Source organism: Streptomyces sp. NPDC001728, assembly GCF_040297565.1.
GTDB lineage: Bacteria > Actinomycetota > Actinomycetes > Streptomycetales > Streptomycetaceae > Streptomyces.
This window is the reverse complement of the sequence record NZ_JBEOZK010000026.1, coordinates 1-57671: the sequence shown is the minus strand read 5'-3', so window position 1 is coordinate 57671 and position 57671 is coordinate 1. Positions and strand designations below refer to the sequence as shown.

51 protein-coding genes, 1 tRNA gene and 2 pseudogenes (1 of these 54 running past the window's edge) are annotated in these 57671 nt (G+C 71.6%); 27 read left to right on the top strand and 27 right to left on the bottom strand.

Features of this window, described 5'->3' with window-relative positions:
- The 4 genes in view from ABT154_RS29920 to ABT154_RS29905 are tightly spaced (at most 54 nt apart) and all read left to right on the top strand, a layout consistent with a single transcriptional unit that may run on beyond the window.
- Positions 1–183: the 3' end of a serine/threonine-protein kinase gene (locus tag ABT154_RS29920; protein WP_502969615.1), read on the top strand. Its footprint begins 2028 nt before the window's first position; 183 of the gene's 2211 nt are visible here — the last part of the coding sequence; the start codon falls outside the window, past its left edge; it ends in the stop codon at positions 181–183.
- Positions 180–1652 carry a PP2C family protein-serine/threonine phosphatase gene (locus tag ABT154_RS29915; protein ID WP_351860915.1) on the top strand — a complete coding sequence of 491 codons (1473 nt, stop codon included), beginning with the start codon at positions 180–182 and terminating at the stop codon, positions 1650–1652. The genes ABT154_RS29920 and ABT154_RS29915 overlap by 4 nt, the downstream gene beginning before the upstream one ends.
- Before the next feature lie 54 nt (positions 1653–1706).
- A complete protein-coding gene (locus ABT154_RS29910) occupies positions 1707–3032 on the top strand; it encodes a vWA domain-containing protein (protein ID WP_351860914.1) in 1326 nt (441 codons plus the stop codon).
- Between the two features lie 41 nt (positions 3033–3073).
- Positions 3074–4423, top strand: coding sequence for an FHA domain-containing protein (locus ABT154_RS29905; RefSeq protein WP_351860912.1), 1350 nt, complete (start codon positions 3074–3076; stop codon positions 4421–4423).
- Positions 4424–4432: 9 nt separating this feature from the next.
- Here the strand turns inward: ABT154_RS29905 and ABT154_RS29900 are convergent, their stop codons facing one another.
- The gene (locus ABT154_RS29900; protein WP_351860910.1) at positions 4433–5386 is read right to left on the bottom strand and encodes a methyltransferase domain-containing protein; all 954 of its coding nucleotides are present in this window, start codon (positions 5384–5386) and stop codon (positions 4433–4435) included.
- A gap of 85 nt (positions 5387–5471) precedes the next feature.
- Between ABT154_RS29900 and ABT154_RS29895 the strand changes: the two genes are divergently transcribed.
- From ABT154_RS29895 to ABT154_RS29880, 4 genes are all read left to right on the top strand, one after another.
- On the top strand, positions 5472–5876 hold the full coding sequence (locus ABT154_RS29895) for a globin (RefSeq protein ID WP_317878738.1): 405 nt from the start codon (positions 5472–5474) through the stop codon (positions 5874–5876).
- A gap of 188 nt (positions 5877–6064) precedes the next feature.
- On the top strand, positions 6065–9421 hold the full coding sequence (locus tag ABT154_RS29890) for an FtsX-like permease family protein (protein ID WP_351860908.1): 3357 nt from the start codon (positions 6065–6067) through the stop codon (positions 9419–9421).
- 131 nt (positions 9422–9552) lie between these two features.
- A complete protein-coding gene (locus ABT154_RS29885; protein ID WP_351860994.1) occupies positions 9553–12378 on the top strand; it encodes an FtsX-like permease family protein in 2826 nt (941 codons plus the stop codon).
- Positions 12375–13364 (top strand): ABC transporter ATP-binding protein, encoded by a 990-nt coding sequence (locus tag ABT154_RS29880; RefSeq protein ID WP_351860906.1) that lies wholly within the window; start codon positions 12375–12377, stop codon positions 13362–13364. Before ABT154_RS29885 ends, ABT154_RS29880 begins: the two co-directional genes overlap by 4 nt.
- A gap of 73 nt (positions 13365–13437) precedes the next feature.
- Here ABT154_RS29880 and ABT154_RS29875 read toward each other — a convergent pair whose 3' ends face one another.
- From ABT154_RS29875 to ABT154_RS29860, 4 genes are all read right to left on the bottom strand, one after another.
- The gene (locus tag ABT154_RS29875; RefSeq protein ID WP_351860904.1) at positions 13438–14112 is read right to left on the bottom strand and encodes a DUF8010 domain-containing protein; all 675 of its coding nucleotides are present in this window, start codon (positions 14110–14112) and stop codon (positions 13438–13440) included.
- Entirely contained in the window at positions 14109–14549 is a 441-nt protein-coding gene (locus ABT154_RS29870) for an acyl-CoA thioesterase (RefSeq protein ID WP_351860902.1), read from the bottom strand. Before ABT154_RS29870 ends, ABT154_RS29875 begins: the two co-directional genes overlap by 4 nt.
- Positions 14550–14554: 5 nt before the next feature.
- Positions 14555–16219 (bottom strand): energy-dependent translational throttle protein EttA, encoded by a 1665-nt coding sequence (ettA, locus tag ABT154_RS29865; RefSeq protein WP_351860900.1) that lies wholly within the window; start codon positions 16217–16219, stop codon positions 14555–14557.
- Between the two features lie 108 nt (positions 16220–16327).
- Complete coding sequence (locus tag ABT154_RS29860; RefSeq protein ID WP_351860898.1) at positions 16328–17026, bottom strand: substrate-binding domain-containing protein; 699 nt, start codon at positions 17024–17026, stop codon at positions 16328–16330.
- A gap of 93 nt (positions 17027–17119) precedes the next feature.
- Here ABT154_RS29860 and ABT154_RS29855 point away from each other — a divergent pair, with 93 nt between their 5' ends.
- From ABT154_RS29855 to ABT154_RS29820, 8 genes are all read left to right on the top strand, one after another.
- Entirely contained in the window at positions 17120–17890 is a 771-nt protein-coding gene (locus ABT154_RS29855; RefSeq protein WP_317875186.1) for an IclR family transcriptional regulator, read from the top strand.
- A gap of 207 nt (positions 17891–18097) precedes the next feature.
- A complete protein-coding gene (locus ABT154_RS29850; RefSeq protein WP_351860896.1) occupies positions 18098–19309 on the top strand; it encodes a 4-hydroxybenzoate 3-monooxygenase in 1212 nt (403 codons plus the stop codon).
- A gap of 23 nt (positions 19310–19332) precedes the next feature.
- A complete protein-coding gene (locus ABT154_RS29845) occupies positions 19333–20358 on the top strand; it encodes an amidohydrolase family protein (RefSeq protein ID WP_351860894.1) in 1026 nt (341 codons plus the stop codon).
- Positions 20359–20389: 31 nt separating this feature from the next.
- On the top strand, positions 20390–21079 hold the full coding sequence (ligK, locus tag ABT154_RS29840) for a 4-carboxy-4-hydroxy-2-oxoadipate aldolase/oxaloacetate decarboxylase (protein WP_317875189.1): 690 nt from the start codon (positions 20390–20392) through the stop codon (positions 21077–21079).
- Between the two features lie 2 nt (positions 21080–21081).
- Positions 21082–21999, top strand: coding sequence for an amidohydrolase family protein (locus ABT154_RS29835; protein WP_351860892.1), 918 nt, complete (start codon positions 21082–21084; stop codon positions 21997–21999).
- A 25-nt stretch (positions 22000–22024) separates the two neighbouring features.
- Entirely contained in the window at positions 22025–23332 is a 1308-nt protein-coding gene (gene ligA / locus ABT154_RS29830; protein ID WP_351860890.1) for a protocatechuate 4,5-dioxygenase subunit alpha, read from the top strand.
- Between the two features lie 4 nt (positions 23333–23336).
- Entirely contained in the window at positions 23337–24311 is a 975-nt protein-coding gene (locus ABT154_RS29825) for a Gfo/Idh/MocA family oxidoreductase (RefSeq protein ID WP_351860888.1), read from the top strand.
- Positions 24308–25345, top strand: a complete 1038-nt coding sequence (locus ABT154_RS29820) for an aldo/keto reductase (RefSeq protein ID WP_351860887.1) — start codon at positions 24308–24310, stop codon at positions 25343–25345. The genes ABT154_RS29825 and ABT154_RS29820 overlap by 4 nt, the downstream gene beginning before the upstream one ends.
- A gap of 91 nt (positions 25346–25436) precedes the next feature.
- On the opposite strand, the gene ABT154_RS29815 is transcribed toward ABT154_RS29820, so the two are convergent.
- From ABT154_RS29815 to ABT154_RS29800, 4 genes are all read right to left on the bottom strand, one after another.
- On the bottom strand, positions 25437–26891 hold the full coding sequence (locus tag ABT154_RS29815) for a Cys-Gln thioester bond-forming surface protein (RefSeq protein ID WP_351860885.1): 1455 nt from the start codon (positions 26889–26891) through the stop codon (positions 25437–25439).
- Between the two features lie 225 nt (positions 26892–27116).
- Positions 27117–27674: a single-stranded DNA-binding protein gene (locus ABT154_RS29810; protein WP_351860883.1), complete on the bottom strand. Its 558-nt coding sequence runs from the start codon at positions 27672–27674 to the stop codon at positions 27117–27119.
- Between the two features lie 240 nt (positions 27675–27914).
- Positions 27915–29792, bottom strand: a complete 1878-nt coding sequence (locus ABT154_RS29805) for a GTPase (protein ID WP_351860881.1) — start codon at positions 29790–29792, stop codon at positions 27915–27917.
- Position 29793: 1 nt separating this feature from the next.
- Positions 29794–31404 (bottom strand): dynamin family protein, encoded by a 1611-nt coding sequence (locus ABT154_RS29800; RefSeq protein ID WP_351860992.1) that lies wholly within the window; start codon positions 31402–31404, stop codon positions 29794–29796.
- A gap of 302 nt (positions 31405–31706) precedes the next feature.
- On the opposite strand from ABT154_RS29800, the gene ABT154_RS29795 reads away from it, so the two are divergent.
- Positions 31707–31779 (top strand) — tRNA-Arg (locus ABT154_RS29795).
- A 167-nt stretch (positions 31780–31946) separates the two neighbouring features.
- On the opposite strand, the gene ABT154_RS29790 is transcribed toward ABT154_RS29795, so the two are convergent.
- From ABT154_RS29790 to ABT154_RS29780, 3 genes and pseudogenes are all read right to left on the bottom strand, one after another.
- The gene (locus tag ABT154_RS29790) at positions 31947–32606 is read right to left on the bottom strand and encodes a tyrosine-type recombinase/integrase (RefSeq protein ID WP_351860879.1); all 660 of its coding nucleotides are present in this window, start codon (positions 32604–32606) and stop codon (positions 31947–31949) included.
- Positions 32607–32621: 15 nt separating this feature from the next.
- A complete protein-coding gene (locus ABT154_RS29785) occupies positions 32622–33080 on the bottom strand; it encodes a hypothetical protein (RefSeq protein WP_351860877.1) in 459 nt (152 codons plus the stop codon).
- A gap of 8 nt (positions 33081–33088) precedes the next feature.
- Positions 33089–33905, bottom strand: a pseudogene (locus ABT154_RS29780) (transposase family protein).
- 424 nt (positions 33906–34329) lie between these two features.
- Between ABT154_RS29780 and ABT154_RS29775 the strand changes: the two are divergent.
- Positions 34330–35343 (top strand): hypothetical protein, encoded by a 1014-nt coding sequence (locus ABT154_RS29775; protein WP_351860875.1) that lies wholly within the window; start codon positions 34330–34332, stop codon positions 35341–35343.
- Positions 35344–35370: 27 nt separating this feature from the next.
- Positions 35371–36951, top strand: coding sequence for a ribosome-inactivating family protein (locus tag ABT154_RS29770; RefSeq protein ID WP_351860873.1), 1581 nt, complete (start codon positions 35371–35373; stop codon positions 36949–36951).
- Between the two features lie 849 nt (positions 36952–37800).
- Here the strand turns inward: ABT154_RS29770 and ABT154_RS29765 are convergent.
- Entirely contained in the window at positions 37801–37971 is a 171-nt protein-coding gene (locus ABT154_RS29765) for a helix-turn-helix transcriptional regulator (RefSeq protein ID WP_351860871.1), read from the bottom strand.
- Between ABT154_RS29765 and ABT154_RS29760 the strand changes: the two are divergent.
- Positions 37970–38248, top strand: a pseudogene (locus tag ABT154_RS29760) (transposase); the annotation flags it as partial. The gene ABT154_RS29765 and the pseudogene ABT154_RS29760 overlap by 2 nt on opposite strands.
- Here the strand turns inward: ABT154_RS29760 and ABT154_RS29755 are convergent.
- The 5 genes from ABT154_RS29755 to ABT154_RS29735 all read right to left on the bottom strand — a co-directional run bounded on the left by ABT154_RS29755 (position 38230) and on the right by ABT154_RS29735 (position 41374).
- Complete coding sequence (locus ABT154_RS29755; protein WP_351860869.1) at positions 38230–38682, bottom strand: DUF5959 family protein; 453 nt, start codon at positions 38680–38682, stop codon at positions 38230–38232. The pseudogene ABT154_RS29760 and the gene ABT154_RS29755 overlap by 19 nt on opposite strands.
- Positions 38683–39031: 349 nt before the next feature.
- Complete coding sequence (locus ABT154_RS29750) at positions 39032–39709, bottom strand: restriction endonuclease (protein WP_351860867.1); 678 nt, start codon at positions 39707–39709, stop codon at positions 39032–39034.
- 77 nt (positions 39710–39786) lie between these two features.
- Positions 39787–39996 carry a hypothetical protein gene (locus ABT154_RS29745; RefSeq protein ID WP_351860865.1) on the bottom strand — a complete coding sequence of 70 codons (210 nt, stop codon included), beginning with the start codon at positions 39994–39996 and terminating at the stop codon, positions 39787–39789.
- Between the two features lie 212 nt (positions 39997–40208).
- On the bottom strand, positions 40209–40952 hold the full coding sequence (locus ABT154_RS29740) for a DUF998 domain-containing protein (RefSeq protein WP_351860863.1): 744 nt from the start codon (positions 40950–40952) through the stop codon (positions 40209–40211).
- A 98-nt stretch (positions 40953–41050) separates the two neighbouring features.
- The gene (locus ABT154_RS29735) at positions 41051–41374 is read right to left on the bottom strand and encodes a MerR family DNA-binding protein (protein WP_351860861.1); all 324 of its coding nucleotides are present in this window, start codon (positions 41372–41374) and stop codon (positions 41051–41053) included.
- A 62-nt stretch (positions 41375–41436) separates the two neighbouring features.
- On the opposite strand from ABT154_RS29735, the gene ABT154_RS29730 reads away from it, so the two are divergent.
- Complete coding sequence (locus tag ABT154_RS29730) at positions 41437–41574, top strand: hypothetical protein (RefSeq protein ID WP_351860860.1); 138 nt, start codon at positions 41437–41439, stop codon at positions 41572–41574.
- Positions 41575–41839: 265 nt separating this feature from the next.
- Entirely contained in the window at positions 41840–42439 is a 600-nt protein-coding gene (merB, locus tag ABT154_RS29725; RefSeq protein ID WP_351860858.1) for an organomercurial lyase, read from the top strand.
- Here the strand turns inward: merB and ABT154_RS29720 are convergent.
- Positions 42429–42980: an EF-hand domain-containing protein gene (locus ABT154_RS29720; RefSeq protein WP_351860856.1), complete on the bottom strand. Its 552-nt coding sequence runs from the start codon at positions 42978–42980 to the stop codon at positions 42429–42431. The genes merB and ABT154_RS29720 overlap by 11 nt on opposite strands.
- 70 nt (positions 42981–43050) lie before the next feature.
- A complete protein-coding gene (locus ABT154_RS29715; RefSeq protein WP_351860854.1) occupies positions 43051–45348 on the bottom strand; it encodes a molybdopterin-dependent oxidoreductase in 2298 nt (765 codons plus the stop codon).
- Between the two features lie 341 nt (positions 45349–45689).
- Here ABT154_RS29715 and ABT154_RS29710 point away from each other — a divergent pair, with 341 nt between their 5' ends.
- The gene (locus ABT154_RS29710) at positions 45690–46733 is read left to right on the top strand and encodes a sporulation protein (protein ID WP_351860991.1); all 1044 of its coding nucleotides are present in this window, start codon (positions 45690–45692) and stop codon (positions 46731–46733) included.
- Positions 46734–46861: 128 nt separating this feature from the next.
- Here the strand turns inward: ABT154_RS29710 and ABT154_RS29705 are convergent, their stop codons facing one another.
- Complete coding sequence (locus tag ABT154_RS29705) at positions 46862–47227, bottom strand: hypothetical protein (protein WP_351860852.1); 366 nt, start codon at positions 47225–47227, stop codon at positions 46862–46864.
- A gap of 255 nt (positions 47228–47482) precedes the next feature.
- Here ABT154_RS29705 and ABT154_RS29700 point away from each other — a divergent pair, with 255 nt between their 5' ends.
- From ABT154_RS29700 to ABT154_RS29690, 3 genes are all read left to right on the top strand, one after another.
- On the top strand, positions 47483–48058 hold the full coding sequence (locus ABT154_RS29700) for a TerD family protein (RefSeq protein WP_351860850.1): 576 nt from the start codon (positions 47483–47485) through the stop codon (positions 48056–48058).
- Positions 48059–48104: 46 nt separating this feature from the next.
- On the top strand, positions 48105–48338 hold the full coding sequence (locus tag ABT154_RS29695) for a twin-arginine translocase TatA/TatE family subunit (protein ID WP_351860848.1): 234 nt from the start codon (positions 48105–48107) through the stop codon (positions 48336–48338).
- 103 nt (positions 48339–48441) lie between these two features.
- Entirely contained in the window at positions 48442–48900 is a 459-nt protein-coding gene (locus ABT154_RS29690; protein WP_351860846.1) for a group II truncated hemoglobin, read from the top strand.
- Positions 48901–49042: 142 nt separating this feature from the next.
- Here the strand turns inward: ABT154_RS29690 and ABT154_RS29685 are convergent, their stop codons facing one another.
- From ABT154_RS29685 to ABT154_RS29675, 3 genes are all read right to left on the bottom strand, one after another.
- Positions 49043–50380: an esterase-like activity of phytase family protein gene (locus ABT154_RS29685; RefSeq protein WP_351860844.1), complete on the bottom strand. Its 1338-nt coding sequence runs from the start codon at positions 50378–50380 to the stop codon at positions 49043–49045.
- A 139-nt stretch (positions 50381–50519) separates the two neighbouring features.
- Positions 50520–51431: a hypothetical protein gene (locus ABT154_RS29680; protein ID WP_351860843.1), complete on the bottom strand. Its 912-nt coding sequence runs from the start codon at positions 51429–51431 to the stop codon at positions 50520–50522.
- Positions 51432–51599: 168 nt separating this feature from the next.
- Positions 51600–53312: a DUF2079 domain-containing protein gene (locus ABT154_RS29675; RefSeq protein ID WP_351860841.1), complete on the bottom strand. Its 1713-nt coding sequence runs from the start codon at positions 53310–53312 to the stop codon at positions 51600–51602.
- A gap of 52 nt (positions 53313–53364) precedes the next feature.
- On the opposite strand from ABT154_RS29675, the gene ABT154_RS29670 reads away from it, so the two are divergent.
- Positions 53365–54546, top strand: a complete 1182-nt coding sequence (locus ABT154_RS29670; RefSeq protein WP_351860839.1) for a winged helix DNA-binding domain-containing protein — start codon at positions 53365–53367, stop codon at positions 54544–54546.
- Positions 54547–54571: 25 nt separating this feature from the next.
- Here the strand turns inward: ABT154_RS29670 and ABT154_RS29665 are convergent, their stop codons facing one another.
- From ABT154_RS29665 to ABT154_RS29655, 3 genes are all read right to left on the bottom strand, one after another.
- Positions 54572–55246, bottom strand: coding sequence for a potassium-transporting ATPase subunit C (locus ABT154_RS29665; RefSeq protein ID WP_351860837.1), 675 nt, complete (start codon positions 55244–55246; stop codon positions 54572–54574).
- Between the two features lie 5 nt (positions 55247–55251).
- The gene (gene kdpB, locus ABT154_RS29660; protein ID WP_351860836.1) at positions 55252–57354 is read right to left on the bottom strand and encodes a potassium-transporting ATPase subunit KdpB; all 2103 of its coding nucleotides are present in this window, start codon (positions 57352–57354) and stop codon (positions 55252–55254) included.
- Positions 57351–57671, bottom strand: a 321-nt coding sequence (locus ABT154_RS29655) for a potassium-transporting ATPase subunit KdpA (protein ID WP_351860834.1), incomplete at its 5' end; no start/stop codon positions are given. The genes ABT154_RS29655 and kdpB, both read right to left, overlap by 4 nt.

Sequence of the window (57671 nt, the reverse complement as noted above, 5' to 3'; positions counted from 1 at the left end):
GGGAGTCCCGGTGCGGAACCGGGCGGCGGCGCGCTGCTGCTCGGGAGTGAACTGGACGAGCGCGGACTGCGCTTCGGCCTCGAACGCTCGTACCGGGTGCTGGCCCGGCTCGCCCAGCGGGGCGAGGAGAGGATCGAACTGGTGGAGCGGGCCAACCGCTTCCGCCCCCGGACGTGGGTGTGAGGATGTCCCAGAAGCCGAAGCCGTCGCACGGACTGGCCGCGTGTCCGGACTGCGCGGAACCCCTTGAGCCGGTCGACCGGTTCTGCGGGGCCTGCGGGTACGACCTGACGGCCGCGGCGGCCGGCGGGGCGGAGCCCGACCATCCGACCGTGGCCATCGGCACGCCCGTGGCCTGGCCGGACGCCCCGCCCCGTGATCCCGGTTCGCTGTCGACGCTGACCCAGCACCCGGGGGACCTGCCGGGCACCGACTCGGGTGGCCGCGACCTGCCGACGATGCCGGTCGCCGGGGCGCCGACGTCCCCGGGCGGTACGACTCCGGGCAGTACGCCCCCGGTCCGTACGGACGGTCCCGTGCCGCCCGGTGGGGAGACGACGGCGGGCAGCGGGGACTTCGAGCTGGCGGCCCCCGACCCGCGGACGGCGGTTCGGGCGGATCCCGTCCCACCGGCCCCGTCGGCCCCACCGGCCCCGTCGGCCCCGGCGACCGCCCCTGCCACGAGCCCCGGCGCCCCGACGGCTCCGGCCGCTCCCACCGCTCCCGCCTCCGCCGCCCTGTGCGTGGCCTGTCGTGCCGGCCGGGTCGACACCGACGGCTACTGCGAGAACTGCGGGCACGCCCAGCCCCGCGAGCGGGACCACATGGAGCGGGAGCTCGACCGCGTCGCCGCCGTCAGCGACCGCGGGCTGCGCCACCACCGTAACGAGGACGCCTTCGCCGTCTCCGCGACCACGCTCCCCGACGGCTCCCCCGCCACCGTCGCCATCGTCTGCGACGGCGTCTCCTCGGCGACCCGGCCCGACGAGGCCTCCGCCGCCGCCGCGGAGGCGGCCGGTGCCTCGCTGCTCGCCGCGCTGCCCCGGGGCACCCACCCGCAGCAGGCGATGCACGAGGCGATCGTCGCCGCCGCCGAGGCCGTCAACTCCCTCGCGGAGGAACCCGGTCAGGACGGTGCCGAGCACGAACCGCACCGCCACCGCAATGCTCCGGCCTGCACCATCGTGGGATCCGTCGTCGCCGACGGCCTGCTCGTCGTGGGCTGGGTCGGCGACAGCCGCGCCTACTGGGTGCCGGACGACCGGTCCGCCCCCGCCCGGCTCACCGAGGACGACTCGTGGGCCGCGCAGATGGTCGCCGCGGGCCTGATGAACGAGGCCCAGGCGTACGCGGACGAGCGGGCCCACGCGATCACCGGCTGGCTGGGCGCCGACGCCTACGAACTGGAGCCGCACACGGCCGCGTTCAAGCCCGACCGGTCGGGTGTGGTCGTCGTCTGCACGGACGGACTGTGGAACTACGCCGAGGGCGCCGAGGACATGGCCAGGGTCGTCCCGGCCGACGCGGCGGACCGCCCGCTGCACAGCGCCCAGGTGCTCGTCGGACACGCCCTGGACGGCGGTGGCCACGACAACATCACGGTCGCGCTGGTGCCGTTCACCGTCACTGCCCAAGAGGCGGGATCCGCCTGAGCGGTCGCCGCTCCCCCGTCCCTTCTCCGTTGTTGCCCGAGGAGCCGTAAACAGATGGCGAACTTCTCCAAGTCGACCGTGCCGCAGTTCTCGGTGGACGTCTACCAGAACGAGTTCCTGCCCGAGGGCGGCAGGGACGTCAGCGCGATCGTCACCGTCACCTCGACCGGCGGCGGTACCAGCGGGCTGTCCGGCCCGGCGGCCGACGGCGCGGCCGGGGTCGTGATCATGGTCGACTGCTCCGGTTCGATGGACTACCCCGCCACCAAGATGCGCGGCGCGCGCGAGGCGACCGCCGCCGCCGTCGACACCCTGCGCGACGGCACCTCGTTCGCGATCGTCGCCGGTACGCACACGGCGAGGGAGATCTACCCGGGGCAGGGCCGCCTCGCGGTGGCCGACGCCCGCACCAGGGCCGAGGCCAGGGAGTCGCTGCGCCGGCTGAGCGCGGGCGGCGGCACGGCGATCGGGACCTGGCTGCGGCTCGCGGACCGGCTGCTGTCCTCCGCCGACCTCACCATCCGGCACGGCATCCTGCTGACCGACGGCCGCAACGAGCACGAGTCGCCCGAGGAGCTGCGGGCCGCGCTCGACGCCTGCGCCGGCCGCTTCACCTGCGACGCGCGCGGGGTGGGCACCGACTGGGAGGTCAAGGAGGTCACCGGGATCGCCTCGGCCCTCCTCGGCACCGCCGACATCGTCGCCGACCCGGCCGCCCTCGCCGGCGACTTCACCTCGATGATGGAGCACGCGATGGGCAAGGGCGTGGCGGACGTCGCGCTGCGCCTGTGGACGCCGGTCGGGGTGGAGATCGCCTTCGTGAAGCAGGTGGCGCCGACGGTCGGGGACCTGAGCGGACGGCGTACGGAGGCCGGGCCGCGCGCCGGGGACTACCCGACGGGCTCGTGGGGCGACGAGTCCCGCGACTACCACGTGAGCGTGCGGGTCCCACAGGCGGCGGTCGGCCGGGAGATGCTGGCGGCCCGGGTCTCCCTGATCGCACCGGATCCGCTGGGCGGCGACCCCCGGACGCTGTCCCAGGGACTGGTACGGGCGGTGTGGACGGACGACCTGGCGATGTCGACCTCGATCAACCCGCAGGTCGCGCACTACACCGGCCAGGCCGAACTGGCGGACGTCATCCAGCAGGGTCTGGATGCCCGCAAATCGGGCGATCACGACGGCGCGACGGCCAAACTGGGGCGCGCCGTGCAGCTCGCGGCGGCCTCCGGCAACGCGGATACGGCCAAACTCCTTTCGAAGGTGGTCGACGTCGTCGACGCGGCGACCGGTACTGTGCGTTTGAAGGCGAAGGTCGCGGAAGCGGACGAGATGACACTCGAGACCCGCTCCACCAAGACCGTTCGCGTGAAGAGGTAGCCCGGCCAGCGGGCCGGACGACGAGAGGGGGAAGCACCGACATGCCTACCTGCCCGAACGGGCACCAGTCGGTCTCCGACGACTGGTGCGAGGTCTGCGGCCATCGCATGGCCGGGGCGGGTGCGCCGACGGGTGCCGTACCGCCGCCTCCCCCGCCGCCGCCTCCCGCTTACGGATACCCCGGCCCCGGCAATCCCGAGGGCCCCGGCGCCCCGGGTGGCTACGGTGCGCCCGGCGGCCCCGAGGGCCATGGCGCCCCCGGTGGCTACGGTGCGCCCGGCGGCCCCGGTGGTTACGGCCCTCCCGGCGGCCACGGTGCTCCGCCCGCCCCCGGTGGCTTCGGCTCCGGTGGCGACCCGAACGCGACGGCGCAGGCGGAGCTCTGCCCGCAGTGCCGTACCCCGCGCGAGCACATGGCGCCGTTCTGCGAGGAGTGCCGCTGGAACTTCCTCACGAACACGGCGACCTCGTACACCCCGCTCGCCCCGTCCCCGCAGCAGCAGCCCGGACCGCCGCCCGGTCTGAACCTGCCGCCGGGCTTCCAGTCCCCGCCGCCGCAGGCCCCGCAGGCCCCACAGCCCCAGGACCCCTTCGGGTACCACGGCTCGCGGCCCTCGCAGGTGAACCGGCCCGCCGAGCCGCTGGGCGCCGAACCCACCCACCACCAGGCCCCGCCACAGCGCCCGCCGGCGCAGCAGCAGCCGCCCGGTCCGCCCGGGCAGCAGCCGCCGGGGCCTCCGGCGTACTTCCAGGCGCCGCCTGGACCGCCCGGCGCCCCGGTCCAGGCCCCGGCGCAGCCCGCGCCGCCGCAGCCCCGCGCGGACGACGACTGGGTCCTGTCCCCGCCGTCGCAGCCGTCGCCCCCGCAGCAGCCGCAGGGACCGCCGCCTCAGCAGCACCAGGCGCCCCCGCCGCACCAGGGCCCGCCGCCGCACATGGCGCCGCCCCCGCAGCAGTTCCAGCAGCCCCAGCCGCCGCAGCAGCCGCTGTCCTGGACCGCGCTCATCGCGCCGGACCGCGACTACTTCATGGCGATGATGCAGCGCAGCGGTCCCGAGGCGACGGGCCTGAACCTGCCCGCGTACTCACCGGCGAAGCAGCTGCCGCTCGAGGGCAACCAGATCTCCATCGGCCGCCGCCGGCACTCCACCGGCGAGTCCCCCGACATCGACCTGTCGGTGCCGCCGGAGGACCCGGGCGTCTCGCACCAGCACGCGGTGCTCGTGCAGCAGCCGGACGGCTCGTGGGCGGTGGTGGACCAGAACTCCACCAACGGCACCACGGTCAACGGCGGCGAGGAGCCGATCCAGCCCTACGTCCCCGTCCAGCTCCAGGACGGCGACCGGGTGCACGTCGGCGCCTGGACGACGATCACGGTCCGGCTCGGCTGACCGCCGCGCTCAGGCGTCCGGCAGGGGCCAGGCGTACGGCCCCGACGGGTCGTCCAGCCAGGCCCACTGCCGGTCGCCGCTGAGCGTCACCCCGAAGCGCTCCCGTCCCGGCCGCCGTTCGGACAGCCAGAGCGAGAGCGCTTCGCCGCGATCGAGGGTCGCGTCGACCAGGTCCCGGAAGAAATGGAAGAGCGAGTCCCCCGCCGGTCCGTGGCGCGGGGTGCGGGCGGCGACGCCCCGGAGCGGCACGAAGTACGCGGGCGTCGGCAGGAACCTTCCCTCCGCGTGGGTGGCGTCGCGCACCCGCAGCAGGAGCAGCCCGGTGGAGAGCGGCGCGAGGACCAGGGCGCCGCTCCGGCACTGGGCGAGCCAGGCGCGCGGGACCGAGGGCAGCGCGCAGGTCGCGACGATCCGGTCGTAGGGGGCGTGCTCGGGGCAGCCCCGGGCGCCGTCGGCGACGAGGACGGCCGGCCGGTACCCGGCGGCGGCCAGATGGGTCCTGGCGGACTCGGTGATCTCCTCGTCGAGGTCGACGGTGGTGACGTGCCGCTCGCCGAGGCGGTGGCAGAGCAGGGCCGCGTGGTAGCCGGTGCCGGCGCCGATCTCCAGGACGTCCTGCCCGTCGCGCACGTCGAGGGCCTGGAGCATCAGTGCCATCAGGGAGGGCTGGCTCGCGGAGGAGACCAGTTCCCCGTCCCGGACCCGGGTGGCGATGGCGGTGTCCGCGTAGGCGCCGCGCAGCCAGCGCTCCCGCCGCACCGGGTCGGGGTCGCCGCACCAGAGCCGCTCGTATCCGGCGGTGCCGGGGACGTAGTGGTACGGGACGAACAGATGGCGCGGCACCTCGGCGAAGGCGGCGCGCCAGGCGGGGTCGGTGAGGACGCCCGCCGCGTCGATCTCGCGCACGAGCGCCCGCCGCTCCCGCGCGCCGGCCTCGGCGAACTCGTCCCGCCGTGCACCCATGCCTCCACTCTCGCTCCCCGGCGGGTGCCCGGCGAGCGGTCCTGGATCCCAAGTCCTAGGACGGGGCATCTGAGACGATGGAACGGTGAACGAGATTCCCGGGGAAACGACGCAGGAGCAGACCTTCTACGAGCAGGTCGGCGGCGAGGAGACCTTCCGCCGTCTGGTCCACCGCTTCTACGAGGGTGTCGCGGGCGACCCGTTGCTGCGCCCGATGTACCCCGAGGAGGACCTCGGTCCCGCCGAGGAGCGCCTCGTGCTCTTCCTCATGCAGTACTGGGGCGGCCCCCGCACCTACAGCACCCACCGGGGGCACCCGCGGCTGCGGATGCGCCACGCGCCGTTCACCGTGGACCAGGCGGCCCACGACGCCTGGCTGCTGCACATGCGGACCGCGCTGGACGAGCTCGGCCTCGCTCCGGAGCACGAGCGGGAGCTGTGGCGCTATCTGACGTACGCGGCGGCGTCGATGGTGAATTCGGCCGGCTGAGTCCTCCCCCGGTCACGGACGGACACATTCCGGAGACGGAACCCCGAATAACGGTCACGATCCCATCAAGGTGGGCCCGCAAGCGGTTTCCAGCGGCACGTGCACTCTGAAAGCATCCGGGAGAAGTTTCGGGAGCGTTCGGGAAGTGTTCGACGGGCGCACCGTGATCAGGGTGGCCAGGGGGATGGGTGACGGGGTTCGTATTTCTGCGCGTCAGGGCGCACCGACTGCTGCTCGCCGCGGCACTGCTCGCCGTGCTCCTGACCACCTCGGTGCTCGCCACCCTCGCCTCCTTCTCCGGGGCGATCGGGGACGCGGCGCTCCAGGCCGGCCTGCGGGGCCGCTCCGCGGCCGCCGCCTCGCTGCTGGTGAGCGGGCAGGTGCCGGCCGCCAAGCGGGACTCCGCGGAAGCGGCCGTCCAGGACGGGGCCAGGCGGACCTTCGAGGGGCTGCCGGTGACCGTCCGGCGGCTGGAACGCTCGGGGCCGTACGCCCTGCCCCGGAGCCTCCAGCCGCCCGCCGCCCGTAAGGGCGACCCCGACCTGACCCACTTCGCCGCGCTCGACCGCGCGCGGCTCACCCTCGTCAAGGGCGCCTGGCCGTCCGCCTCCCGGACCGCCGGTGTGATCGAGACGGCGCTGCCCGAGGAGGCGGCCCGGCGGCTGCGTGTCACTCCCGGCACCGTCCTCGACCTCTCCGACCGGCTCGACAACCGGCCGGTGAAGACCCGGATCACCGGCGTCTACCGGCCGGTCGACACCCACGACCTGTACTGGCAGCTGGACCCGGCCGGCGGGCGCGGGGTGCGGACGGTCGCCTTCACCACCTACGGGCCGCTGCTCGTCGACCCCGCCGTCCTGGCCGCCGGAGCGCTGAGCACCGGCGAGACCTCCTGGCTGGGCTCCGCCGACTTCACCGGCTTCACCACCGACCGCATGGACGCCCTGCGCGTCAGCGCCACCGAGGGCCCGAAGAAGCTGGCCGGCGGCACCGAGGCCTTCGGTACGACGATCTCGGCGTCCACCTCGCTGCCGACCGTCCTCGAACAGACCCAGCGGTCCCTGCTCGTCTCCCGCTCGACCGTGCTGATCGTCGCCGTTCAGCTGGTGCTGCTCGCCGCGTACGCCCTGCTGCTCGTCGCCCGGCTGCTGAGCACCGAGCGCTCCGGCGAGACCGCGCTGCTCCGCGCCCGCGGCGGCTCGCGGCGCCGGATCGCGGGGCTCGCCGCCACCGAGGCGCTGCTGCTCGCCCTGCCCGCGGCCATCGCCGCCCCGCTGCTCTCCGGCCCGCTGACCGGGCTCTTCGCCGAGCGGTCCGCGCTCTCCTCGCTGGGCGTGCAGCTCGACACGACGCCGTCGGGCTCCGTGTGGCTGGTCGCCGCCGCCGTGGCCCTGTGCTGTGCGGCAGCCGTCGTCGCCCCCGCGCTCGCCGCCGGGGACGGCTCGGGCGTCTCCCTGCGCAAGGCCCGCTCGGCCTCGCTGCCGGGACCCGTACGGGCCGGCGCCGACCTCGGTCTGCTCGCCGTCGCCGCCGTCGCCTACTGGCAGCTCCAGCGCCCCGCCGCCACGGGCGGCACCCTCGGCACGGACGAGGCCGGCGGCGGTTCCGTCGACCCGGTGCTCATCGCCGCGCCCGCCCTCGCCCTGCTCGCGGGCACCGTCCTGACGCTGCGTCTGCTGCCGCCCGCCGCCAAGCTGGCGGAGCGGCGCGCGGCGGCCGGGCGCGGGCTCTCCGCCGCGCTGGCCGGCTGGCAGTTCAGCCGCCGACCGCTGCGGGGCGCGGGCCCCGTCCTCCTCCTCGTCCTCGCCGTCGCGATGGGCATGCTGGCCATCGGGCAGAGCGGCTCGTGGGAGCGCTCACAGCGGGACCAGGCCGACTTCCGGGCCGGCGCGGCCGTCCGCGTCCTCAGTGCCGGGCCCGGCGAACCCACCCAGACCGAACAGCTGGGTTCCGTACCGGGTGTGAAGGCGGTCGCCCCGGTGCACCGCACCACCATGGACGTGGCCGGGAAGAGCGCGACCGTCCTGGCCGTGGACACCCGCAACGCCGCCGGTGGCATGCTGCTCCGCCCCGACCTCGCCGACGTCACCGCCCGTTCCCTGCTCACCCCGCTCGCACCCCCGGCGACGACCCGCCCCGGCCTCCCGCTGCCCGCCGGCAGCCGGGCCCTCACCGCCGACCTGCGGCTCGCCGAGCCCGGCACCGAGGCCCGGGTCACCGCCGTCCTTGAGGACCCGAACGGGGTCCCGTACCGGCAGGCCCTGGGTACGGTGCCCTCCGACGGCCGCAGCCACCGGCTGACCCTCGACATCGCCGCTCTGACCGCGGGCCCCGGCGGCGCGACGGGCGGCGGCTCGAACGGCCTGCTCACCCTCATCGGCCTCGAGTTCACCGGCCCGATCGCCGACGGCCGGACGGGCACCCAGACCCTGCGCGTCGAGCGGTTCGCCGTCGTCCGCGCGGACGGCGGCGAGCAGGTCCACGCCCCGGGCCAGGTCCTCGCCACCTGGGCGCACACCTCCGGGCAGACGGAGAACGGCGACCCCCAGAAGGACAAGCCCACGTCCGGCGTCCCCGGCGCCGCCGGACCCGGCGGCCGGCCCGCCCCGTACTCCCTCACCTTCGCCGCCACGGGCGCGCGCACCGGTGTCCCCTTCTGGCACATGGAGGAGTTCACCCTGCGGATGGACGCCCCCGGTCCCAAGGCGCCCAGCAAGCTGGCGGCCGTGGCCACCGGCGGATTCATGGCGGCCTCCGGAGCGAAGCCCGGTGACCTGATCGAGGTCTCCCTCGACGGCCTCCACGTCAAGGCCGTCGTGGAACGCGTCGTCGACGAGCTGCCGACCACCGGCCCCGGCGCCCGGGTCGCCTCCGCGACCAGCGCCGTCACCACCCCCGACGACGGCGGTGCGATCCTCCTCGACCTGGCCTCGGTCAACCGCTATCTGGCCGCCGGCGGCGAGGTGGCGACCGTGCCGCCCACCGAGTGGTGGCTGACCGTCGACTCCGGCCGCACCGCCGATGTCGCCGCCGCCCTGCGCGCCCGCCCCAACGCGGACCCCGCCCAGGTCCTGGTACGCGACGAGATCGCCGCCGAACTCCTCGGCGACCCGCTCGGCGCGGGCCCCAACGCCGCCCTGATGGCGGTCGCCGCCGCCGCCGCGGCGCTCGCCGCCGTCGGTTTCGCCGTCGGCTCGGCCGGCGCCATGCGGGAGCGGTCCGCGGAGTTCGGCGTGCTGCGGGCGCTCGGCACACCGCAGCGCCGGCTGGCCCGGCTGATCGCCGCCGAGCAGGGCCTGCTCATCGGCATCGGCCTGCTCATCGGCATCGGACTCGGTACGGTCCTGGCCCGTGCGGTCGTCCCGCTGGTGGTCCTGACCGGCCAGGCCGCCCGGCCCGTGCCCCCGGTCCTCGTCGAACTGCCGCTCGGCCAGGTGGCCCTGCTGATCGCCGGGGTAGCCGCGCTGCCGCTCGCCATGGTCGCGGTGATCGCCCTGCGCCGCACCGACCCGGCCGTGACCCTGCGCCACCAGGGGGAGAACTGATGTCCGCCGCCACCGGGGAGAACCCGGAGAACGAGGAGAAGCCGGCCGGGGAGAACCCGGACACGGGCGCTTCCCCGAGCCCCGCCGAGGCGACCCCCGGCACACCCTCCGCACGCAGGAAGGCCCCCGACATGCCCCGGTCCCGGTCGTCCCGGTCCGACAAGCCCGCCCGCCCCGTGGCGCCCTGGGTGCGGACCCGGCTCCGGACCGCACCCTGGGCCGCGGCCTCGCTCGCCCTCCTCGTCCTGGTCACCGCCTATCTCGCCGCCGCGCTGCCGCGCGCCATGGACCGGTACGAGACCGAGGGCCTGCGGCACGACATCCGGACCGCCGCACCCCGCAACGCCGTCCTCGAACTGACCGCCGCGCCGCCCGGCCTGGACCTCCCCCAGGCCACCCGCGAGGCCGGTCTCGCCCCCGCCGTCCTGCAGAAGCAGCACGACGAGGCACGGGCCCTGCTCCCGGACCCGCTGCGGACCGACCCGAAGCAGAACGTCCACGGCGTCCGTACGGTCAAGCGGGTCGAGGGGCTCGACCCGTGGCTGCCCCGGCCCCAGGGGCTCTCCCCCGAGTTCGTGCTCTCCTCGCCGTCCGATCTGACCGCCCACGCCACCCTGCGCGCGGGCCGCCTCGCCGCCGGCACGGCCCGCGCCCCCGAGGCGGTGGTCACCCCGAAGACCGCCGAGTCCCTGCACCTGAAGCCCGGTTCCGTCGTACACGTGCCGGGCCGGATCGGCTCCGAGCAGATCGCCGTCACGATCACCGGGATCGTGGAGCCGAGCGGCCCCGCCGACGCCTACTGGGCCGTGGAGCCGCTGCTGCGCACCCCCGTGTTCGCCGCGGTCATCAAGAGGGACGAGGTGTTCTACTACTGGCAGGCGGCGCTGCTCCTCTCCCCCGCCTCCGCGCCCGCCGTGCTCTCCACCACCGGCGAGCCCGAGGTCTTCTTCCGCTACCTGCCCACCTCCGGTCGCCTCACCGGCCGGGACACCGAGGCGCTCGGCGCCGCCCTCGGCTCGGCTGCGGGCGGCCCGGATCTGGTGAAGATACGCGAGGTCGTGGGGCCCACCGGCGCGATGACCACGGAACTCGACACGATCGTGGACTCGTACCGTTCGATGCGCGAGGCGATCAACCCGGTCGTGGCCGTCGCCGTCTTCGGGATCGGCGCGGTCGCGGCCGTCGTCCTCGCCATGACGGGCGGTCTCTTCGTCGCCCGCCGGGACGCCGAACTGTCCCTGATCCGCTCCCGCGGCGCCTCGCTCACCGGCATCGGTCTGCGGCTGCTCGGCGAGACCTCGGCGGTCGCCGTACCGGCCGCCGCGCTCGCCCTGGTCCTGGCCGTGGTCACCGTACGGCCGCCGGACGGCGGTCCGGGCGCCGGCCCGGGCGACATCCCGCTGCTACCGTCGCTGCTCGGCGCCGTCGGCGTCGCCCTGCTCGCGATGCTGGTGCTGCCGGTACGGGCCGTCGTCATCCACCGCAGGCCGCGCCTGCACGGCGGCCGTGACGACCTGCTGACCGCGCGCCCCTCCCGGCGCCGTACGGTCCTCGAACTCACCCTGCTCGTCCTCGCCGTGGGCGCCGTGGCGTCCCTCCGGCTCCGTGGCACCGGCAACTCCGCCGACCCCCTGGTGAGCTCCGCCCCGGTGCTCGTCGGCCTGATCGCCGCCATGCTCCTCGTCCGGCTCTACCCGCTGCCGCTGCGGTGGCTCGGCCGGCCCGCTCGACGGCTGCGCGGGGCGGTCGGCCCACTTGCCCTGGCCCGCGCCGGACGCTCGTCCACGGCGGGCACCCTCCCGTTGCTCGCGCTGGTCCTCGCCCTGACCACGGCGGCCTTCGGCGGCTCGGTCCTGGCCGGTGTCGCCGACGCCCGCGACCGGGCCGCGCTGCGTGCGGTCGGCGCGGACGCGCGGATCGACGGCTCGGTGGACTGGACGCGGCTGCCCACCGGACTCGAGGAAGGGGTCCGGGGAACCCCGGGGGTACGGGACCTGGCGCCGGTGCAGATCGAGTACGGGGTGTCCCTGCCGTCCCATGAGAGCACCACCGCCCAGCCGATGAGCGGCACCCTGGTGGGCGTCGAGCCCGGCTCGTACGCCAGGCTCGCGGACCGGACGGACTTCGGCCCGTTCCCGGCGCGGCTGCTCGCCACGACCGGCAAGGGCGGCAAGGAGGCGGCGCTGGACACCGAGCGGGTACTGCCCGCCATCGCCTCGCCGTCCGTCGCCGACCGGCTCGGCAGCGCGCCGCAGGAGGTCGTCACGGCGGCCGGGGTGTTCCGGGTGAAGGTGGTCGCCGTCCGGTCGGCCACCCCGGCGCTGCCCGACGCCGACTTCCTCGTCGTCAACGGCGCCGACCTGACCCACCGGGCGGCCACGGCGCTGCTGGTCACAGGACCGAAGGACGGGGCCGCGCTACGGGCAACCGTGAAGGCGAAGTCCGACAAGCTCATGGTGTCGATGCGCAGCGAGGAGCGGGCCACCTACGTGGACTCGCCCCTCCAGTCGGGCGCCGAGGGGATGTACCTGGGCGCGATCGGCGCGGGCGCCGGCTTCGCCGTGGTGGCCGTGCTGCTCTCCCTGATGCAGAGCGCGCCGGAGCGGACCACGCTCCTCGCCCGGCTGCGGACGATGGGCCTGACCCGGAAGCAGGGGCGGCGGCTGCTCGGACTCGAAGCGCTGCCGCAGGCGGTCCTCGCGGCGCTGGGCGGCATGCTGGTCGGCTGGGCGACGGTGCCGCTGCTCGCCCCGGGCATCGACCTGTTCCGGCTGGCGCTGGCGACGACTCCGGGGTTCGCCCCGCTGGACAGCGCCCCGCTGCGGGCGGATCCGTGGTCGCTGGTGGTGCCCGCCGTCGTGGTCGTGCTGATCACGGCGCTGGCGGCCGGCGGACAGGCCTGGTGGGCGGGACGCAGGGGCTCGATCAAGGAACTCAGGGCAGGAGACGCACGATGACGAAGACCGAGACGTCGAGCCGGGGATCGTCCGTGGCGGGGTCCGCCGCGGACACCACCACCCTGGAGGAGCTGGAGCGCAGGGCGACCGCGCGGCGCGACCGGCCCTCGTACGGTCATGACGCGCTCATCGCCTGCGACCGGCTGGTCCGGATCTTCACCACGGACGGGGTGGAGGTGCAGGCGCTCCAGGGGCTCGACCTCCTCGTGAAGGAGGGCGAGCTGATGGCCCTGGTCGGCGCGTCCGGTTCGGGCAAGTCGACGCTCATGAACATCCTCGCGGGCCTGGACGTGCCGACCGCCGGCGCGGCCCGGGTCGCCGGGTGCGACCTGCTCGCGATGGACGGCAAGGCGCGGCTGCGCTACCGCCGTGAGGTCGTCGGCTTCGTCTGGCAGCAGACCGCCCGCAACCTCCTCCCCTATCTGACGGCCGCTCAGAACGTGGCGCTGCCGATGCAGTTGCGGGGCCGGGCGAAGCACAAGGCGGAGCGCGCCGAGGAGCTGCTGGCGATGCTCGGCATCGCGGACGCCCGCGACCGGCGCCCGCACCAGCTCTCCGGCGGCCAGCAGCAGCGGGTCGCCATCGCGGTCGCCCTCGCCAACAACCCGGCGGTCCTCCTCGCCGACGAGCCGACGGGCGAGCTGGACTCGGCCACCGGCGAGCAGGTCTTCGCGGCCTTCCGCCGGGCCAACGAGGAACTGGGCACGACGATCGTGATCGTCACCCATGACCAGGCGGTCGCCTCCGAGGTGCGCCGTACGGTCGCCATCCGCGACGGCCGCACCTCCTCGGAGGTGCTGCGCCGCACGGAGGTCGACGAGCAGGGCCAGGAGTCCCTGGTGGCACGGGAGTACGCGATGCTCGACCGCGCGGGCCGGCTCCAGCTCCCGGCGGACTACACCCAGTCCCTGGGCATGGAGCACCGGGTGGCGCTGGAACTGGAGCAGGACCACATCGGGGTGTGGCCCGACGACACGGAGCGCTGAGCGACCGGGGAGCGGACGGACACCGGGGCCCCGTCGACCTCGAGCTCCGACGGGCGGACATCAGGCCCTTCCGTCACCCGGACGTGCCGGGCGTGACGGTCAGCGCCATCGGAACCGTACGGAGGGCGATCGAGCCGTACGGGGTGCGCAGCCGCAGCCACGGCCCTGAGGCGAGGAGGGCGACCGGTGCCTCGGTGTCCGCGGGTGGCAGGAAGCCCAGCGACTGGGCGGCGTGCACGGCCCGCAGCGGCAGTCCGGTCGGCCCGAGGGTCCTCGACCAGATCTCGCGGCCGATGAGGTCGCGCTCGGCCCTGGTGCGCCGCTCCTCGGGCAACGCCTCGTCCCGCGCCCGGAATTCGGCGACGGCGGCGGCGACCGCGCCGCGCATCGCGACGACTCCCGGCAGTCCGGCGACCGGCTGCCAGCCGGCCCGGGGCGGGAGGACGCCCGTCCAGGGCGGCCCGGTCACGGATTCCGGGACGACCGCCTTGCCCGCCGACTCCTCGATGCCTTCGAGGAGTTCGCCGGCGGAGACGGTGACGTCGAGGTCGACGGCGTCGACCAGCCGGGCCGTACGGATGGCGAGCACCTCGAACGACGGCGGCCGGCCGAAGACGGCGAGCGCCCCGCCGCCCGCCTGGAGGCGGACGGCGGCGGCCCGGTCGTAGTGGACGAGCCGGGTCAGGAAGGCGGCGAGCGCCGCCGCCTCCCTGGCGTCGTCGAAGTGCAGCGGCGCGAGCACGGTCATACGGCGGACTTCGCTCCCCCGGACGTCATCCCGTCGTCGACGTACTCCTCAAGGAAGCCGCGCTCCTCGGCGGTGATCCGCCGGGGCCGCTGCGCCTCCAGGTCGAAGGGCACGACGACCGTGGACGCCCGTACGTAGGTCACGTCGGGGTCCTTGATCTCGTACGCGATCGTCAGCGACGCCGCGCCTATCTTCGTCACCCACGACTCGACGGTCACCGGCTCGTGCCGGTGGACCAGCGGTCGAAGGTAGTCGATCTCGTGCCGGGCCACGACGGACCCGCCGGAGAACGAGGGGGAACCGTCCCCCGGCGCCAGCCGGAACATGAAGTCGATCCGCGCCTCTTCCAGGTACCGCAGGAAGACGACGTTGTTGACGTGCCCGAAGGCGTCCATGTCCGACCAGCGCAGAGGACAGCTGTAGAGGTGTCTGGCCACTGACCTCAGCCTCGGGTCAGCTTCTTGTACGTGGCACGGTGCGGACGGGTGGCGTCCGCGCCGAGGCGCTCGACCTTGTTCTTCTCGTACGACTCGAAGTTGCCCTCGAACCAGTACCACTTGGACTCGCCCTCGTAGGCGAGGATGTGGGTGGCCACCCGGTCCAGGAACCACCGGTCGTGGGAGATCACGACCGCGGCGCCGGGGAACTCCAGGAGCGCGTTCTCCAGCGACGACAGGGTCTCGACGTCGAGGTCGTTGGTGGGCTCGTCGAGGAGCAGCAGGTTGCCGCCCTCCTTGAGCGTGAGCGCCAGGTTGAGGCGGTTGCGCTCACCGCCGGACAGCACGCCCGCGGGCTTCTGCTGGTCCGGGCCCTTGAAGCCGAAGGCGCTGACGTACGCGCGGGACGGCATCTCGACCTGGCCGACGTTGATGTAGTCCAGCTCGTCGGAGACGACGGCCCACAGCGTCTTCTTGGGGTCGATGTTGGCGCGGCTCTGGTCGACGTACGAGATCTTGACGGTCTCGCCGACCTTGATGGAGCCGGAGTCCGGGGTCTCCAGACCCTGGATCATCTTGAACAGCGTGGTCTTGCCGGCGCCGTTGGGGCCGATGACGCCGACGATGCCGTTACGGGGCAGGGTGAAGCTCAGGTCGTCGATGAGGACCTTGTCGCCGAAGGCCTTGGAGAGGTTCTCGACCTCGACGACGATGGAGCCCAGGCGCGGGCCCGGCGGGATCTGGATCTCCTCGAAGTCCAGCTTCCGCATCTTGTCGGCCTCGGCCGCCATCTCCTCGTAACGGGCGAGACGGGCCTTGGACTTGGTCTGACGCCCCTTGGCGTTGGACCGCACCCACTCCAGCTCTTCCTTGAGGCGCTTGGCGCGCTTCTCGTCCTTCTTGCCCTCGACCTTGAGGCGGGTGGCCTTCTTGTCGAGATAGGTGGAGTAGTTGCCCTCGTAGGGGATCGCACGGCCGCGGTCGAGCTCGAGGATCCACTCGGCGACGTTGTTCAGGAAGTAGCGGTCGTGGGTGACGGCCACGACGGCGCCCGCGTACTTCGAGAGGTGCTGCTCCAGCCAGTTCACCGACTCGGCGTCGAGGTGGTTGGTGGGCTCGTCGAGGAGGAGCAGGTCCGGGGCCTCGATGAGCAGCTTGCAGAGCGCGACACGGCGCTTCTCGCCACCGGAGAGGTTGGTGACCGGCCAGTCGCCGGGCGGGCAGCCCAGGGCGTCCATGGCCTGCTCCAGCTGGGCGTCGAGGTCCCAGGCGTTGGAGTGGTCCAGGTCCTCCTGGAGCTTGCCCATCTCCTCCATCAGCGCGTCGCTGTAGTCGGTGGCCATGAGCTCGGCCACCTCGTTGAAGCGCTTGAGCTTGCCCATCTGCTCGGCCGCGCCGTCCTGCACGTTCTCCAGGACGGTCTTCGACTCGTCGAGCTGCGGCTCCTGCATGAGGATGCCGACGCTGTAGCCCGGCGACAGGAACGCGTCGCCGTTGGACGGCTGCTCGATCCCGGCCATGATCTTCAGAACGGTGGACTTACCGGCACCGTTCGGGCCCACCACACCGATCTTGGCGCCGGGCAGGAAGTTCAGGAACACGTCGTCGAGAATCACCTTGTCGCCGTGCGCTTTACGCGCCTTGCGCATGGTGTAGATGAACTCAGCCAAGAGAAACCGTCCGGCAAAGAGTGAGTGGGCAGATACACCCCATCTTGCCTGACCGCCACCCCCGGGGGCGAACCAGTAGGTGGGGGGCTCGCTGACCTGGGGGTTCCGCTACGCGTCCGTGGCCGGGCACATGCCTCTGGCGCGGGCCGTCGCCGAGGCGGGGACCGAGGACAGCAGGTCCAGGACCTCGCGGGCGCGGTCGCGGGCGGTCGAGGTGGCCAGGACGGCCGCGCCGAAGGTCGAGCTGATCGCGGTGTCGCCCGGGAGCGGGCCCGCCACGACGACGCCCGGGAGGTCCATCAGCTCGCTGTGCTGCTGGAAGGCCAGATCCGCCCGGCCCGAGGACAGCAGGCTGCCGGCCGGGACCCCCGGCGGGGCCTGGACGAGCCGGTCCGTGAGCGAATCGGCCAGTCCCAGCCGGGCGATCAGTTCGACGAGCGCCGTTCCGCTGGGGCCGGTGGAGTAGGCGATCGTCCGCGCCGACAGGAGCGCGGCCCGCAGGTCGGCTTCCGAGTCGAGGGCCGGAACGGGCGCGCCCTCCGGGACGGCGGCGACGACCTGGGAGATCCACAGCGGGCGTGCCGTGCCCGCCACCAGGTGCCCTTCCGCCTCCAGTGCGGCGAGCGCTCCGGCGGCGAGGACCAGCACGTCGGCCTCGGCGCCCTCGCGGACCCGCCGTGCGATCTCGACGCCGCCGGCGGCGTCGAAGCGCACCGGGATGCCGTGGGCGAGCCCGATGTGCGCGGCGACCTCGGCCAGGACCGGCCGGGTCGCCATCGAGGACAGTCCGGCGATCTCTCGTTCCACGTCGCTCCTAGCGTCCGGTCGGTGGTACGGATGTCCGGCAGATGGTACGGCGACCGGCCGGGCCGCTCAACGCCGGTCTGCGAGACTTGCCGGGTGAGCACAACCCGGAGCACGGCGGCAGGAAAGGTCCTGGAGGTCCTCGCGGCCTTCGACCGCGAGCACCCGGCGCAGACCCTGTCGGAGATCGCCCAGCGCACGGGTCTGGCCCTGAGCACCGCGCACCGGGTGGTCACCGAACTGGCGGCCTGGGGGGCGCTGGAGCGCGGCGAGGACGGGTCCTGGCACGTCGGGCTGCGGCTCTGGGAGATCGCCTCGGGGTGTCCCCGTACCCAGATCCTGCGCGATGTGGCCCTGCCCTTCATGCAGGACCTGTACGAGGGGACCCACGAGAACATCCAGCTCGCGGTGCGCGAGGGCAGTGAGCTGGTGTTCGTCGAGCGGATCGCCGGGCACCGGTCGGTGGAGCTGCTGACGATGGTCGGCAGCCGGTTCCCCGTCAGCTCCACCGGGATGGGCCGGGTGCTCCTCGCGCACGCGCCCCGGGACGTCCAGGAGGAGGTCCTCGAATCGCCGCTGCGGGCGTGGACCCCGCACACCGTGACCGATCCGAAGACCCTGCGCGCCCAGCTGGACCGCATCCGGCGCGAGCAGGTCTTCGTCAGCGACCGGCAGCTCTCCGAGAGCACGGTCGCCGTGGCCACCCCGGTCCGCATCGGCCGGACCGGTCCCGTCAGCGCCGTCCTGGGGATCGTCTTCACGGCCCGGGACGCACGCCGCGCGGGCGGGCTGCGCGAGCCACTGTTGCGGGCGGCGCACGGGATCTCCGACGAACTCGGCCGGCGGACCCGTACGACGACGGCCTGACGCCCCGTCGAGTTCCGGGAGGACCGGATACGGGACCGGCTTCGGCGGCCGGCCCCGCGACCGACTTCCACGACCGGCTTCCACGACCGACTTCCGCGACCGGCTTCCACGACCGGCTTCCGCCTGGCGGAAACGGCGGCGACCCGCCCCCGCACCGGCTGTCAACGTTCGGGTGTTCCGAACGTTCGCAGCTGTTGAGGAGACGCCATGGCCGACGCCACCGTCGACACCCTTGCCTCGGTTCCCGTCGCGGTCATCGGTGCCGGTCCAGCAGGCCTGATGCTGGCGCACCTGCTCGGTCGCGCGGGTGTCGAGACGATCGTGCTCGACACCCGTACCCGGCACGAGATCGAGACGACGCAGCGCGCCGGAATCCTGGAGGCCGACGTGGCCCGGGACCTCGTCGACACCGGCGTCTCCGACCGGATCCTCAGCGAGGGGTACGAGCACGAGGGCGTCGAGCTCCGCGTGGACGGCCGGCCGCACCGCATCGACTTCCAGGAGCTGGTCGGCGCCTCGGTCTGGCTCTACCCGCAGACCGACGTCTTCGTCGACCTGGCGAACGCCCGGGAGCGGGACGGCGGCACGGTCCACTTCGGCATCCGGGACACCGAGGTCCTCGACGTCACGACCGACGCCCCGCGCGTCCGCTACACCTCGCCCGACGGGACCCGCCACGAGATCCGGGCCCGGTACGTGGTCGGCGCGGACGGCTCGCGCAGCATGTGCCGCGACCTGATCCCCGAGGACCGGCGGACGCGCTACGGCAAGGAGTACCCCTTCGCCTGGTTCGGCATCCTGGCCGAGGCGCCGATGAGCGCGCCCGAGCTGATCTACGCCCACTCCGAGCACGGCTTCGCGCTGATCAGCCAGCGCACCGAGAGCGTGCAGCGGATGTACTTCCAGTGCGACCCCGACGAGTCCGTCGACGCCTGGTCCGACGAGCGCATCTGGGAGACCCTCCAGGCGCGCGTGGCCGGCCACGACGGCTTCCAGCTCAAAGAGGGGGCCATCACCGAGAAGACGGTGCTGCGCTTCCGTTCCTTCGTGCAGCAACCGATGCGGTGGGGCTCCATGGTCCTGGCGGGCGACGCGGCGCACACCGTGCCGCCCACCGGGGCACGCGGGCTCAACCTCGCACTGCACGACGTGAAGGTGCTCGCCGAGATCCTGCTCAGGGCTCTCGGCGACACCGGCGAGGGCGCGCTGGAGGAGTACGAGCCGCGCGCCCTCCAGCGGGTCTGGCGGGCCCAGAACTTCTCGTACTGGATGACCCGGCTCCTGCACACCGCGCCCGGCGCCTCGCCGTACGACCTGCGGCGTCAGCTCGGCGAGCTGGACAACGTGGTGGGGACGCGCGCCGGGCGCGCCTACCTCGCGGAGCAGTACACCGGCTGGCCCACCCGCCCCCAGAACTGACCCGAAGAGCACCGGGAGTACTCATGATCATCGACTGTCACGGTCACTTCACCACCGCTCCGCCGCAGCTGGCCCAGTGGCGCGACCGGCAGGTGGCGGCGGCCGGTTCCGGCTGCGCCGCCCCCGACCCCGACGACGTGGTCATCAGCGACGACGACCTTCGCGAGGCGATCGAGGGCAACCAGCTGCGGCTCATGGACGAGCGCGGCAGCGATCTGACGATCTTCTCGCCGCGGGCCAGCTTCATGGCGCACCACATCGGCGACTTCGCGGTCTCCTCGGTGTGGTCGCGGATCTGCAACGACCTGGTCCACCGCGTCAGCACCCTCTACCCCGACCGCTTCGCGATGGGCGCGATGCTGCCGCAGTCCCCGGGCGTCGACCCGGCGACCTGTCTGCCCGAGCTGCGCCGCGCGGTCGAGGAGCTCGGCGCGGTGACGGTCAACCTCAACCCCGACCCCTCGGGCGGCAGGTGGACCGCGCCGCCGCTGACCGACCGCAGCTGGTACCCGCTGTACGAGGCGATGGTCGAGTACGACGTGCCCGCGATGATCCACGTCAGCACCTCGTGCAACCCGGCCTTCCACACCACCGGCGCCCACTACCTGAACGCCGACACCACGGCGTTCATGCAGCTGGTCCAGGGCGACCTGTTCGCCGACTTCCCGACGCTGCGGTTCGTGATCCCGCACGGCGGCGGCGCGGTGCCGTACCACTGGGGCCGGTTCCGCGGTCTGGCGATGGCGCTCGGCAAGCCGGACCCCGAAGCGCTGCTGGACAACGTCTTCTTCGACACCTGCGTCTACCACCAGCCGGGCATCGACCTGCTCACCCAGGTGATCCCCAGCCGGTCCGTCCTGTTCGCCAGCGAGATGATCGGCGCCGTCCGCGACATCGACCCGCGCACCGGCCGCCACTTCGACGACACCAAGCGGTACGTCGAGGCCACCCCGCACCTCTCGGACGAGCAGCGAGCCGCCGTCTACTCGGGCAACGCCCTGCGCGTCTACCCGCGGCTCGCCGCGCGCCTCGCCGCCGCCGGCCGCTGACCGGCCACCGACCGACCAAGGAGAAGAGCACATGCAGCACACCGAGATCGGTGTCGTCCACACCTCGGTCACCCGGGCCGACCCGGACGCGGTCGCCGCGCTGTCGGCGTTCGGCGTGGCGACGATCCACGAGGCCATGGGCCGGGTCGGGCTGATGCGCCCCTACCTGCGCCCCGTGTACCCGACGGCCCGGATGTGCGGCACGGCGGTGACCGTCCTGCTGCAGCCCGGCGACAACTGGATGATGCACGTCGTCGCCGAGCAGATCCGCGAGGGCGACGTGGTGGTCGCGGCCTGTACGACGGAGAGCGAGGACGGCTTCTTCGGCGACCTGCTCGCCACCTCGTTCCGCGCCCGGGGCTGCCGGGGCCTGGTCATCGACGGCGGGGTGCGCGACGTGGCCGACCTGGAGCGGATGGACTTCCCGGTCTTCTCCCGCGCGGTCAACGCCAAGGGCACGGTCAAGGCCACCCTCGGCTCGGTCAACGTGCCGGTGATCTGTGGCAACGCCCTGGTCCGGCCCGGTGACGTCGTCGTGGCGGACGCCGACGGCGTCGTGGTGGTGCCGCGCGAGCGGGCCGCCGAGGTCGCCGCGGCGGCGGCTGCCCGGGAGGCCAACGAGGAGGGCAAGCGCGAGCGGTTCCGCGCCGGCGAACTCGGCCTGGACATGTACAAGATGCGCGGCCCGCTGGCCGAGCTCGGCCTTCGCTACGAGGACTGACGATGACCGACTTCGAGAAGACCCCCGGCTGGCTGGACTGGTACGCCGGTCCGAGCCGGCCCCGCTTCGAGGTGCCCGAGGGCGCCGTCGACGCGCACTGCCACGTCTTCGGACCGGGCGCGGAGTTCCCCTTCGCCCCGGAGCGGAAGTACACCCCCTGCGACGCGTCCAAGGACCAGCTCTTCCAGCTGCGCGACCACCTGGGCTTCGCCCGTAACGTCGTGGTCCAGGCGACCTGCCACGGCGCCGACAACAGCGCCATGGTCGACGCCCTGCGGGCCTCCGGCGGCCTGGCCCGGGGCGTCGCCACCGTACGGCCGGACATCTCGGACGAAGAGCTGCGGGAGCTGCACGAGGCGGGTGTCCGCGGTGTGCGGTTCAACTTCGTCAAGCGGCTCGTCGACGCGGCGCCCCGGCAGGACCTGTGGGACGTCGTCGAGCGCATCGCGCCGTACGGCTGGCACGTCGTCGTCTACTTCGAGGCGGCCGACCTCGCCGACCTGCGCGACTTCTTCCTCTCGATCCCCGTGCCGCTGGTCATCGACCACATGGGCCGGCCGGATGTCACGAAGGACCCTGAAGGACCGGAGTTCGAGGCGTTCCTGAACTTCATGCGGGCGAAGCCCGACATCTGGTGCAAGGTCTCCTGCCCGGAGCGGCTGTCGACCGACGGTCCGCCGGCCCTCTACGGGGAGCGGGCGCCGTACCGCGACGTCGTCCCGTTCGCCCGGCGGGTGGTCGAGGAGTTCCCCGACCGGGTGCTGTGGGGCACCGACTGGCCGCACCCCAACCTGACCAACCACATGCCCGACGACGGTCTGCTCGTCGACTTCGTCCCGGACATCGCGACGACGCCGGAGCTGCGGCGCAAGCTGCTCGTCGACAACCCGATGCGCCTGTACTGGCCCGAAGCCGACTGACCCGCCTCACGATTGGAGTCCGGGCATGGCACTGGACAAGACGTACAAACTGGTTCCGGGAACCACCATCTTCGACGCCGAGCAGTCCGCCAAGGGCTACCACCTCAACCAGTTCTGCATGTCGCTGATGACGGCGGAGAACCGGGCGCTGTACCTCGCCGACGAGCGCGCCTACCTGGACGCGTGGCCGCTCCGGGAGGAGCAGAAGCAGGCGCTGCTCGACCGCGACCTCAACGCGGCGATGCGCGAGGGCGGCAACATCTACTTCCTCGCCAAGTGGGGGGCGACGCTGGGCCTGTCGTTCCAGCAGATGGCGGGCTCCATGACCGGGATGACCGAGCAGGAGTACCGCGACATGATGGTCGGCGGCGGCCGGTCCGTCGAGGGCAACCGCATCGACCACGCCGTCCTCGACGCCGCCTACGCCGACCCGAACCCGCCGGCCGAGCACGCCACGATCACCGGCGCGGTCTTCACCTCGCACGTGCCGGCGATCGGCGCGGCGATGGACCTCGGGAAGACCGAGGAGCCTTACTGGCAGCCGGTCTTCGAGGGGTACGAGTACTCCAGGCGGTGGGAGCGGGAGAACATCCCCGACGTCATCTTCCTGGTCTACAACGACCACGCCAGCTCGTTCGACCAGTCGCTGATCCCGACCTTCGTGCTCGGTACCGGCGCGGCCTACCCCACCGCCGACGAGGGGTACGGGCCCCGCCCGGTACCCGGCATCGAGGGCGACCCCGACCTGGCCGCGCACATCGCGCACTCGCTGATCAGGGACGACTTCGACCTCACCCTCGTCAACGAGATGAGCGTCGACCACGGCCTCACCGTCCCGCTGTCGCTGATGTTCGGCGACGTCGAGAAGTGGCCGTGCAAGGTGATCCCCTTCCACGTCAACGTGGTGCAGTACCCGGTGCCGTCCGGCGCCCGGTGCTTCAAGCTCGGGCAGGCGCTGCGCAGGGCGATCGAGTCCTACGACCGGCCGCTGAACGTCCAGGTGTGGGGCACCGGCGGCATGAGCCACCAGTTGCAGGGCCCGCGCGCGGGACTCATCAACCGGGAATGGGACAACGCCTTCCTCGACCGGCTGATCGAGGACCCGGCCGGCCTGGCGGAGGTACCGCACCTGGAGTACGTGGAGGAGGCCGGCTCGGAAGGCATCGAGCTGGTCATGTGGCTGATCGCCCGCGGCGCGATGAGCGACCTCGACGACTCCGGTGAGATCGAGGTCAAGCACCGCTTCTACCATGTGCCCGCGTCCAACACCGCCGTCGGCCACCTGATCCTGGAAAACCACCCGCGGGCCCAGGAGCCCGCCGTGAAGGAGTGACGACATGACTGACGACCAGCCCGTACGGATCGCCCTGGCCGGAGGCGGCGCCTTCGGTGCCAAGCACGCGGCCGCGCTCCGGCGGATCAAGGGCGTCGAGGTCGCCGCCGTCGTGAGCAGCAGCCTGGAGAGCGGCCGGAAGTTCGCCGCCGAGCAGGGCATCGACCGCGCCGTCGCCGACCTGGACGAGGTCCTGGCGATGGACGACGTCGACGCCGTCATCCTGGCCACGCCGACGCCGATGCACGCCGCGCAGACGCTGGCCTGCCTCGAAGCGGGCAAGCACGTCCAGACCGAGATCCCGCTGGCCGCGTCCCTGTCCGACGCCGAGGCGTGCCTGGCGGCGCAGCAGCGCACCGGGCTCGTCGCCATGGTGGGCCACACCCGGCGCTTCAACCCGAGCCACCAGTGGGTGCGGCAGCAGGTCCGGGCGGGGGACTTCTCCATCCAGCAGATGGACGTGCAGACGTACTTCTTCCGCCGTACGAACCTCAACGCCCTCGGCAAGCCGCGCTCCTGGACCGACCACCTGCTGTGGCACCACGCCGCGCACACCGTCGACCTGTTCGCGTACCAGACCGGTTCGCCGATCGTGCAGGCCAACGCCATGCAGGGGCCGATCCACCCCGAGCTGGGCATCGCGATGGACATGTCCATCCAGCTCCGCGCGGAGAACGGCGCCCTCTGCACCCTGTCGCTGTCCTTCAACAACGACGGGCCGCTGGGCACCTTCTTCCGGTACATCGGCGACACCGGCACCTACCTCGCGCGGTACGACGACCTGGTCACCGGCAAGGACGAGCCGATCGACGTGAGCGGGGTCGACGTCTCGCTGGACGGCATCGAGCTCCAGGACCGCGAGTTCGTCGCCGCGATCCGCGAGGGCCGCGAGCCGAACTCCTCCATCGCCCAGGTGATGCCGTGCTACCGGACCCTGGCGGACCTGGAGAAGCAGCTCGACGCCGTCGCGGGCGCGTGAGTACGCCGAGTACGGCACCGGCGGGCGGCTCCGGCCGCTCGCCGCGCCGGATCGGCCCGTTCGAGGTCCCGGCGATCGGCCTGGGGTGCATGAACCTCAGCCACGCGTACGGGGTCGCCCCGGAGCCCGAGGCGGCGGAGAAGCTGCTCCTGTCCGCCCTGGACCAGGGGGTCACGCTCTTCGACACGGCCGCGCTGTACGGCTTCGGCGCCAACGAGTCGCTGGTCGGCCGGGTCCTGTCCGGCCACCGGGACCGGATCGTGCTGGCCAGCAAGTGCGGGATGACCGGTGTCGAAGGGCGGCGGGTCATCGACGGCCGCCCCGAGACCGTCCGTCGCACCGCAGACGAGGCGCTGGCCCGGCTGCGTACCGATGTGATCGACCTGTACTACCTGCACCGGATCGACCGTCAGGTCCCGGTCGAGGAGAGCGTCGGCGCGATGGCCGAGCTCGTCGAGGCCGGGAAGGTACGCGCGCTGGGCCTGTCGGAGGCGTCGGCCGCGACGCTGCGGCGGGCCCACGCGGTGCATCCGATCGCCGCGCTCCAGAACGAGTACAGCCTCTGGTCGCGCAACCCCGAGCAGGGCACCCTGGCGGCGGCCCGCGAGCTGGGCGTCGCCCTGGTGGCGTTCAGCCCGCTGGCCCGCGGTTTCCTGACGGCGACCCCGCCGGACCTCGACGGCCTCCCGGCCGGTGACATCCGGCGGGGCATGCCGCGTTTCGGCGCCGACCACTACCCGGCCAACCTGCTGCTGCGCCGCGAACTGGCCCGGCTCGCGGAGGCCGCCGGCCTGACGCTCGCGCAGCTGGCGCTGGCCTGGGTCCTCTCCCGGGGCCCACACGTCCTCGCGATCCCCGGCACCCGCTCGACGGCCCATCTGACGGAGAACCTGTCCACCCTGGACCGGACCGTCCCCGCCGAGACCCTCGAAGCGGCGGGCCGCATCCTCAACGCGACGACGGTGCGGGGCCCCCGCTACAACGACCTCACCCTCTCGGAGATCGACACCGAACGCTGCGGGGCGGCGGGTTAGCCGACGCCCGGACACACGACGACCCCGGCCCGCTGACGCGGTCCGGGGTCGAGCGTTCTCACAGAACGGGTTCGTCCCGTGAGGGTGGGGCTCAGTGGCCGGCGGTCTTCTTCTTGCGGAGGAAGAACACCGCGCCGCCACCGACCACGACGAGCGCGGCGGCGATGCCGGCGATCATCGGGGTGGCGTTGGAGCTGCCGGTCTCGGCGAGGTCGCCGCCACCGGTGGTGGTGCCGGAGCCGGTCGTGCCGCCCGTGGTGTCACCGGTGGTGCCGGCCGGGGTCGACGGGGACGGCGAGGCCGGGGTCGAGGGCTCCGTGCTGGGGGTCTCGGACGGCTGCGGGCCGGGAGGGGCCGTCTTGCAGTCCAGGACGCCCTCGAAGGTCTCCTCGAAGCCGTTCGGGCCGGTGATCGTGAACTTGTACGCCTCGTCCTCGGCGAGCGGGACCGTGATGGTCTTCGTCTCACCGGCGGCGATGGTGTAGGAGGTGCCCTTCAGGTCGAAGGTCCACGGCTCGTCGCCCTTGTTGGAGGCGATGACCTCGAGGCCGCCCTTGGCGCAGTCCTTGGCGACCGTGACGGCCGGGACGGCACCCTTCTTCGCCCAGCTGGCGGAGGCCTTGGCCGTGACGGTGGAGTCGCTGGAGCCGGCCAGGATCAGGGTCTGCGAGGGGCCGTCGATCGAGACGAAGGCGCGGCCCAGGGAGACCTTGGTGGTGGCGGAGGCGGTCAGCTCGGCGGTGCCGTCGGCGGTGCCGGCGGGAACGTCGAAGTAGACCTCGTCGCCGTTCTTGGCCTCGGTGACCGGCTTGCCGTCCTTGTCGACGACCTTGACGCCCTCGGGGGTGCCGGCGGCGGCCTGGAGCTTCGCGGTCTCGGCGTTGGTGGCGACGGTGATCGGACCGAGCTTGTCACCGGCCTTGCCCGCCACGGAGGACGGGGAGAGCGAGAGGGAAGCCTTCGGCTCCTCGAGCTTGACCGCTTCCTTGAGGAGGTACTCGGTCAGTTTCTTGGCGTCGCCGCTGCGCGGCGTCGCCCTCACGTCGTCCGAGAACGTCCAGATCGCGGCCTGCGTGCCCGCGGCGGCCTCGTCCTTGGAGAGGTCGACGCCTAGCTTCGCACCGAGGGCCTCGGCGGAGTTCTTCGGGTAGGCGTTCTCCAGGACCCAGAGAATCTTGCCCGCGTTGTCGTTGTTGTGCAGCGAGGACTCGCTCCAGCCGACTTCCTTGTAGTCGAAGTCGTGCTTCGCCTCCGTGCGGATGTCGATGCAGTAGGTCTGGAGCGTTCCGCCGCCCTCGACCTGCATCTTGAAGAGGCCGCCGGTCACGGGGCTGGGCCACTTCTTCCACGTGTCGCCGTCCTTCTCGGCGATCTCGACGGAGCCACGGTCGGTCATACCGCCGAGCTTCGCCGTCACACCACCGGTACCCGCGGCGTCAGCGGCGAGCGCCGGACCTGCCGTGGCTATCGCTCCGGCCGCGACGAGGCCGGAGACGAGAGTCGCAGCGGCGAGACGGGCTACGCCTCGCCCTCGAACTGAAAACATTGCATTCCCCTCCGGGCGCGTCGCTCCGCAAACATGGTCGATTTGCGTGGGGGGAGCGCACGCCAGCAGATTCACAGACTCGATGGGCTCACGTGCCACATGAGTACCCGGGAATCCTAGGGATGCGGAACCCCCCGGTGCCCGGCCATCCGGTCAGATAAGCATTCCGACTCGGAATCGTTATCACACAAAGCGAGTTGGTCGACAAATCCCCACGACGGAAGGTCAGGGGACGGTCACCAAGCGCGCCTTCGACCCGGCGACGGCGTCCGCCGCTGGGGCGCCCGCGCGCTGTGTGGCCGGTGTGGCCGGTGTGGCCGGTGTGCCCTCTGAGCCCCATGCGCCCTCTGCGCCTTCGGTGGCTGTGGCGGGCACGGCAGTCACGACGGGCACGGCCCATGGGTCCGGCTCGGGCCTCTGTTCCGGCTTCGGTGCGCGCCGGAACGCCGCCGTCCCCCGGCTCAGATCGTGGCCCACCGCCAGCGCGGCCACGTCCACGAAGGTCTTCCGCTGGCCGTCGCGCTCATCCTCCCGCACCCGCAGCCGGCCGTGCACCACGAGCGGTTCCCCGACCGACACCGAGGCCGCGAGGTTCGCCCCCAGCGAGCGCCAGGCGGACACCGTGTAGAAGCTGGTGGGCCCGTCGGACCAGAGCGCCTGCACCCGGTCCCAGCGGCGCGTCGGCACCGCGAAGCGGAACCTGGCGACCCCGCCCGTCGCCGTGTCCCGGTACTCCACCGCCGTCGCCACGTTGCCGACGAGCGTCACGGTCGTCTCGTTCATGATCCGTCCCCCACCCCTGTCCTCAGCCTGCTGTCCGCACCGGCCTCTTCGCCGGTCGACACCCATCCTGGAGCCATCGGGAAGAACCCGCCGGAGCCTGTGGACAGCCGGAGGATGGGGACAACTCCCCCACCCGGAAGGGGTAACCGGAGGAGACCGAAGAAGAGCGAAGGAGACTGGAGGAAAGAGGATGAGAGTGGAGGAGACCGGACAAAACGGCTCCCTGGGAGGAGGAGGCCGCTACCTCACCCGTACCCCCGCCCGAGTCGCCCCGAGCCGTGTCGTACCGACGCGGGTCCCGCCCACGATCCGCGTCCCCGGCCGTGTCCCCGTCACGGTCGCGTACTGCTCGCGCACCTCCCGGTAGCGCATCAGCTCCGCCGCCACCGGGTCGAGCACCCGGGCCCGGCCGCAGGCCGCCGCGGCCTCCCGCAGGCGCCGCTCGGCCTCCTGCCCGTACCGCCGGGCCGGTCCCTTCACGGCGCCCTCGCAGGCCCATTCGACGAGCGGTCCGCCGATGATGCCGCCGAGCATCACGAGGACCGGCGGGAGCAGCCCCGGCTCCACGACACCCACGATCTGCCCCACCAGCCAGAGCGCGCCGAAGATCTGGAGGAGCGTCATCACGGCCTGGGCGAGGACGGCGGCGGGCCACCAGGCGGGCCGGGGCGGCCGGGCGGCCGGATCCCCGATGCTCACGGTCAGCTCGTCGAGGGCCTCGGGCAGCCCGTCCGCTCCCCGTTCCGCCGCCTCGCGCACGGCCTGCGCCCAGGGCGCGGGGAGCCCGCGCGAGGCCTCGTCGGCGACGATCCGTACCGCCTGCTCGACCCGCTGGCGGGCCGTCAGTTCGTCCTCGACCGGGGAGGCGAGGTGCGGGTCGGTGGAGCCGTGCGCGCGCATCCGCTCGTACCAGCGGTAGAGCCGTAGCCACGGGGTCCCGCAGGCGCGGATCGCACCCCGGCGCCAGACCCGCTCGGCGGCCTCGCCCGCCGCCTGCGCGCCGACGGCGACGGCGAGCCGGTCGGTGAAGGCGTCCCGGGCCCGCTCGTCGAGGCCGGGCCGGCCGTCGGCGAGGTAGGCGGGGCGCAGCCGGGCGGCGGCGGCGTCGACGTCGGCGGCGAGCCGCCGTTCGGGGGCGGTGCGTTCCTGGACGAAACGGCCTACCATCTCGCGGAGTTCGGGTACGCCGTCGCCGGTGAGCGCGGAGACGGCGAGCACGGTGGCGCCGGGTTCGCCGTGCTCGCCGAGTGCCACGCCGTCCTCGTCGAGGAGGCGGCGCAGGTCGTCGAGGACGAGGTCGGCGGCCTCCGTACCGAGCCGGTCGATCTGGTTGAGGACGACGAAGGTGACCTCGGCGTGCCCGGCGAGCGGCCGGAGGTACCGCTCGTGGAGGGCGGCGTCCGCGTACTTCTCGGGGTCGACCACCCAGATGACGGCGTCGACGAGGCCGAGGACCCGGTCGACCTGGTCGCGGTGGGCGGTGACGGCCGAGTCGTGGTCGGGCAGGTCGATGAGGACGAGCCCCTGGAGTTCGGTGTGGGCCGCGCCGCCCGCGAGGGGGCGGCGGCGCAGCCTGCCGGGGACGGCGAGCCGGTCGAGCAGTCCGGCGGCGCCCTCGGACCAGCTGAGGGCGATGGGCGCGGAGGTGGTGGGGCGGCGCAGTCCGGTCTCGGAGACGGGGACGCCGGCGAAGGCGTTGAAGAGGGTGGACTTGCCGCTGCCGGTGGCGCCGGCGATGGCGATCACGGTGTGCCGGGAGGAGAGCCGCTGCCGTGCGGCGGCCTCGTCGAGCACCCGCCCGGCTTCGGCGAGCGCCTCGCTGTCGACCCGCGTACGGGAGAGTCCGACGAGTTCGTGCAGGGCGTCGAGGCGGGTACGGAGGGGGCCGCCGTAGCTCCCGCCGAGGGGCGGCAGGGTGTCGGGCTCGTGCGCGTCCGCGCCGTCGGCTCCGGGGGCCCAGGCTACGGATCCGGCACGGTCTCCGGAGCCGCCCCCGCGTTCACCGGCACGACGGGCGATGAGCCCGTCGTCCCAAGCCGCTGTTCCCGCCGCGGCCCGCCCCCCGGCCCTGACCCCGACTCCTGCCCCTGTCCCTGTCCCAGCTCCCGGATCCACCACGTCACTTCTCCTTCTGCAGTACGGAGAGCGCGGCGATCAGCTCCGCCTGCGGCTCGGGGGTCACGTCGAGCGCTTCGAGGTGCGCGAGGCGCCGGTCGCGTTCGGTGTGCAGGACACGGTCGACGTACGAGAGGACCAGTTCGCCGCCCTTGTCGCGCAGCCGCAGGGCGACCTGGGCGCCGAGGAGTTCGGCGAGGCGTTCGCCGGCGGCCCGGGTGCGCCGGCCACCGAGGAGGGAGGCGGCGAGGAGGGCGGCGACGGTGTCGGCCTCGGGGACGGCGGTACGGGAGGAGGAGGGCCGCTCAAGACCCCGTACCTCTTCCTCGGCCAGCTCTTCGAGTACGCGGCGCCAGCGGCGTACCTCCACGCCGATCCGCTCGCCGGTGTCGCGGTCGGCGCCGGTCCGCGGCGGCCCGAGGGCCTCGGCGGCCGGTTCGCGGCGCCAGGCGTCGCGGACGCGCTCCTCTGCGGCGGACACGGCGCAGTGGAGGAGGGCGGCGAGGGACTCGGAGAGGGCGTCGAGGAGTTCGTCGGCGGTGCTGTCGCGGGGGTAGCCGCGCCAGCGGGTCCGGGCGTCGCCGGCGAGGACGGCGCCGCGCCCCAGCTCCTTGCGGACCCGGGTGCCCTGGGCGGTGTACGCGGCTTCGACGGCGCCGCCGAGGCGCCCGGCGGCGGCGTACTGGGTGGCGACGGCGGCGGCCAGCTCGGGGAGCCGGGCGTCGAGCGAGTCGATGACACCGGAGGCGGTGCGGTCGGCGGCCTGCTGGCGGGCGGCGGGGTCCTCGGCGCGGTGGGCGAGCCAGCCGCGGAGGGCGGCGACGGCACTGTCGGGCAGGAGGCCGCTGCCGCCGTCGGCGGACTCGGGGAGCTCGGGGATGGTGAAGCGGGGCACGTCGCCGAGGCCGGCCTTGTCGAGCAGGGCCTCGTACTGCCGGGAGACCTCGCCGATGACCTGGTGCGGGACGCGGTCGAGCACGGTGACGAGGGTGGCGTCGTACTCCTTGGCGGTACGGAGGAGGTGCCAGGGGACGGCGTCGGCGTAGCGCGAGGCGGTGGTGACCATCACCCAGATGTCGGCGGCGCAGATCAACTCGGCGGCGAGGAGACGGTTCTCCACCACGAGGGAGTCGATGTCGGGGGCGTCGAGGAGGGCGAGGCCGCGGGGCATGGAGGAGGCCGTCTCGACGCGGAGGGCGTTCTCCTCGGGGGGCGCGTCGTCGACGGGGTGGTCGTCGTCGGCCTGCGGCAGCCAGACGCGGGTGAGCTGCGGGAGGACCCGCATGCCGGCGAACCAGTGGTGGTCCTCGGGGTGACAGACGAGCACGGGGGTGCGGGTCGTGGGCCTGAGGACACCGGACTCGCTGACGCGCCGCCCGACGAGGGAGTTGACGAGGGTGGACTTGCCGGCGCCGGTGGATCCGCCGACGACGGCGAGGAGCGGTGCGTCGGGATCTTTGAGCCGGGGAACGAGGTAGTCGTCGAGCTGGGCGAGCAGCTCGGCCCGGGTCTGCCGGGCGCGCGGCGTGTCGGGAAGGGGGAGGGGGAGACGCACGGCGGCGACACGGTCGCGCAGGGCGGAGAGTGCGTCGATCAGCTGGGGCCGTTCGTCCAAGGTCACCACATGCGAAGAATGCCCAATTTATGAGTGTTTTTGAAGCCTATTGCGGCCCTGCGCGCCGAAGAGAGGAGCGGTGACCGGAACCTCAGGCATAACGAGTGCACAACACCCGCCCCGAGCGGCGTGAAAAGCGCTGCGCGAATCGCACCTGCCTGCGATTATCGTTCCGCTTCACCGAACCTCCACATCGTGCCACGCAGGTGAAGCAACCGGGCCAAGGCGATCGGAGCCCTATCCTTGTCCCAACAGGCCACACCCCACCCAAAAGGGGCTCCTGGCCACACGGCCACCACCCGGCCCCCGTAGCTCAGTGGATAGAGCAGGTGCCTTCTAAGCACTTGGCCGCAGGTTCGAGTCCTGCCGGGGGCGCTCCGCGTAAGACCCTCCTTCGGGAGGGTCTTTTTGCTGGTCAGAGCAGGTTCCGGGTGGGCGTGGAGGGGCCAGACGCGCCCCTTGGTGGTGTCTGGGCGCGTCCGGCGGTGTCCGGCTGGTTCCGGGTTTCTGCGGGTGGCTGCGGAGAATGCGCGGAGAAGTTTTCAGCCCCTCGGCGTGGCCGGGTCCGGCAGCTCCCCCGCCCTCTCGATCCGGTGCTTCAGGTCGTCGAGCTGCCCGTCGATACATCGGGCGTACGTGGTCAGGAGCACGGGGACGCTGTTGCCCGCCCACTCGGCCACGGTCACGGCCGGAACGCCGGCGTTGAGCCGGTTCGTCAGGCAGGTATGCCGGAGGTCGTACACGCGGCGACCGAGCGGTGTCCCAAATTCGTACGGAGTGAGCACTTCCTTTCGAGCCCGCCGCCACGCTCTCCGGATCACGGATCCGGCGAGATCTCCCCCTTTCTCCCCCTGCATCAGGAGGTCACCCGGCTTGAGCCCTTCCTTCTCGATGTGGGCCCGGAGAATCCGCGTCAGCGCGGGACGGCAGGGCACCGTGCGGGTGTCGTCGGCGGCGCGCCCCTTGAGCCCGCGCTGCTCGCGGACCTCCCCCGTGCTCGTCCACTGCCTGCCGACCTCGGGATGGGCGGTGTGGAGCAGCAGCTCGCCCCACTGGTCGTCGGCGTCCGCGTCGGGCAGGCGCACGTCCCCGACGTCGATCGCCACGACCTCCTCGGGCCGGGCGCCGGCGTAGTACATCGCGGCGAAGAACGTGTGCAGCCGCGGACCGCCCCTCGGCCGGGCAAAGACCCAGCCGAGCAACTTGGCGGCCTGCTCCTAGTTGAGCAGGGACCACTTGTCGACGGCTGAGGACGTCTCGGCCGCTGCGGCGCCCTTCCCCGTTGGGAGTGGGTTCTCCTTGAGCACCTTCTTCTTGATGGCGTACTCGAAGAGGACGTTCAAGACGCGCTTGGTCCGCCGGGCCGAGCTGGCGGCCACAGGCGAGCCGTCCAACTTCGTCATGGCCGCACGCAGGGCTGTCTCCACGGTGCTCTCGTCCTCCCAGGCCGCCATGGAGAGGGAGTCGCGCTGAACCCAGCGCAGGATCACAGCGACCTCCGGCGGGGCCTGGTCCCGCCGGAGGGTGTTGAAGGCGTACTCCCGGAGGGCCCGACGGACGTCAACGCCCTTGAACGTCGTCGGCTGGGAACGGAGCAGGGCGATCGTGACGGGCGTGAGCGCCTTCGCGACGTTCCGTCGGTTGTTCGCGCAGGTCCGCCCCCAGAGCTGGTCCACGAACTGGATCATCCTGAGTTTTGCCTGGTCGCAGGGCTGTGGATCATGAGGGTGTGGACGGCGGCGATCAGGCGGCTGATGCGGTTGGTTGAGCAGCGGGCTTTGCTGAAGACCTCCCATGCCTTCAGCTGAGCGAAGGCTCGTTCGCCCGGTGCGCGCAGGCGGGCGTGGTCGGGGTTGTACTGCTGGTAGTGCTCGGGTAATTCGCGGTGGTTGTAGTAGGGAGTACGGACGGTTGAGCCGGCGCCTCGGTAGGCCCGGTCGGCGAGGACGAGGATCTCGCGGGTCCGGCATGCCTGGACGATTCCGTGGGCGCGGGCGGCGGTCAGGTCGTGCCTGCGGCCCGGCAGGGCGCGGGAGAACCACAAGGGTGTGCCGTCGAGGGCCGCGACGACCTATACGTTCATCCCGTGTTTGCGGTGCTTTTGCGAGTAGTACGGCTCGTCGGCGGCGATCCGGTCGGGACCAGCGTGCCGTCCACGATCACGAAGTCGCCCTCGCCCAGTCCCATCAGGGCCTCACGCAGGCCCGGCGCCCACGCAGCCAGGACCTCCACGGTCTCGTCGACGTACCGCCAGACCGTCGCCTCCGACACTCCGAACCCTGCGGCGACCTGCGCGAGCGTCTCGTTCTTCCGCAAATGGGCCAGGGTGAGCCGGGCCTGCTTGAAGCAGCTCAAGCGCCGCCAACGCGAACGCAGTTCCGCCTTCGGGCGTATATCAGCCACGAGACGTGCTCGACGAGCTCGTGCGGGACGTCGAGCACGGCAGGATACGGAACCAAGCGAAGCTCCTCGGTCGAGGCACGGTGCGTAGAGAACACCAGCGCAACGACCAGGAGCCTCGCCTTGTTACTCCACCCCGCTGACCAGCCGTTTCACCCTGCCGAGGCAGGATGAAAGAGGCTCACTCTTCGGCAGCTCCCAGAGCCATCAAGTCCCGCGCGGTGCGGGCTGGCCCGGAGGACGGCCGGGCCCGGAGTCCTGTGCCCGTAGCCCGTGGTGCTGGCGAGTTGCACAACGCACTATCAGGAGTAGCTTCGTGATTGCGGGACAAAAGGAGAGCCCGACAAAAGGTCTTGCATACACAAAGATCAACTGGGGAGAGGATCTCGCCTCTCCACACCTTAAGCATCGGCGCGGTAACGATGCGAATGCGAACCGCCAGGAGGAAAAAACCTGGTACAACGTCAAGTTTAGTGGAAAACAACTGCTCCGCCCGAACCGCTGACCGTCTCGGGAGGCATTTCCATGACCGAGAAATACGACGATGCTCTGATACGGGACAACTTCCAGGACACCGGAAGTATACCGACCAAGGGTACCCCGTACGCCTCTCCCGACATCATTCCCTTTGGAAGCGGTCTGCTGTCCTTCGACCGGATGGTCTCGACATACAGCGGCCCGGACCTGGCCAAGCCGGTTACTAACGGGGCGAGCAACAACATCTACATCAGGGCGAAGAACATCAGCACGCACAAGGTGCAGGGCCGGGTGACGCTCTTCTGGGCCCGCCCGTCACTGCTGCTGACACCCGACCAGTGGAATCTCGTCGCACCGCCGGACTCCTCCCAGTCGACCGTGCCCCTGGTGAATGTGGACGGCAAGGAAGAGATTGCGCCCGGACAGATCTGCTCCGGCGCCCCTGCCTTCAACTGGCAGGGGCAATCGGGAGAGGAGCTCCACTACTGCCTGGTCGCCGCCGTCTCGACGCCGCTGCACCCCCTCGGCATACCGCAACGATTCGACACGAACGCAGATTTTTCCCGGTGGGTGTCCGAGACGCCGCAGGTGGCGTGGCGCAACGTCATCCTCGTTCCCGGCAAGACCAACACCTTCAGCCAGGCCCTGACCATCGGCAACCTGGACGGACAGGCCTGCGAATTCCAATTCCTCATGACCGGCAAGAACGTGCCGACCGAAAATTCGGTCCAGGTCCAGTGCGCCGACCACAGGTGTTCCTTCGAATGGACCGGATCCCTTCCCCGTCCCGATTCCCGGGGGAACCAGAGCACAGCTTTCACGCAGGTCATTCCGGGGCGACTGGAAACATCGGCGGTCTGCACCTTGACGGTCGGTGTCCCGTTCCCACCGGATTTCGCCTTCGGCATTCAGCTCTGGAAGCCGCCGACTTCGCGCGAGGACATGTCGGCGACGCGTCCGGCGGAGCTCGCTCCGGAGTCGCTCACGGGGCCGACACCGTTGATGATCCCGATCGGAGAGTGCTTCTTCGCCACCGAAGCCCCCCGTGAGGGAATCCACTGAACCCCGCCGACATCCTTGGGAGCACGCGTGTGTCATCTCCACGTCAACGCGACGACGACCAGGACCCAGTACAGCGAGTTCATCGACGCGATCCGGCAGCGTGTGAGCGGACCTCTGCTCTACGACCGGATCGCCGCCACCACCACTGCCCGCGGTGCGACGTTCGTCGTCCGACTGACCACGGATACCCACGAGGTCCGGGTACTCCTGCGGACCCTGGACCTGTACGTGCAGGGCTGGTGGACCAGAAGCACCACCAGGACGAAGGGCAAGAAGCATATTCCGATCACGAACACCTACTACCGCATGGAAGGGACCACGGACACGTACTTGCCGGACGAGCCGGGGCTCGCCGACGTTTTCGACCTGGGCTTCGGCGTGGGATACGACGCGCTGGAAGGACGGGCGACGGGCTCGGGCTCGCAGGCCCAGCCCGTGAACCGCGGGGAGATCGCACTCGGCCGCAATGCACTGATGTTCGCGATCAACGCTCTGGGGAACGCCGAGGACAATCCATATGTCACGGATGTGCCCAGGGCGCTGCTGATCGTCATTCAGATGCTGTCTGAGGCTGCCCGGTTCGACGCCATCAGGGACAGGCTGACCCCCGACGTTGCGTGGCAGGGCGGAGTGCAGCTCGGACAGGCATTCGCCGAAAACATCGAAGGGACCTGGGAAGGCAATGCGGCCTACTTCCGGGCGCGCCTTCAGGACCCGCAGGTCCCCGCGGTGACGACGCGTACCGGAATACGCCTCTACGCATTGAGCGCCTTCGTGGGCTTCCTGGCCATCGCCAAAGGCAAGGACGAACTGCGTCGGAGCGCCCCGAACCCCCCGGGAAACCAGGCCCCGCCGGGAGGCCCGGACGGCGTGGCGAACCTCTCCCCGCTGGTCGGTGCCGTCATGGAGGAGGAGGCGGAAGTGCATTTCTTCTGCTGCGACTCGTGTGCAGCCGTCGACCTCAGCCTGACGAGAGGAAGAGGAGACCTGCTTATCAACGTCGTGAGTACGTCGGAAGAGTGGACGGCGCTCCGGGAGTGCCGGTTCTCCTCCTGGATCGACGCGGTACTGCCCTACCCGGGTAGCCGGAACCGGGCCTACTTCTTCAGCGGCGACCAGTACGCGCTCATCGAGTTCTCCACCGAGCCCACGCAGAGCAAAGTCGTCAGCGGCCCCCGGTCGATCGCGGAGGGATGGCGTTCACTGCGCCAGTTGGGATTCTCCACAGGCGTGGATGCAGTTCTTCCCGCTTCGACCGAAGGCAGTGGAGCCTACTTCTTCCGGGGCGACCAGTATGTGTGGGCAGAGAAACTGGAAGGCGCGGCGGAGGACACGCAAATTCATGCTCCGGCGTCGGTGGCGGAAGACTGGCCGTCGCTCCGCGTGGCATCGATGCTGACGGCGTACCAGGGGACCACCGCCGACTTCGTCCGCCGGCTCAACGGTGCCGTGGCAGACCCGGCCGACCCGAGGTACGCCTACTTCTTCAGCGGGGACCAGTACGTGCGCGCCGCGGTGAAGTCGACGACCGGACCGGATCTCATCGCCGACGGCCCGGCCCCGATCCGCGACAACTGGCCTGCGCTCGTCCAGGCCGGCTACTTCTAGGGTCCGTACCCCGCACCGTCGGCCCCAGGTGCGGCCACGGGGCCCGCCGGCGGAGGTCGCAGCCGTGTGGCCGCTCCACAGGCCCTGGTCACCACCGGCGATGCGGCCGCAGGCGGGTGGTACTCGGGCAGTGGCCGAGGCCGTGCGGAACACGCTGGCGTTCGCCCGGCGGTACGGGCTGCCGCTGGCGGCCCGCAGCGGGAGCCACAGCTGCGGCGGACGCCCTGGGATCACACTCGACCTGGATCGGATGAACGACATCGGCGTCGCGGCCGACACGGCGACGACCGGCGGTGAGCGCTGCTCGTCGACGCGTACGGCGCACTGCGCGCCGAGGACCGGGCCATCCCTGCCAGCAGCTGCCCGACCGTCGGCATCGCCAGGCTGACACTCGGCGGCGGGATCGGATTCGTCCGGCCCGGCTACGGGCCGATGTGCGACCGGCTGCTGTCCGCCGACGGTCACACCCGGGAGCGGCGGAGTGCGAGCCAGAGCCGGCACCCGGATCCTTCCGCCGCCGGCCCCGGCTGCCCCGGCCACGCAGGCTGCCGCCGCGAACCGCCCGCCTGGCAGGACCGGGCGCTGGACGACGTCGCGTACGTCACAGCCAACCTTCGTGGGCTAACTTTCAAACTAAGCACTCGAAACGCTATGTGGCGAGCCCGTCGCCGCCTGCAGCCAGTGAGGCTTCCCAGCCAGCACTCCGCCAGTACCGCGCGTGTAGTCGGTGGCCGTCCAAGGAGAGCGAGAGCCACCTGTCGGTCACATCCTTGCCCCACAGGCAGAACACCTTATGACCTGCGGGAACCGCACCCAGCGGTGCGCAGAAGGAGCCGTACGTCGTGTCCATCAAGCAGCGTCCTCGTGCTCGTTCAGCCAGATGTCAAGGTCGAGCCGACGGACCCGGAGGCCGCCGTTCGGGAGCTTGATGCAGCGGGGGGCCCGCTGCTTCTGGCGCCAGTCGTAGGAGGTGGAGCGGGTGATGCCGAGTTCGTCGCACAGCTCGGGGACGGTGAGCATCGTGCTCGGTGACCGCGGCTACGACCACGACAAGTACCGCCGCCTTGTCCGCGCGCTCGGCGTGAAGCCGCTGATCGCCCGCCGAGGCACCGAACACGGCTCAGGACTGGGAACTCAACGTTGGGTTGTCGAGCGCGCGTTCGCCCATCTGCACTGGTTCCGCCGTCTGCGGATCCGCTGGGAGATCCGCGACGACATCCACGAAGCCTTCCTCACCCTGGCCTGCGCGGTCATCTGCCGGCGCCGACTGGTCGCGGTTCAGCGCCGCCACTCGTAGGCGCTCGGTGACGTCTGGAGGACTTCGCTCGGCCACTCCCGCCGCACCAGCTGGAGCAGTTTCCGCTGGTCGTCGATCCATCCGTCTTCAAGGCACAAGGGAAGGAACACAGAGATGCTGGAGCGCGCCACGTCTTCAACGTGGACGGCGGGCGTCTCGTGTTCTTTGTTGAGTGCCTGGACCCGGATCTCAGGACTGCGGTTGTCATCTATCCAGCAGACGTCACCGCCCGCGGCAAGCACATCCAGGGCGCGTGACCAGCCATCCAAGTCGTCCGGAAACAAGCCAAGGTCCAGCCGTCCGCTCACGAAACCACTCTCGATGAGCACCTCAGCGTCGAGCAGGTCGTGCAGCGGCATGGCTCCCGGCATCCGGCGGCCCAGCACACGTACTCGGAAGCTGTTGTCCCCATCCGAGAGATGGATCAGATCCACAACGCACCCATACCTCTCACCCGTCAACGCTCACGGCCCATCCTGTCGGCCGAACCTTGTCACCACCACTGAGTTGTCCGGGAGTCATTCCGTTAGGAGTTCTTAGGAAAAAGGGAGGGGGTGTCTCTGTTGTGGTGCGCCTTCGGATGTGAAGAAGGAGCCGCTTCGCGGCGTGTCCTTCGGGCGGCGGCGGGGCCGCTGAACTACGAGAGGAGCACGCCTCGCCCCGGGGCGGGGGTGCTCCTCTTGCTGGTGCGCGAGCGGTCGTGGTGGTGCGGGTCAGATGTCGGCCTGCGAGGCGAGCGCACGGCTCCTGGGGCTGCTTGCACGGTGTGCTGGTCGGCTGCGGTCAGGAGCCAGAGGTACGACGACGAGGAGAGGGAACCGTGCCCAGCAGCTCCCACAGCGGCACGGAGCCGGCGGCCCACTGGGCAAGGAGGTCGCGATCTACCAGGTGAAGACGCTGGGAACGGGCGAAGACAACGGCCTTGCTCGTGAAGCGGCCGTTGGTGACCAGCACGACGACATCGCCATGGTGGACGGGCCGTCCGGTCCCGTTGAGGACGTGCAGGTCCGGGGTCCCGACCGCAGCGCCCGCCAGACCGGCCCTTCGGTGCTTGCACTGGATGACCCACAGACGGCCGAAGGGATCGGTGGCCTTCACGTCGGCGCCGTTGTCGCCGGCCCCGCCGACCCGGGTCGTCCTGTGACAGCCGTCGCGGCGCATCAGATCCCGTACGGCTTCCTCGAACTGCCGGTGATGCAGGGCATCGATCTGCGGCAGCGCGTAACGCAGCCCCTGGTCCCGCAGCCGGTTCCGACGGGCGGTCTCCCGCTTCCGATGCATCCACGTCCCACCGGCCGTCGCGGCGGCCAGAAGGAGCAGGATCAGCACCCAGGGATGTGCGGCCAGCCATCGAAGGGCACCGGCGATCAGACTCCACACCACCACAAGAAGCAGAGCGAACAGGCCGGCCCGCTCCCAGCCAAAAGCCTTCCTCGGACGGCGGGTTGCCACACCGCGCATGGACGGGAGCCAGGCCGACCGACGGCGAGACCGAGATTTCTTACCGGGACGGCGGCCACCCGGACGGGACCGCACACTCACGATCCGGCCTGCGAGATGCCACGGACCAGCTGACCGATCCCGTTGAAGATTCCCTGGCCCACCGGAGTCGGCGCGATCAGGATTCCCAAGGCCAGGACGAGAAAGGCGGTACTGCGCTCTTCGAAACGACTCCTGGCCTGAGTCCTGCGTCGCAGCCTCATCACCACGATGACCGCGAGCAGCACCGCCACGTTGATCGTCATCACGCGCAACCCACTCCCGCCCGCCCTCACATCCCGCGCGCTCGCCCGGCGCCCCGGACCAGTGCAGCCGACGGCGCCCCCGGGCCGCAGGCAATCCGTGAACGATGGCGAGATCCCCGTCGGACACTGTCCGGTTGCCGCCCGGACACCCGTTCCCACGCATGTCGCCCACACGCGAGGGGCGAATACAGGCGCGAATTCGGCGATGCCGGAGATCAGCAGACGGTGCTGGAAGAGGTCCTGACAGAAGCCTTTGAGAGCGGTCCTCGGACAGACCGTCCGGCATCATCTCGGCCGTTCGACCGGACGGTGGCCAGGCGGGCCGTCACCGCGCCCAGCCACAGCAGACCGAGGCCGGCGCCGACGGTGAACGCCAGGACCGAAGCAGCCGAGGCCGTGAACCCGGCGAGGACGAACACGGGCACCACGCGGGACGCGACGGCCCAGGAGCGGAGACCCCGGGCGGCGAGCGGGCGGGCCAGCACGACGAACGCGGCACACAGGGCCAGGTAGCCGACCATCCCTCCGAGCATGTGGGCAGCACCGTGCCCGCTCATCGCGGTCGCCTCGGGCGTGCCAACGGGGAAGCCCGCCCCTGCGTCGGCAGGGAAGGCCGCCGCAGCCCAGAAGGACACACCGAAGACGGCGACCAGCGCCGGACCCCACGTCCCGCCGGGGCCACCGCGCAGCACCCGCCACAGTCCGGTCACACCGACGAGCAGCAGCGCACCGGTGAGTACGAAGCTCGCCGTCTGGATCCAGCCCGCCTCGCCGAGAGCCAGCTGGCTGATCGCGTTCCGCGTGAAGTCGAAGCCGTCTCGGGTGAACCCCTGGGAGAACCCGGCCGCCAGGAACAGGGGACCCGCCACCACACCACCGGCCATGGACCACCGCGCGGCGGATCGCGGCGCGGGCGCGGCGGAACGGACGTGGTGGGGCTCGGTGAGCATGTCGGTCATGGGGGGCCCTTCTCGCTTCGTCGTGGTCGCCTATATGACCGACGACAAGGAGAAGAGTCATCGCTCCCGCCGATGCGCACGGGATCGCATGCAGACCTCTAACGGACAGAGAGGATGGTGCAGATGCCGTCTTCGGCGCAGGTGGCCGGGTCGGTCTCGGCGGCGCGGAGGGCGAGGTCACGCAGTGCGGTGCGGGTCGTCCGGAGTTCGGCGATGCGCCGGTCGATCTCTTCGAGGTGCTGGTCGATGAGGTCGGTGACGTGACCGCAGGGGGCCTGTCCACAGTCCCGGAGGACGAGGACGCTGCGGATCTCGACGAGGGTGAGGCCGGCGTGCTGGGCGTCACGGATGAACGCGAGCCGGGTGGTGGCTTCGGCCGGGTAGTCGCGGTAGCCGCCGGAGGTGCGGGGTGGCGCGGGCATGAGGCCGGAGCGTGTCGTGCCGCATCTACCGCGACGGCGGCCGGATGGACGGAGCGCCGAGCGTGGCTGCCCTGCGTACCGCTCTCGCCGACGCGGGCTTCACGGACGCGGGCTCCGCCGACGCGGGCTCCGCCGACGCGGTGGAGAAGAACTGCCGCGAGGCGGACCCCTTCGATCCGATCGGACGGGACGGGCGCTGACGGGTGGCTCCGGCTGAACGCGGGTTGCGGGCGGTGCACCAGGCCGTGCTGCGGCACTTCGCGACGGCCGGCCGGTCACCCGAGGCAGCGGTGCTGGAGCCGGTCGCGGCCGATGCCGGGCGCACGGCCCGCGACGTGCTGGAAGAGCTCGACCGGGAGGACTTCCTGACTCTGGACGAGGACGGGCAGGTCCGGCCGGCGTATCCGTTCTCCGCGGCGCCGACCCCGCACCGTACGGATCGACGGCGGGGCGGAGGTGTTCTCGATGTGCGCCGTCGACGCCCTCGGCGTCCCGGCGATGCTCGGAAGGGACGCGGTGATCTTCTCCAGCGATCCGGTCACCGGCGAGCCGGTCACCGTCACCTCGACAGGCGGGACGACGGTGTGGGAGCCGGCGTCGGCCGTGGTCTTCGTCGGCCGCCGCGGCTTCTCCGGTACTGCCGAGGCCGTGTGCTGCGACCCGCTGAACTTCTTCACGAGCCCCGCCTCGGCCACCACCTGGCCGAAGCGGCACCCGGACGTGCCCGCGACCACGTCGCCCACGCGCCCGACAGCGTCCTGGGCTGATCCACGGCCCGGTCGGCGCCCCAGCGGGCGCCCGCCGCGAGCCCGGCCGCCGCGAGGCGCGACCGGGCTCGTGCTGCTCATCGGGGCGACCGCCCCGCCGCACGGGGCGCGGGCCCGGACGGCGCAGCCGCCTCACCTCCAGGATCTTCGCCGGAACTGGGGCGTTCTTCTTTCTGGACGACGTGGAGCAGGATCTGATCGCGCCGCACGGGAAGGCATGGACGCACGCGGAAGGTCTCGGGTTCCCGCCGAACAAGGGGCGCGCCCCCCGGCCGCCTCCGGGGTCGTCAGCCGGTGAGCCTGCCGAACAGGTGGTTGGCCGGGGCTTCGGGGTCGTTGCCGTAGAAGAACTCCGTGATCGCCTGGTGGAATTCGGCGCGGTCCAGTGCACCCGAGCCGTCCCGGTCCAGGGCCGCGAAGACCTCGGCGCAGTCCTCGCCGGGGACGCCGGCGACCGCGTCGAACATCAGCTGGAACTCCGCCCGGTCGATCTTGCCGTCGCCGTTGAGGTCGACGAGGTCGAAGAAGCACTCGGTCACCGGCTCCACCTGTTGCGGGTACAGGGCCGGGTCGGTCAGGACGCGCCTGAATCCTTCCGTCATCTCCCGCAGATCGACCTTTCCGTCACCGTCCTGGTCCATCGGAACGATCACGTTCCTCCAGAACTCGTCCATCCCCTCGGCGAGCAGGCGGGCGGGGGCGGAGTGGGGTGCGGCGCCCCGGGCGGCGATGTAGCGCTCGCTCATCATGCGGACGTCCCGCTGGGTGATGAACCCGTCGCCGTCGACGTCGGCGCCCCTGAACCACTGGGCGTACTTGCGGTTTTGAAGTGCAGTCACGGTTGCGCACCGTATTCATTCCCTTACGCGCGCGCAAAACGGGCGAGCGGAGAAATTTCCGACGCCCGTGTCAGTGTTCGAGTTTCGGTGGTGCGAAGGCGCACACATCGGGAAGGGGGCCGTCGTAGAGCTCGACGTCGACCAGCGCACTGAGAGCACTCGGTCCTTGGGACAGGCGCGAGCACGGCCGATCCGCCGTGAGGGCGTTCGGATTGCCGTGACGGTCCAATGTGCCGCTCCGCCCCGGCCGCACCGGATCCCACCACGCTCCGGTGGACAGTTGCACGACGCCCGGCATGACGTCGTCCGACAGGACCGCGCCCGCGAGGCAGCTGCCCCGGTCGTTGTAGACGCGTACGACCATGCCGTTCTGGATGCCGCGTGACGCGGCGTCCGACGGGTTGATCGTCACGGGCTCACGGCCGCGGATCTTCGAGCTGAGGCTGTGGCCGCCGTTGTCGTACTGGCTGTGCAGGCGTGAGGCGGGCTGATTCGAGATCAGGTGCAACGGGAATCGGTCCGCCAGCTCGCCATGAAGCCACTCGTACGGTTCGAACCAGGTCGGATGCCCCGCGCAGTCGTCGTAGCCGAACGAGGCGATCTCCTCGGAGAAGATCTCGATCCGGCCCGACGGCGTCGGCACGGGGAACCGCCGCGGATCCGAACGGAGCGCCTCGAAGCTGCCGGGATACGGTCCCGTCGACGCCGGCAGCTCGGCGACGGAGCTTCGCCAGAAGTCGTCGAAGCCCGGCAAGGCGGCGGCGTCGCCGAGTTCGGCCTTCGTCTGCTCGTAGAGGTGCCGGACCCATTCGCTCTCGGAGCGCGACTCCGTGAACTCCTGCTCGTATCCGAGCCGGGAGGCCAAGGCGGTGAAGATGTGGTGGTCGGTGCGCGACTCACCCGCCGGCTCGCGGACCTTCGGCATCGCGGTGAGGTGGGGGTCCGAGAATCCGGCGGCGAAGTCGTCGCGCTCCAGACTGGTGGCGACGGGAAGGACGATGTCCGCGAACTTGGCCGTGGTGTTCCACCAGGCTTCGTGAACCACCACCGTGTCAGGCGTCTGCCAGGCCCGGGTCAGCCGATGGAGATCCTGGTGGTGGTGGAACGGGTTCCCTCCGCACCAGTAGATCAGGCGAAGCTCGGGCAGCGTGAGGCGCCGGCCGTCGTAGTCGATGGTCCTGCCCGGATGCAGCAGGGTCTCGGCGATCCGCGCGACGGGGATGAAATCCGGAACGGGGTTGGGAGCCCCGGGGAACGCGGCCACGGAGGGGCGGCCTCTGGCGACGCCGGTCGCGTCCATCGTCGCGTAACCCGCGCCCCAGCCGCAGCCGGGCCGGCCCATCGAGCCCGCCATGGCGGCCAGCACGACGGACATCCAGATGGGCTGTTCGCCGTGGTCCGCCCGCTGCACCGCGTAGTTGACCATGATGAGTGATCGCTGCGTGGTGAGGCGGCGAGCGAGGTCGGTGATCGTCTCGCGGCTGATGCCCGTGATCCCCGCCGCCCAGGCGGCGTCCTTGGGGACGCCGTCGAGCTCGCCGACCAGGTAGGAGGTGAAGCGGTCGAACCCGACGCAGCACCGGCGGAGGAAGTCCTCGTCGTGCCACCCGTTGACCAGCATCGTGTGCGCGATGCCGAGCATCGCGGCGGTGTCGGTATTGGGGACGACAGGTAGCCACTCGGCGTCGAGGAAGCCGGCGGCATCGCTGCGGATGGGGCTGACGTTCACGAACCGCACCCCGGCCTCACGGCACTTGCGCTGCAGGTTCCGCGTCTGGTGCCTGGCCAGCCCACCAGGGTTGATCTGGCTGTTCTTGAGGGCCAGCCCTCCGAACGCCACCACCAGCTCACAGTTCTCGGCGATCTCGTCCCACATCGGCATCCGGGACTGGTAGCTCCACGGATGCCCGCCGATCACATGGGGGAGGATGACCTCCAGAGCCGCGGTGCTGTACGTGTTGCGGGAGTCGGTGTATCCCCCGCCCAACGCCAGGAACCGATGCAGTTGGCCCTGCGCGTTGTGGAAGCCGCCCGCACTCGCCCAGCCGTAGGATCCGCCGAACACCGCGCTGTCTCCGTGCTGTGAGCGGACTCGAAGCAGTTCATCGCTCACCAGCGTGATCACGTCGTCCCAGCTCACCTCCACGAAGGCGTCCGCGCCCCTGGCCGTGTCGTGGACGCGCGGCAGTCCGTTCAGCCAGCCCTTGCGCACCGCGGGGCGCAGCACGCGAGCGCTGTCCTCGGCGGCTTCCACCATTCCGGGGCCGATGGGTGACGGCACGGGGTCATCGGCCCTCGGCTCGATGCGCACCAACCGGCCGGAATCGACCACCGCGATGAAACTGCCCCAATGCGTCGCAACCGACATGCGTCGCTCCACCGTGCCTCCACTCCGCCCCTGAAGTCTCCGCCGCTCTGGGACAACGGCCGGTCGATGGACGGTCGGTCGACGGTCCGCGGGACGGAGACTTCCCCTGTGGCCTCCCGCCCAACCCCGTCGGGTCCCTCCCAGGCCCCGCCGGCGACAGCCCCGAGGGTTCCGGTCGGCCGTCGTGCTCACCTTTCGGACTTTCTTCCCCAAGCGTCTTGGCGCGCACTTCCGTTGGAGCACTCGCCCTCTATCCTTCTACAGAGATGTAGAGACACGGGGTGGGCTCGCGCACCCCGCGCTCGCCCCGTACACGTACGTAAGAAGGAGTGAACGCCACGATGGTGTTCAAGCGGCTGCTCGGATCCCTCGGCGTCGGCGCCCCCTCGGTGGACACCGTCCTCGACCCCGGCGCGGTGACGCCGGGCGGCGGTCTGGCCGGTCAGGTCCGACTGAAGGGCGGAGACGCCGACTTCACGATCGAGCACATCACCCTCGAACTCGTCGCCCGCGTCGAGGCCGAGCACGAGGACGGCGAATCCGAGGGCACGGTCGTCTTCGAGCGTTTCACCGTCGGTGGCGGCTTCCGGCTCTCCGCGGGCGAGCTGCGCACCGTCCCGTTCAGCGTCAACCTGCCCTGGGAGACCCCGATCACCGAGCTGTACGGCCAGGGCCTCGGCATCACCCTGGGCGTACGGACCGAACTCGGCATCTCCGGCGCCAGGGACAAGGGCGACCTCGACCCCCTCGCGGTGCGGCCCCTGCCGGTCCAGGAGGCGATCCTCGAAGCCCTCGGCCGGCTCGGCTTCGGCTTCCGGTCGGCCGACCTCGAACTCGGGCACATCCGGGGGACGGGGCAGCAGCTGCCCTTCTACCAGGAGATCGAGGTGACGCCCTCGCCCCAGTACGCCTCCCAGGTCAACGAGATCGAGGTGACCTTCCTCGCCGGGCCGGCCGGTCTGGAAGTCGTCCTGGAGGCCGACAAGCGCGGCGGGCTCTTCTCCGAGGGCCAGGACGTCGTCACCCGCTTCACCGTCAGCCACCACGGCGTCGACCAGATCGACTGGAACGCCGAAGTCGGCTCCTGGATGCGGCAGCTGGTCGAGCACCGCGCCTCGTACGGGTCGCACGCCGCGTATGGATCGCACGGGTCGCACGCCGCGTACGGGTCCCACGGGTCCCACGATTCCCACGGCCACGGCCACGGCCACGGCGACGGCCACGGACATCGCTCCGGTCCCGGCATGGGCACCGCCGTCGCGGCCGGAGCCGCCGGGCTCGCCGTGGGGGTCGTCGGCGGCATGGTCGCGGCCGAAGTGGTGGACGAGATCGGTGACTTCTTCGAGGGCGACGAGGAAGAGGACGAGGGCGGCGACGAGGACTGAGAGCGGCGGGACGGGCGGGACCGGGAGCCGCAGGACGGGGGACGGGAGCCGCGGCGGTCGCGATGGTGCCCGGAGGCATCGACCGTCGCGGCGCCCGGACGTTGCTCCGGTCGCGCCGGGGGCGCGGGCTACGCCAGGTCCGTCAGGTCCTCAGCGAACACCCGTGACAACGGCTGCGGCCCCACGTACTGCTGGCAGTCGCACTGCCCGGCCTCGTACCGCAGCGGCTTCTTCGTCTCGTCCCAGGCCGTCGGGACCTCGACGCGTTCGTGGCACCGGCCCTGCTTGTCGTGCTTCGCCAGGTGGTGGGTGCACCCGCACACCGGCTCCGGCATCTTGTGCGCGGCCTCAAGAGCCAGCCGCTCCTGCTTCGCCGCCTCCAGCACCTGCATCTTCCGCTCGTGCCGGTGTCTCAGTGCGGTACGGGCGTTGTCGGCCACCCATGCGAAGCCGCCCGTCCAGAAAAGGATGAGGACCAACCAGACCCAGTTCACCGCATACCTTCTTTCCCCCGGTATCCGACATCCAGCATAGGACGGGGCGGGCCCCACAGCACGGCCGCGCACCGCGAGACGGCCGCACCTCGGCCCTCCGCCGTTCCCGCCCCACCCGGCATCGCCCACCTGCGGCGATGCCCTGTGGCAGGCGCGTCGGGCCGCCGCTCTCCCCGTCTCATCGCACTTCCCGCATCTTCTACAGCACTGTAGATTTACAGGCTCCAGCACGCTACGGCCCGGAAGGACTACGACATGGGTGTGAGCCTCGCCAAGGGTGGCAACGTCTCGCTGAGCAAGGAGGCTCCGGGGCTGACCGCGGTCCTCGTGGGCCTGGGCTGGGACGTGCGGACCACCACCGGCGCGGACTACGACCTCGACGCGAGCGCCCTGCTCCTGAACGACACCGGGAAGGTCGCCTCCGACCGGCATTTCGTGTTCTACAACAACCTGACCAGCCCGGACGGTTCGGTCGAGCACACCGGTGACAACCTCACCGGCGAGGGCGACGGCGACGACGAGTCCGTCAAGGTGGACCTGGCCGCCGTACCGGCCGAGGTCACGAAGATCCTCTTCCCCGTCTCCATCCACGACGCCGACAACCGGGGCCAGAGCTTCGGCCAGGTCCGCAACGCCTTCATCCGCGTGGTCAACCAGGCCGACGGCGCCGAACTCGCCCGCTACGACCTGTCCGAGGACGCCGCGACGGAGACCGCGATGATCTTCGGCGAGCTGTACCGGCACGGGGCCGAGTGGAAGTTCCGGGCCGTCGGACAGGGTTACGCGTCCGGCCTCGCCGGCATCGCGGCCGACTTCGGCGTCAGCGTCTGACCACCACGGGCACCGCAGGCCCCGATTCCACAGGGAGTGGAGAACAGTGTTCGGAATCAGTGAAATCGCCATCCTCCTGATCGTCGTCATCGTCCTGCTCGGCGCCAAGAAGCTCCCCGAGCTGGCCCGGAACGCGGGCAAGGCCGCGCGCATCCTCAAGAGCGAGACCAAGGCGATGAAGACCGAGGACACGCCGGAACCGCAGGTGACCTACCAGGTCACCGACGCACCGGCCTCGCCGGGAACCACGGGCGGGGGTACGGGCGCGGGCACCAAGTGAGCCCCGCCCTCGGCGCGGCGCCCCGCCGGTGGCGAACATCCTTGGATCCGGGCCCTGTTGTGTGAATGCCGGCAGGACGCATCCCGGATCCCGGAGGCTCTCCATGAGCGTCGAGCACACGAACACCCTGTACGAGGCCGTGGGTGGCGCCGACGCGCTGCGCCGGCTCTCCGAGACGTTCTACGAGGGGGTCCTGGCCGACCCCCTCCTCGCGCCCGTCTTCGCCGACTTCACCGCCACCCATGTGGAGCACGTGGCCGTCTGGCTGGCGGAGGTCTTCTCCGGACCTGCCGGGTTCACGGCGGAGCACGGGGGGCACCAGGCGCTGCTCCGTGCCCATCTCGGGCTCGCCATCACGGAGGAACAGCGTCTGCGCTGGATGGAGTTGATGGCGGCGGCCGTGGCGAAGGAGCTTCCGGACGGCGCGCTGCTGCGCCGCCGAGTGATGGAGTACTTCGACTGGGGCTCCCGTATCGCCAAGGACGTCTCCGCCTCGGCCCCGGGCACGGACCTCGGCGACCCCGGCCCCACCCCGCGCTGGGGCTGGCACGGCCTCACCTGACCCCACCGGCGCCGGGCTCACAGCCCCCGCCCCTCGGGCACGCGGGTCAGCGGTCGTACGTGTCCGGGTGGCGGCACACCCGCGCGCGCACCGCCCTACCCCCGCCGGGGACGGCCTCCCGCCGCCCCCGGACTTCATTCCGTCAGCGGAGCGGGTGGTCCAGGCGGACGCGGACCAGGGTCGTCTCCACGTCGCTGTCCACCAGGCGGCCGTTCGCGTCGAAGGCCGACGGGCCGTCCGTCATGCCGAAGTCGTTGTCGTTGAGGAGGACGAGGGTCGACGAGCCCTCGACGGCGATGCCCTCGATCTTGCCGGGGACTCCCTGGACGGTGTTCAGGTCGACCACCAGGCGCTTGGCCAGGAACGGGGCCTTCGCCGACGTCGTGTCGTCGAGCTGCTCCAGGGTCGGGGCGGCCGTGCCGTCCCACGGCGAGCCGAGGATGTCGGCGCCGCGGCGGAGGCGTACCTCGTAGACGCGGGCGGACTTGTCGGTGCGCTCCTGCACGAGGAGGCGGTCGCCGCCGAGCGCGACGACGGAGGAGATCTTCAGCTCGGAGGTCTTCGTCTGGCCGGGCTCGACCTCGCCGACCGCGTCGAAGCGGTACGCGTACTCGGCTGTGACCCGGTTCTTGCGCGGCGAGAAGCGCACCAGGCGGGTGCTGCGGGAGTCCTCGCCGGTGGCCTTGTCGGGGTTGAGCAGCGGGCTCTGGAGCGCCATCACCAGGTCGCCGTCGGGCATCAGCGCGAGGCCCTCGAAGCCGCGGTTGACCTTGCGCTTGAGGAAGATCGACGGCAGCGACTCGATCACCGGGTAGTCGGCGCCGGCCAGGTTCAGGCCCTTGGGCACGTGGCGGGCGAGCACCCGGCCCCTCGCGGAGACGTGCACCAGCGACGGCCCGTACTCGTCGACCAGCCAGAAGCTGCCGTCGCGGTCGCGGACCAGGCCCTCGGTGTCGAGGCCGTCGGGGTTGTACGCGAGCGGGGTCGAGGCGTCGTAGGTGTACGGGGCCTCGTCGCGGCCCTGCTGGTTCGGCAGGCCGGTGACGGGCGCGCCGGACGCGGTGGTGAGCGGGATGGACTTCAGGACCTGGATCCGGCCGCCGACCGCGCGGATCTTCACGATCGCCGGGTCGAAGCCGGGGACCGGGAAGGTGCGCCTCTTGTCCTTGCCGACCGCGATCTGGCCGTTGGGGCCGCGGTCGGTGACCGTCCAGTACTCCCCGCGCCGCCCGGCCGGGTACAGGTCGCTGCCGATGCCGCCCAGGTCGACGTCCCGGTCGTCGTCGACGCTGCCGGGCAGCAGGCCGTTACTGAAGCCGGCCAGCGGGATGTCGGGCAGGGTCGACGTGGAGACGACGCGGGCGGCGGAACCGTGCCGCGCCGGTTCCGCCTCGGCCGTCCCCATGACCGCCGTGATCGCGAGCGCGGCGGTGAGGGGCAGTACCACGACGGCAGGCCGGCGCAGGAGGCGCGGATTCATCTGAACTCCCTTTGAACGTGTGGATGTCACCCGTGGAGGCGGCCTCATGGTCCATTTCCGGCCACAACGACGGGCATCGTCCGCACGACGACGAGGAGAGCCCTGGGTGAACGCGCGGCTCCACGCCCGCGAACCTCCTCTAGTAGCGGTCGAGGATCAGCTGCGTCTTGAGGATGTCCCCGTGGTAGAGCCAGCCGTTGGCCTCGGCGACCGCGATCGCGTCGCCGTGCAGGTCGGCCGCGTCGGCGTACGAGTCCGTCTTGAAGGACAGCTCGACGACGTACTCCGTACCCGTGCCGCTCGCCCCGACGACCGGCAGCACCTCGATGCTCGCGTCGTCCGAGGCGCCCCACGCCCCGCCGTACACCTTCGCGGTCACCGGGCCGTGCGCGCGGGACGCCTTGAGCGTGTTCGTGCCCCAGGCGGTGCCGCGCCAGTCGGCCAGCTTGCCGGGGATGTCGTTGACGAGCCAGCCGCGGCCGGTGGTGCTCGTCGGCAGCGTCGTGCCCGAGTAGCCGCTCGCGCTGTGGCTCTTGTCGTTGCTGAAGCTCAGCGTCTGCTTCGCGTAGCCCCAGTCGACCTCGGCGTCGTAGTTGGTGTCGCCGCTGTCGAAGCCGGCGGTGTTGGCCGCGGTGAGCGCCGCGCCGATGTCGCCGTCGGTGACGGGGAAGCGCTTCTTGTACGTCTCCTCGAAGGAGGAACCGTCCTTGTGGCGGAGGCGGACGCTCCAGCCCTCGGCGTCGAGCGCCCGCGCGTCGGTGTCGTAGTAGCTGTACGAGCGGGACTTGGCCGAACCGGTGATGCCGAAGGCCGACTTCACCGTCGCGCTCGGGTTGTGGGAGCCGTCCAGGGCCGCCGCGGTGAGGTTGATCTTCACCTCGTACGTCGGGACGGCGTTGCCCGCCGCGTACGCCGGCGCGGCCGGGGCGAGGAGCGCGACGGCCGCGGCGAGGGCGAGGGCCGAACCGACGACGGCCGAACCGGCGGCGGTGTGCGCGCGGCGCGCGCCCCGGAGGGCGGGCGTGGACGGGGAGGTGGCGGTGGAGGTCATGCGGACGATGGTCGTGAGGGAGGGTGAGATCCGCGTGTCCCCCGGAGGTGGGTTCGGTGAACCGGCGGCGTCCGGAGCCCCCGACACGGGCACGCGCCCCCGGAGGAACAGCCACGCCCCGAGCGCGAACGAACTCGGTCCCCCCACCGCCGGAGCGACCCGGTCCCCCTACCGCCGGAACAGGCTCGCGCCCACGTCCCCCGGTACCGCCTCCCTGACCGGCGTGCTGTCCGGGCCCGGTACCCGCATCCCGGGGATCGGCACCCGCCGGGTGCGCTGGAGCAGAACCGATCCGTCGCGCTGCCACACCTGCGTGTACCCGTGGTCCAGGAGCATGGCCACCCGCAGCTGCTGCTCCTCCAGTGTGGCGAACGGGAACGTCCTGCCCTCGACCCGGAGGAGGACCCAGTCCGCGCCCCTGGGGGTGGCGTCGGCGATGACCACCCGGGTACGGGCGGTCAGCCGGGGCGCGACCGCGTTGTCCGCCTCCACCGTCGCCCCGTCCGGGATCAGTTCCGCCGCGTCCGCGAGCGCCCGCCGGTCGTCCGGGGCCCGCCACGCGCCCGGCTGCACGAAGAGGACGAGGCCGAGCGCCACGGCCGCCGCCGAGGCGAAAGCGGCTCCGGTGACCGCCCACCACCGGAACAGCCGGGGGTGCTTCCCGTGCAGACGCCCGAGCGTCTCCAGGGCCGCCGTCAGCAGGATCGGCCACAGAAAGGCGTCGTAGTGGTTGATCACCGGCCAGTGGTTCGGGTTGTCGGAGAGGGCCCGTTCCGCGAGGAGGGGCATGGCGAGCAGGAACGTCGGGGAGGCCAGCGGCAGCAGGGCCAGTGTGCCCAGGATCCAGGCCAGCATGCCGACCTTCGCGAGGGGCGTGACGGCGGCCTGGAGCAGGACCCACGGGGAGGTGAGGACATGGGTCAGGGCGGCGCCCGGGTCGGCGCCGAGGCTCCCGTACGACCAGTAGTAGCCGTCGGGTCCGCCCATCGCCGGCAGGAACCAGCCGATCACGACGGCGGACACCAGGGGCCCGCCGAGCGCGAGCGCGATGCCCGTGGCGCGGCCCCCGCCATGGCCGGCGCGGTGGGCGCGGACCGCGAGGACCAGGCCGAAGGCGCCGACTACGAGGCCCATGTCCTCCTTGGCCGTGCACAGCAGGAGCGCCCAGCAGGCGGCGGCGCCGTAGCGGTGGGCGAGGCCCCGCTCCAGCATCAGGAGGGTGAACGGGACCGCGAAGGCGACCTCGTGGAAGCCGTTGTACGAGGAGTTGAGGAGCGGCCACCCCAGGGCGTACACCAGCCCGGCAAGGTCCGCCGCCCGGCGCACGGCGGGCGGCTCGGCGCGCGCTGCGGGGGCCTGCGGCCCGGCGGGGGCGAAGCAGTGCCGGGCGATGCGCCGGACGACGGGCACGCCCGCCGCGAACAGCGCGGCCTGGGCGAGAAGGAGGACCCGTGGGTCGTCCCACAGCCAGTACAGGGGCGCGAGGAGCGCGAGGGCCGGGGTGAAGTGGTCACCGAGGAGGGAGAAGCCGGGCGGGAACTCGTGGTGGACGTTCTTGATCGGCGACCTGGGCAGCTCGAAGTGCGCGTACGCGCGGACCGCCTGGTCGAAGATGCCGAGGTCGAAGCCGGTGAGCCGCATCGCGGTCCAGGACTGGAACCCGATGCCGCAGCAGACGACGAAGCACAGGAGGGTCAGCAGGACACCGTGCCTGCGCGTCAGGCTCGCCGCGACCCCGCTCGGGACCGTCGCCAACGCCGGTGCGGGTACTGCTGCCGGTGCCAGAACCGCAACCGCCGCCGCAGCCCCCTCCGCGTACGCCACACCCCCCGCCTCCTCCTCCGGCGGGCGCGGTGACGTACGCGTCGATATGGCATCCATGGCCATGACCCTACGGTGCGTCTCCGTGGCTCCATGGAGGGAGAATCGGCCCATGGTGATCACCGCACGCGCTCTCAACCGGTCCACCCTCGCCCGGCAGTTGCTGCTCGACCGGGTGCCGATCGGCGTCGGGGACGCCGTACGACAGGTCGTGGCGCTCCAGGCGCAGCAGCCGGGCTCGCCGTACGTGGCGCTGTGGAACCGGGTCGCGGGCTTCGTGCCCGAGCGGCTGGACGAGGCGCTGGACGGATACGAGTTGGTCAGGTCGACCCTGATGCGGCTGACCCTGCATCTGGTGCACACCGAGGACTACCGGGCCTTCCGGGAGGGCATGGAGCCGACCCTGCGCGGCTCTCGACTGCACGATCCGCGGTTCAAGGCCGCGGGGTTCACGGCCGCCGACGCGGACGCGCTGCTGCCCGGTCTGCTGGAGTACGCGGGGCGGGTGCGGAGCGGGGCGGAGATGCGGGCCCGCCTGGAGGAGGTCAGGGGCGGGCCGGTGGAGGCCGTCGTCTGGCGGATGATCCGGCAGTACGCGCCGCTGTGGCACGCGCCGACGGGGCCGCCGTGGTCCTTCGGGACGGCGCAGTCCTTCGTGACGGCGGGCACGCTGCCCGTACTCGCCGACCCGGAGGCCTCGACGGCGGGGCTCGCCGTCCTCCTCCGGCGCTACCTGGAGGGCTTCGGGCCGGCGTCCGTCCCGGACATGGCGCAGTTCACGACGGCCCCCCGGGGCAAGGTCCGCGAGGCGCTGGGCCTCCTCCTCGAAGGCGTCCCGGGCCTCCCGGGCGGGAACCTGCCGAAGCTTGAGCAGCTGGAGGGTCCCGACGGAACGGTTCTGTACGACGTGCCCGGGGCGCCGCGCCCCGACGAGGACGCTCCGGCCCCGCCCCGGCTGATGGCCATGTGGGACAGCGTCCTGCTGGCGTACGCCGACCGTGCGCGCGTGATCCCGTCCGAGTACCGCAGGCACGTGATCCGTGTGAACGGCGACACCCTGCCGACACTGCTTGTGGACGGGTACGTCGCCGGGGTCTGGCGGCCGGTCGAGGGTGGTGTCGAGGCCTCGGCGTTCCACCCGCTGCCCGACGACGTCTGGGCCGGCCTGGCCGAGGAGGCGGCGGCGCTCGGGGGTCTCCTCGCGGGCCGGGACCCCCGGGTCTACGGCCGCTACGACCACTGGTGGACGAAGGGCCTCCCGGCGGTCGAGACCCGGGTGCTCCCGGGCGCCTGAGGCCCTCCGTGCACCTGCCGGGGTCTCAACCCCGCTCCCCCACCAGCCCCTTCAGCGCGATGTTGAGCTGGAGGACGTTGACGCGGGGCTCTCCTATGAAGCCGAGGATGCGGTCGTCGGTGTGATCGGTCACCAGCTTCTCGACCGTGCCCACGTCCAGGTGGTTCCGCTCGGCGATCCGGTGGACCTGGAGTTTCGCGTACTCCGGGGAGATGTGCGGGTCCAGGCCGGATCCCGAGGAGGTGACGGCCTCGGCGGGGATGTCCGACGGCTTGACCTTGTAGTCGGCGGTGGAGTTGTCCTTGATGACGGCGGCCTTGGCATCCTTGACCCATTGGATCAGCTCGGCGTTGTCGCCGGAGCGGTTCGTCGCGCCCGAGAGGATCAGCTTGTACCGGGGGTTGACGCTGTTGGAGCCCAGGCCGTTGGACGGGCGCGGCTGGAACCAGCGCAGGTCCGGGGCGGCGGTCTCCTCGCCGTCCTTGAGGGGCAGGTGGTAGCTCTGGCCGATGAGTTCGGAGCCGACGACCTTCCCGTTCGCGTCGGTGACCTCGGAGCCGTTGGCCTTTCCGGGGAAGGCGACTTGGGCGATGCCGGTGACGGCGAGGGGGTAGAGCACGCCGCAGACGACGGTCAGGACGAGGAGGGCACGCAGGCCCGCCCAGAGGACTCGGCCGGTGTTCGCCGCTGAGTTGTTCATGGTGGTCAGCCGATTCCGGGGATGAGGGTGAGGAGCAGGTCGATGAGCTTGATGCCGACGAACGGGGCGATCAGGCCGCCGAGTCCGTAGATCCCGAGGTTGCGCCGGAGCATCGAGTCGGCGCTGGACGGCCGGTAGCGCACGCCCTTCAGGGCGAGCGGCACGAGCGCGATGATGATCAGCGCGTTGAAGATGACCGCGGAGAGGATCGCGGACTCCGGCGAGGCCAGGCCCATGATGTTGAGCTTGTCCAGCGACGGGTAGGCGACCGCGAACATGGCCGGGATGATCGCGAAGTACTTCGCGACGTCGTTGGCGATCGAGAAGGTCGTCAACGCGCCCCGGGTGATGAGGAGTTGCTTGCCGATCTCGACGATCTCGATGAGCTTGGTCGGGTCGGAGTCGAGGTCGACCATGTTGCCGGCCTCCTTCGCGGCCGACGTGCCCGTGTTCATCGCCACGCCCACGTCCGCCTGCGCCAGCGCGGGGGCGTCGTTGGTGCCGTCGCCGGTCATCGCGACCAGCTTCCCGCCCGCCTGCTCGCGCTTGATCAGCGCCATCTTGTCCTCAGGCGTCGCCTCCGCGAGGAAGTCGTCGACTCCGGCCTCCTCGGCGATGGCCTTCGCGGTCAGCGGGTTGTCGCCCGTGATCATGACCGTACGGATGCCCATGCGGCGCAGCTCGTCGAACCGCTCCCGCATGCCGTTCTTCACGACGTCCTTGAGGTGGATGACACCCAGGACCCGCGCGCCCTCGCCGTCCTCCACAGCCACGAGCAGCGGCGTGCCACCAGCCTGCGCAATGGCGTCGGTGACGTCCTGGGCATCCTTGGCGACTTCGCCACCGCGTTCCTTCACCCAGGCCAGGACCGAGCCGGTCGCACCCTTGCGCACCTTGCGTCCGTCGACGTCCACGCCGGACATGCGGGTCTGGGCGGTGAACTCGATCCACCGCGCGTGGGCGAGTTCGCCCTGGTGGCGCTCGCGCAGCCCGTACTTCTCCTTCGCGAGGACCACGATCGAGCGGCCCTCGGGTGTCTCGTCGGCGAGGGACGACAGCTGGGCCGCGTCGGCGAGTTCGGCCGCCGTCGTCCCGGCCACCGGCACGAACTCGGAGGCCTGCCGGTTGCCCAGGGTGATCGTGCCCGTCTTGTCGAGCAGCAGCGTCGACACATCGCCGGCCGCTTCCACCGCACGCCCCGACATCGCCAGGACGTTGCGCTGGACGAGGCGGTCCATGCCCGCGATGCCGATCGCGGAGAGCAGCGCGCCGATCGTCGTCGGGATGAGGCAGACGAGGAGCGCCGCCAGCACGATCATCGAGGTCTGCTTGTCGGCGCCCGCGTAGATCGCGAAGGGCTTCAGGGTGACCACGGCGAGCAGGAAGACGATCGTCAGGGACGCCAGCAGAATGTTGAGGGCGATCTCGTTCGGGGTCTTCTGCCGGGCCGCGCCCTCGACCAGGTTGATCATCCGGTCGATGAACGTCTCACCGGGCTTCGTCGTGATCTTGATGACGATCCGGTCCGAGAGCACCTTCGTACCGCCGGTGACCGCGCACCGGTCGCCGCCCGACTCGCGGATGACGGGGGCCGATTCGCCGGTGATCGCGGACTCGTCCACGCTCGCGACACCCTCGACGACGTCCCCGTCGCCGGGGATGACATCGCCGGCCTCGCAGACCACCAGGTCACCGATGCGCAGTTCCGTACCCGGGACCCGCTCCTCGTTCTTCCCGATGACCCTGCGCGCGACGGTGTCGGTCTTGGCCTTGCGCAGGGTGTCGGCCTGGGCCTTGCCCCGGCCCTCCGCGACCGCCTCCGCCAGATTGGCGAAGATCGTCGTCAGCCACAGCCAGACGGTGATCGCCCAGCCGAACCAGTCCCCAGGGTGCGCCACCGCCAGCCCGGTGGTGACCACCGAACCGATCAGCACCACGAACATCACGGGCGACTTGACCATCACCCGGGGGTCGAGCTTCCTGATCGCGTCCGGGAAGGACCTGACCAGCTGCTTCGGGTCGAAGAGACCGCCGCCGACGCGGCCGGGGGCGTGCTGCCCGCCGGGCGTCCCCGCCTGCGGGGGCCGGGTGGGAGTGATGGTGCTCATGCTGCGAGCCCTTCGGCGAGCGGTCCCAGCGCGAGGGCCGGGAAGTAGGTGAGACCGGTGATGATCAGGATCGTGCCGACCAACAGGCCCGTGAACAGCGGCTTCTCCGTCCGCAGGGTGCCCGCGGTCTCGGGTACGGGCGTCTGCTCGGCGAGTGAACCGGCCAGCGCGAGGACGAACACCATCGGCAGGAACCGGCCGAGCAGCATCGCGATGCCGATCGTCGAGTTGAACCACTGGGTGTCGGCGTTCAGACCCGCGAACGCCGAACCGTTGTTGTTCGCACCGGAGGTGTAGGCGTAGAGGATCTCGGAGAA

Coding starts and splice junctions, on each gene's coding strand:
- ABT154_RS29910 (WP_351860914.1), top strand. CDS start 1,707: ATGGCGAACTTCTCCAAGTCGACCGTGCCGCAGTTCTCGGTGGACGTC.
- ABT154_RS29905 (WP_351860912.1), top strand. CDS start 3,074: ATGCCTACCTGCCCGAACGGGCACCAGTCGGTCTCCGACGACTGGTGC.
- ABT154_RS29900 (WP_351860910.1), bottom strand. CDS start 5,386: ATGGGTGCACGGCGGGACGAGTTCGCCGAGGCCGGCGCGCGGGAGCGG.
- ABT154_RS29885 (WP_351860994.1), top strand. CDS start 9,553: ATGCCCCGGTCCCGGTCGTCCCGGTCCGACAAGCCCGCCCGCCCCGTG.
- ABT154_RS29880 (WP_351860906.1), top strand. CDS start 12,375: ATGACGAAGACCGAGACGTCGAGCCGGGGATCGTCCGTGGCGGGGTCC.
- ABT154_RS29875 (WP_351860904.1), bottom strand. CDS start 14,112: ATGACCGTGCTCGCGCCGCTGCACTTCGACGACGCCAGGGAGGCGGCG.
- ABT154_RS29850 (WP_351860896.1), top strand. CDS start 18,098: ATGGCCGACGCCACCGTCGACACCCTTGCCTCGGTTCCCGTCGCGGTC.
- ABT154_RS29845 (WP_351860894.1), top strand. CDS start 19,333: ATGATCATCGACTGTCACGGTCACTTCACCACCGCTCCGCCGCAGCTG.
- ligK (WP_317875189.1), top strand. CDS start 20,390: ATGCAGCACACCGAGATCGGTGTCGTCCACACCTCGGTCACCCGGGCC.
- ABT154_RS29835 (WP_351860892.1), top strand. CDS start 21,082: ATGACCGACTTCGAGAAGACCCCCGGCTGGCTGGACTGGTACGCCGGT.
- ligA (WP_351860890.1), top strand. CDS start 22,025: ATGGCACTGGACAAGACGTACAAACTGGTTCCGGGAACCACCATCTTC.
- ABT154_RS29825 (WP_351860888.1), top strand. CDS start 23,337: ATGACTGACGACCAGCCCGTACGGATCGCCCTGGCCGGAGGCGGCGCC.
- ABT154_RS29815 (WP_351860885.1), bottom strand. CDS start 26,891: ATGTTTTCAGTTCGAGGGCGAGGCGTAGCCCGTCTCGCCGCTGCGACT.
- ABT154_RS29810 (WP_351860883.1), bottom strand. CDS start 27,674: ATGAACGAGACGACCGTGACGCTCGTCGGCAACGTGGCGACGGCGGTG.
- ABT154_RS29775 (WP_351860875.1), top strand. CDS start 34,330: ATGACCGAGAAATACGACGATGCTCTGATACGGGACAACTTCCAGGAC.
- ABT154_RS29765 (WP_351860871.1), bottom strand. CDS start 37,971: ATGCTCACCGTCCCCGAGCTGTGCGACGAACTCGGCATCACCCGCTCC.
- ABT154_RS29750 (WP_351860867.1), bottom strand. CDS start 39,709: ATGCGCGGTGTGGCAACCCGCCGTCCGAGGAAGGCTTTTGGCTGGGAG.
- ABT154_RS29740 (WP_351860863.1), bottom strand. CDS start 40,952: ATGACCGACATGCTCACCGAGCCCCACCACGTCCGTTCCGCCGCGCCC.
- ABT154_RS29735 (WP_351860861.1), bottom strand. CDS start 41,374: ATGCCCGCGCCACCCCGCACCTCCGGCGGCTACCGCGACTACCCGGCC.
- merB (WP_351860858.1), top strand. CDS start 41,840: ATGTGCGCCGTCGACGCCCTCGGCGTCCCGGCGATGCTCGGAAGGGAC.
- ABT154_RS29715 (WP_351860854.1), bottom strand. CDS start 45,348: ATGTCGGTTGCGACGCATTGGGGCAGTTTCATCGCGGTGGTCGATTCC.
- ABT154_RS29710 (WP_351860991.1), top strand. CDS start 45,690: ATGGTGTTCAAGCGGCTGCTCGGATCCCTCGGCGTCGGCGCCCCCTCG.
- ABT154_RS29700 (WP_351860850.1), top strand. CDS start 47,483: ATGGGTGTGAGCCTCGCCAAGGGTGGCAACGTCTCGCTGAGCAAGGAG.
- ABT154_RS29690 (WP_351860846.1), top strand. CDS start 48,442: ATGAGCGTCGAGCACACGAACACCCTGTACGAGGCCGTGGGTGGCGCC.
- ABT154_RS29685 (WP_351860844.1), bottom strand. CDS start 50,380: ATGAATCCGCGCCTCCTGCGCCGGCCTGCCGTCGTGGTACTGCCCCTC.
- ABT154_RS29680 (WP_351860843.1), bottom strand. CDS start 51,431: ATGACCTCCACCGCCACCTCCCCGTCCACGCCCGCCCTCCGGGGCGCG.
- ABT154_RS29675 (WP_351860841.1), bottom strand. CDS start 53,312: ATGGATGCCATATCGACGCGTACGTCACCGCGCCCGCCGGAGGAGGAG.
- ABT154_RS29670 (WP_351860839.1), top strand. CDS start 53,365: ATGGTGATCACCGCACGCGCTCTCAACCGGTCCACCCTCGCCCGGCAG.
- ABT154_RS29665 (WP_351860837.1), bottom strand. CDS start 55,246: ATGAACAACTCAGCGGCGAACACCGGCCGAGTCCTCTGGGCGGGCCTG.
- kdpB (WP_351860836.1), bottom strand. CDS start 57,354: ATGAGCACCATCACTCCCACCCGGCCCCCGCAGGCGGGGACGCCCGGC.